The sequence below is a fragment of the Nostoc sp. CHAB 5836 genome, from assembly GCF_020829445.1.
Taxonomy (GTDB): Bacteria; Cyanobacteriota; Cyanobacteriia; order Cyanobacteriales; family Nostocaceae; genus Nostoc.
In genome coordinates this window covers 1-57,671 of sequence record NZ_JAIVFV010000014.1, presented here as the reverse complement: position 1 = coordinate 57,671, position 57,671 = coordinate 1, and the positions used below count along the sequence as shown (strand labels likewise).

Here is a 57,671-nt window from a genome sequence, read left to right as displayed (position 1 = left end):
GAACCATCCGGCGCAGTTGGGGATGGGTACGCAGACGACGGGGGCGATGTGTAGGAAACATAAAATTTTATGAAGAAAAACAACGCAGATGGACACAAAACAAAGCGTCACAAAAGCAGGCTAAAATTTTCCTGCCGTCAGACAGACTACAAACAGTGCTTAACTGTCCTTTGCCCTACTCTTAATCAAGTTGTGGGGCAATTTTGTATTTTACAGCTTGCTTGCATCTATCCGACGGGGTGGAAAAAAAACAACATCGTAAGCGATTCAAAATTCAAAACTGTCTGTTGGTAAAATATTGGAGAATTGAGGGTGGAAGTTTAAACGCATAGGCGCTTCTCTACGAGACGCTACGCGAACGCCTTCCCGCAGGGTAGGGACGCAGAGGTAAACGCAGAGGCACGCAGAGAATTTGCTGCTAATGAAATGTTGTACTTGGTAGCAAATAACTGACAATGCCCACTTGCCCTGAGCGTTCGCGTAGCGTCCCGCACGAAAGGGATGCTCATACCCATAATCTGTGTTAGAAAACTCGGAAAATGTAGGGATAACGGAAGGGTATATCAGGATTGCTGAAAACTGCGATGAGCGCCCAAATTGTTAATCCCCAGTGTAATAGGTATCCCAGACCGGCTAATGGCCCCAGTAATAATAGAGGAAACACTAACCAACCGAATAGAAAAAACAGCGTTCCCAGAATTCCTCCATAAAGCCAGACGTTAAAGTGGAAATTGATGGATTCTTTGGCGTTTTCTTTAACAACAGGATCGTCAGATACGAACAGTGTGGCGATCGGTATGCCTACAGATACCAATGGCGTGCTGAGAAAAATGGCTCCATGTGATAAGCCAGATAGAAGCTTTCGCTTGTCTGTGTCGTACATTGCTTTCTCCTATTTAGTTAGATTGTTGGTTATATTACGACCCTATCACGAGCATCGTTGTCTTAAGATTAAAAGACTTGCCAGAGTCAAAAAAAATTAAGCTAGCTAACAAACAAATACACTTATGTCTACTGAACTTCAGTCGGAACTTATTCAAGCAGTTGAACTTCGCCGCAACTTTGCGATTATTTCTCACCCCGATGCTGGTAAAACTACACTAACAGAAAAGCTGCTCTTGTACGGAGGTGCAATTCACGAAGCTGGGGCGGTTAAGGCGCGACGGGCACAGCGCAAGGCTACTTCTGACTGGATGGCGATGGAGCAACAACGGGGTATTTCTATTACTTCCACGGTGTTGCAATTTGAATACCGGAAGTGTCAAATAAATTTATTAGACACTCCTGGACACCAAGACTTCAGTGAAGATACGTACCGCACTCTCGCCGCCGCTGATAATGCAGTGATGCTGATTGATGCGGCAAAAGGTTTGGAACCCCAAACCCGCAAGTTGTTTGAAGTGTGTAAGTTACGGGGTATCCCGATTTTTACATTTATCAATAAGCTCGATCGCCCAGGCAGAGAACCTCTGGAATTGTTAGATGAAATTGAGCAAGAATTGGGATTGCAAACCTATGCGGTGAACTGGCCCATTGGCATGGGCGATCGCTTTAAAGGTGTTTTTGACCGACATCAGCAACAAATTCACCTGTTTGAACGCAGCGCCCACGGCAGCCGAGAAGCCCGTGATACCATAGTGGAATTAGGCGATCCAAGAATAGAAGAACAACTAGAACAAAGTCTGTACTACCAACTGAAAAATGATCTGGAACTGTTAGAAGGAGTTGGGCCAGAGCTGGATTTACAGTCGGTACACGAAGGGAAAATGACACCTGTGTTCTTTGGCAGCGCCATGACTAACTTTGGAGTAGAGTTATTCCTCAAGTATTTCCTCGACTATGCCCTCAAACCCGGTTCCCATGTCAGCAGTGTTGGCGAACTTCTCCCTACATACCCTGAGTTTTCGGGGTTTGTCTTCAAACTGCAAGCGAATATGGATCCGAAACACCGCGATCGCGTCGCATTTATCCGGGTTTGCACTGGTAAGTTTGAAAAAGATATGATGGTGAATCACGCCCGCATTGGTAAACTCATCCGTCTGTCTCGCCCACAAAAACTCTTTGCCCAAGAGCGAGAATCGATTGATGTCGCTTATCCTGGCGATGTGATTGGTTTGAACAATCCTGGTGTTTTTGCGATCGGGGATACAATTTACACGGGACAAAAGCTCGAATATGAGGGGATTCCGTATTTTTCGCCGGAATTGTTTGCCTCTCTGAGGAATCCCAACCCCTCGAAGTCTAAACAATTCCAAAAAGGCGTTGCGGAATTGCGCGAAGAAGGTGCTGTGCAAATTATGTATTCAACTGATGAAGCCAAGCGCGATCCAATTTTGGCGGCGGTGGGTCAGTTGCAATTCGAGGTGGTGCAGTTTCGCTTACAAAATGAGTATGGTGTAGAAACCATATTAGAGTTATTGCCCTACAGTGTCGCCCGTTGGGTTGAAGGTGGTTGGGAAGCATTAGAAAAAGTGGGACGAATATTCAATACCACTACAGTTAAAGACAGCATGGGACGACCAGTGTTGCTATTCCGCAATGAATGGAATTGTCAACAGTTATTGGGCGACCATCCAGAGTTAAAATTAAGCGCGATTGCCCCAGTATTTTCTAGTCAACAACCAGTGGAGGAATAATTCACTTGACAAGCAAAACTCGGGCGCGGTTGAGTTCCACGGCATCCGATGTTCGCGCTTTTGCACAAACGTGGATCACCTAGAAGAGATGGGAGTGCCAGAATTTGTATGCCTTCACACGCCAAATCGTCTTTGGAGGCTGGTTTAGTTGCCCTCAAGCAGGGAAATTACCAAACAGCGATCGCTCAACTAGAACCTATTGCTAGCAGCCAAAGCAGTGCGACTATTAGCCTACAAGCCCAGGTTGGTTTAGTGATGGCTTATGCTCGCACTGGCGAAGTTACTAAAGCGATCGCTATTTCCCAGAATCTCATTGAGAGTAACAATCCGCAAGTTCAAGAGTGGGCAACACGCGCTCTCGAACACTTGACAAAACGTAAAAAACCTGATCAAGAATCAAAAAATGTCGAAACTGGATTTGTTGCCTTTGAGAATTCAACCCCAGATTCAACCCCCGAAACTCCGACAGTTGAGGAAAAGCCCAATGATCAAGTAATAGAAACCAAAAGCAATGACATCCCGCCGATGGTGCCACTAGCTAAACTCAAAGCGACAGTAGCAACACCACAACAACTACCTGCTGCGCCCCTAAGCGGCTTCATGGGTTCTGTTACTCGCACCCAAGCCAAATTATTCGGCGTTATTTATTGGCGACAAGCACAACGCGCCAGAGCATGGCAACCACTACGTAAACCAAAATTAATTCCCTTGCGGCTGCTGACAGCAGGAACCTTCATCGCCCTATTTTGGGTAATGCGGGAAATCCTCAAGTCAGCAATGGGATTTATCAACCAAACTTTAGTCAAACTGCCTTATCTGGAGCCGTTGCAGCTTTTATATCGTGACCCTACTCAATTGTTGCTAATAGTATTGGTGATTTTAATCGGGGTATCACCTTGGTTGCTGGATCTGCTACTAGCGAACTTGTGTGATCAGCGAGAATTTTCCAAAGATGTATTGAATGCTCATAGCCGCGAAGCCGTTCGGGTGCTACAACGTTGTTGCCAACAGAGGCATTGGCCGTTACCCAAGCTGCGGATTTTACCAATTGCTGCACCAATTATCCTGACTTATGGTAGTTTACCACGTAATGCCAGGATTGTTGTGAGTCAAGGGCTATTAGAGCAACTAGCTGATGATGAAATCGCCATTATCTACGCCACGCAGCTAGGGCATATTGCTCACTGGGATTTTGCTGTGATGTCTTTGTTGCTGCTGGTGACACTACCAACTCATAAGCTATATCAGCAAGTGTCGGAGTGGGGAGACAAAATATCAGCGAAAATTTGGCGCTGGCCGGCGACCATTCTGGCGAGTCTAATTTATGGAGTTTGGTGTTTGCTGACTGGAACTGGATTGTGGTTGTCGCGGTTGCGGCTTCATTATAGCGATCGCATCGCATCGGAAATTACTGGTAATCCCAATGCCCTGATTCGCGCTTTACTCAAAATTGCCATTGGCATTGCAACTGATATCCAAAAACAAGAACACACCAGTTGGCAACTAGAAAGCTTAAATCTCCTCACACCAGTCAGCCACCAACAGAGCCTTTCTTTGGGCACTATTGCCAGCAATCTATCTTTTGAATCATTTTTGAAGTGGGATACTGCTAATCCCTATGGCCGATGGTTTACGATTAATAATAGTCATCCTCTGATGGGCGATCGCATCGAACGTCTCTGCCAAATAGCTCGTCACTGGCATCTAGACACCGAACTACATTTTGCTAGCGTTCCATCAAAGGTCAAGCGTCAGTCTTTCTTATTACAAGTTGCTCCCTGGTTGGGAATTCCTCTAGGGGTTCTGTTTGCATCTTTGGTCTGGATAACATGGCAACTAGCATTCGCACTCAAGTTTTTAAATTTAAAGTGGATATATGAAGATTGGTCTTTCATTACAGGCTGCCTTCTGATTGGCTTTAGCATCGGTACTGTGATGCGGATTAATTCTTTCTTCCCCGATATTAAACCTGCCACCGTCCAAACTGACGACAGCTTACCCAACCTGTTATCTGATCCTTCTGCCTTACCCATTGACAGTATCAGCGTCTGTCTGGTAGGCAAACTATTAGGTCGTCAAGGTACTAGCAACTCCCTAGCGCAAGATTTAATTCTTCAATCGAGCGCGGGTTTAGTGAAATTACACCACATTTCTTGGCTAGGACAGTCAGTTAATCACCAGGATCTGATCGGTCGGCAAATTATCGTCACTGGTTGGTTCCGGCGAGGAGCAACACCTTGGATCGATATCCTATCGTTGCAAACTCAAAGTGGTAAAACCATTTATAGCCCTCATCCCATTTGGTCTATTTTTTTGGCAGTTGCAGCACAGGCTTGGGGCGCATACGTTTTTCTCACTGGTTAGTCATTGGTCATTGGTCATTGGTCATTGGTCATTGGTCATTGGTCATTGGTCATTGGACAAATTGGAATGTAAAGAAAAGTTGCTGGTTTTATTCATAAGTGTTACATTTATTTACACAAACCATAGCAGCCGAAGTAACTCAGCATCCCAGCTTAGTTATAAATTAGGATGCTTTTCCCCGCTCCATACCTTTTATCCTCCCAACACAGCAGGAAATAAACCAGCCACTGGCTGGTTTTTGTTTCAAAATATGCTCTTTTAAATAAAAAATGTGTTTTATGTTATGTTACGATGCAATAATATTAACGTCGGAAATGTACGCGCTCAACTAGCTAGGTAGAAAATACCGTGGTAATGTAAAGAATGGTATTTAATTCTGCAAAAAAGGGTATAGAAGAAAGCGTGTACTTAAGCAGGCAATAGGCTATTAAATTTACAATTCTTAGAATTAAGGTGTTATTAGCTCACCATACTGTGGGCCTTTGGATTAAACAAGCTTGATCCCGACGAAAAACTGTATTGTTGTATAGGTTGCAGTTTCGAGCAAAAAAATTGGTTGATGGCAGTCTTGGTCAATAGCATCTATTTAATTAAAAGCCAAAGCCAAGTAATTGTTTTCTCGCCTTGCCATGTTCATTAAACTCTGGAGGTATAGTCCATGTCCGTTCGCCTATATATAGGTAATTTGCCTAAAGATGAAATAGATCGTCAAGATCTGCAAGCAGTTTTTGCAGCAGAAGGTGATGCTGTAACTACCAAATTAATTAAAGACCGCAAAACTGGCAAATGCCGTGGTTTCGGTTTTCTTACAGTCAACAATGACGAACAAGCTGACGAAATCATTGAAAAGTATAATGGTCAGATGTTTAAAGACACTCCCATTAAGCTAGAGAAGGCATTACCTCGTACAAAGGGTGAAGAGGGCGAGGAGCAAGCTCCTAAACCAGTTACTCTTGCTAGTAGCACACCCACTCCTAGCCCCAGCAGAGAGGGTAGCCGTCGTGAGAAAAGCTCTAAGAAGCCTCGTCGTGGCGGCGGTGGCGGCGGCTCTCGTGAAACCAGCACCGCAACCACCGATTCAGACGCTATTCGTCCAGATCCTCGTTGGGCTTCGGAATTAGAAAAGCTGAAGCAGATGCTAGCTGCACAAACTACGAATTAATCCGTAAGGGAGAGAAATTAAAAATTAAAAATCAGAATTTTTCTTTGATTTTTAATTTTTAATTATTATCTAGCTTTGGTTAAATCTACTTGCAGCTAATTTTGTAAGTGCGTAGGCGCAGATCAATTAGGTATCGCATCCCCAAATCGTGGAGAATTCAAGGTTGAAATTTCAACGCAGAGGGGCACAGAGGTAAGCGCAAAGGTACGCAGAGGATTTTCTACTAGAGAATAGTATTTTTTTACTTATGAAAAATTAAGTTTTTGTAATTAAATTGATTAAAAAAGCTGAAAGATGCAAATGCGATCGCAGTAATTATCTGGATTTGACGAGTTATAGTCAAAATATGGTTGTTATAGCTAGCTAATATAGTAAGTGAACCGGAGGGGCGTAGGTGCAGCCCAACCTAGGCATCGCTTTAAAGATAATTTACACTCAAGGTAAGACCGATCATTTGTAGCTTCTGTTATGTCCTCAACTCTAGATTCTTTGCCACCTGCGCTGGCTAAAATTGTCCAGCGCTTTCAACGCGCTTCCGAACCGAAGCGACGCTATGAACAGCTAATCTGGTATGCTCAGAAGCTCAATGAGTTCCCAGAAACTGATAAATTACCTGAAAATAAAGTTCCTGGTTGCGTGTCCCAAGTTTATATCACCGCAGCCTTGGATGATGGGAAGGTTGTATTTCGGGGCGATTCCGATTCTCAGTTAACCAAAGGATTAGTAGGGCTTCTAGTTGAAGGATTGCATGGACTAACGCCAACTGAGATTGTCCAACTTACTCCAGATTTTATTCAAGCAACAGGCTTAAACGTTAGTCTGACACCTTCCCGTGCTAATGGATTTTACAACATTTTCAAAACCATGCAAAAAAAAGCATTGGAATGTAAATTAGACCTACCTAACTAAACTCAGTCATTGGGCATTGGTAAATAAACAAATGACAAATGACAAATGACAAATGACAAATGACAAATGACAAATGACAAATGACATTGGTGGAGTAGTTCAAGAATATCTCTGGAATTGGGAAAATCACCAATTGCGCGTTGTTTATGAAACCCTTGGTAAAGGTTCACCGCTATTGCTAATACCATCTTTCAGCAGTGTTTCGACGCGTTCGGAAATAGGCGAACTTGCTAAGTTACTAGCTCCCAATTTTCAAGTTGTAGCCTTAGACTGGCCTGGATTTGGACAATCTTCTCGCCCTAGTTTGAATTACAGCCCAGAAATTTATCAGCAATTTCTGGAAGATTTTGTCAAAGCTATTTTTAACGCTTCCATTACTGTGGTAGCGGCTGGTCATGCTGCTAGTTACGTTTTACAATTAGCTGTGAAACAATCGGCGGCTTTTTCACGAATTGTGTTATTAGCTCCTACTTGGCGTGGGCCTTTGCCGACAATGGGGGCAAGTCAGCAAATAGCTGGCATTGTGAGAAAATTGGTGCGATCGCCTATACTTGGTCAAGCTCTCTACAAACTCAACACTACCCAATCTTTCTTAAGTTTTATGTACCGCCGTCATGTTTTTACTGACGCGGCTAAAATTACACCCAGTTTCATCGAGAAAAAATGGCAAACAACTCAACAACCAGGAGCGCGGTTTGCATCTGCTGCTTTTGTAACTGGTAATCTTGATGCTGTACATGAACAATCTGATTTTTTGGAACTGGTGCAGTCTTTAACCGTACCGCTCATGGTGGTAATTGGGGAATCTAGCCCTCCCAAATCACGAGAAGAAATGAACGCTTTGGTAGCCTTACCAGGAGTCAGAAGCGTTGTTATTCCTGGTTCTTTGGGATTGCATGAAGAATACCCAGCAGTTGTTTTAGAAGCAGTTCAAGATTTTTTGTTATCTGTAGAAAATTAAATCCTCGCACCAAGAGGCAAAGAATCACTTTGCACCTTGCTGCGAGATTAAGATTAGTTCAAGCTACTACGATTAAGTTTTTGCAAGCGAGAAAGAGAAAGCGATAGTAGACCGACTATACCAAGACCAAGGACAGTTGATGACTCCGGCACTGCTTTGACTTCAAAATCAAAACTGAAAGTGCCAGAATCCTTAAAAGGAATGGGATTATTGCCATTGCCTAAATCCACGAGTTTGAATGATGCAGAATAAGTTCCCAGTGGTGCAGCAGCATCAGTCCAAAAGGTAGGGGTGAAAGAAAAATTATCACCACTGCCGATTGTGTAGATATCGCCGACTGACTTGACAATATCAATACCTGCTGAATCGCCAATATTCAATCCAGTGCTAATTGAGGCTAATTGTAAACCAATACTTGCACCCTCAAGAGACGACTGCCAACCACCATTAGAACTATTGAACAAATACTGGTTATCTAATTCTTTTGAAGTTTTTAGAGATGCTACAGGTTCTATGGTCAGATTGCTATATTCCTTATCTGTTGCAGTACTAATCAAGCGACCAGTATAAAACCCTGTGCCAGGTAATAATGTTAGTGGCGGTTCTTCTGAGTAAGACTCAGGAATTCGGTTATTTGTATTAGTTGGGTTAATGGTTAGGTTATCTAAAGAACCTGAGTAGCTGTAAGCACCAATGCCGTGAAAATGGCTTGATTCTGGTGTGTCTTCATTTCTGTGTGCAAAAAGAAGGGTTAAACGATTGTAGTTGGGGTTCTCCAATCCTGCGTATGTCCCTGTAGAGAGAGCCTCCAAACCATCTAACCCAATGTAAAAGCCCGTTTCTTCTGAATGATTATGAGTATCATCTGCTTGTGCGGGTGTTAAAGCGGTAGATAAAACCAGCGGTGCAACGACTAAAAAGCTGACTGCAAAAGACGCAGATGCTTGCCCTGTTTGAGTTACTTGCTTTTTCGAGCAGGTAGTGTTTCTTGAAACCACCACACTTCTCCATTAATGTATAATTTTTCTACACGATAATGATTATCATTGTTTTGAGAAGGTTGTCAAGATACTAACCTGCGACTTCTCGCCACGTGAGTCAAGGGAACAGGGAAGAAGGAATAAAGATGTACTGAGTTCTATCCAAAAATCAAATAGGATTTATTACTTATTACAGATGCATAAAAATAAAATATTTGGTGATTAAATTATGTGATTATTTCGCTGAAAGCCAAAATAATCGCAAGTTCGCACAAAAATATAAAAAGATTTATGATAGGTGATAATGATTATCCATAAGGTGAGACAAGAGGAATTTAGAGTATGGTGGCTGACGTAATCAACAATTCAGTTCCCGTTACTGTTCTTACAGGCTATTTGGGAGCAGGTAAAACGACTCTACTCAATCACATCCTCACCTACGAACACGGCAAAAAAGTTGCTGTGATTGTCAATGAATTTGGGGAAGTGGGTATTGATAATCAATTGATTATCGATGCAGATGAAGAAATATTTGAAATGAACAATGGCTGTATCTGTTGTACAGTACGTGGCGATTTAATTCGGATCATTGGCAATTTGATGAAGCGCCGCGATCAATTTGATCATTTAGTAATTGAAACGACTGGATTAGCCGATCCTGCACCGGTGATTCAGACGTTTTTTGTTGATGAAGATTTGCAAAGCCAACTGTCTCTAGATGCGGTGGTGACAGTCGTAGATGCCAAGCACATTTGGCAGCACTGGGATGCAGACGAAGCTCAAGAACAAATTGCCTTTGCTGATGTAATTTTACTTAATAAAACAGATTTAGTAAAGCCAGAAGATTTAGATGAATTAGAAAAACGGATTCGGGCGATGAATGCGATCGCAAAAATCTACCGTACCCAAAATTCTGAACTAGGAATGGATGCTTTATTAGGTGTCAAAGCTTTTGATTTAGATCGTGCATTAGAAATTGATCCAGATTTTTTAGGCGAAGATGCTCATGTACACGATGAAAGTGTCTTTTCAGTGGCTTTAGTAGAAGCAGGTGCAGTCGATGGAGAAAAATTAAACACTTGGCTTTCGGAGTTACTGCGTACCCAAGGGTCAGATATCTTTCGGATGAAAGGGATTTTAAATATTGCTGGAGAAGATAATCGATTTGTATTCCAAGGAGTACACATGATATTTGATGGCAAACCCGATCGCCCCTGGAAACCGAGCGAAACCCCCAAAAACGAACTAGTCTTCATCGGTCGCAATCTTGATGCAGCCCAACTCAAGCAAGATTTTCTTGCCTGTTTAGCGTAAATAAAAAGTTAGGAGTTAGGAGTTAGGAGTTAAAAATTCGTAACTCCTGTAGAAAATATGAACTTCACAACCAAATCTAAGGAATTTGAACAACACTATTCGGGGACACTTTCAGATTATGTAACTGCGATCGCTTGGTCGTTTTGTCTTGCAGTTTTTAACTGTAATATTTGCTGTTGCTGTTCTGTGAGTTGATTTACAAAGATTTCCCACTGCTGGGAAGATAAACCCAATTTTTGCTCTAAACCCGCACCTAACCATTGATGTACCAATTGCCAGTGGTGTTGTTTGGCAAACTTTTCTACATGGTATTTAAACCGTTGTTGGAGATAATCGCGCTGACGGCTGGTTAAACCGAGAATTTGGTCAATTTCTGGGGCTGAAAGGTCTTGAAGTTTCAAGCTGAGGTAGTTCATACAATCAGATTGACCTTGAGACTCCAGGTATTTCATCAATTCAGTGATGACGCGATCGCGTTCTGATTCTTCTGATGGATCGAAATTAGTTTGGGCAATCATTTGCGATCGCAACTGTTGCACCGCCGAGTTCCGCTGGTAAGATTCTGCTTCTTCACCCTTAGCAGACTCCACCGCCATTTCAATATCCACGGTAGTTTCTTGTGGCTGACGACGAGCAAAACCTTGGGCCCGCAAGATAATCAATTGCTGATTTGCACCACCAGGTAAATTGATGCGGCGTTTGGCATACTGTTCTGTAAAAGCCATGTATTCAGCTAATTGCAGCTGAGTACGCGGCGTATGATCATTAGGTAGTTCGTTTTCTCTACGGAAAGCTTTGATAGCTTCGATATAAAATGCTTGTAAAAAATCTTCAATCAGGCTGTAACGAGCCTCAAAACCCAACTCAGAGCCAGATATAGTTACATGACGGTAAACCATAGCACCCAAACTGCTATGTAATTCCACCCGACCTTGTTTGGAACCCAGTTGGTAGTAACGTAAGCACTTTTGCATCCGATGCCTTCCCAACGTCATCTGCCACGATTTGATTTCCCCAGATGTTTGAATACGGGAACTTTTATCGCAAATGCGTTCTACTTCTACGGCTATGCGCTTTGCTAAAGCTTCTACACACTTGGGCGTTGCTTTCACTTGCGCTTGCATTTCCTCACACAGCAACTCAATTAAGGTATCACTGCTGCTATCTGAAAATTCTTCAGTCGAAACGTGGTTCTCAAAAATTGGTGTAGAGTTTGGTAGATTGACGACGTTAGCTTTCATGACTTTTCCAGGTAGTAGTATTGCACCGTAATTACAACGCAGACACAGCAATTAAGATCGTCCAAGGCTTCTGAATCTTTGGGCATTCATCCATCAAGACTTGCCGCATATAATGCTCACATCTAAAGCTCATATATAAAATATAGGAAGTACGGAAGAGTTACAGTTATGGCGATGTGTCGGTTCTTTCACAAGCCACTGCATTAACGCTGGGATACAAGTAGCCGCCATTTTCTCAAAGTTCTCAAATACCTTGCTGTGCCAACTGTTGCCACCATCCTGTTATATCCACCGCGTCACCCGACAGTCTGTCGTAGACATCGCCTTTAAATATGACAATTTCAAAACTGGAGTTGTTTTGATCACAATTTCCGAAACGGAGAGGTGTGCCTGTGAAGTGGAATTCTTATAATTCTTATACCCATGCTGCTGCTGCTTCCCAACCTAGACCCCTCCGTATAATTGCTGCTTCGTTTCCGGTCATGTCCAAGATAGTAGACACTTCATATGTAGGTTCCTCGCCAGTGTCAATAATGATGTCTACCAACTTATCCAAACGGTCAAATAGCTCTACCCGCGACTGAATCATTTCTGGATCTATCCGAATCATGCCATCATCTGCTTCATCTGATGGTAGATGTGCCGAAGTTGAAATAATCGGATTACCCAACGCTGCCAGCAAGTCCAAACACACAGTATGGTTTGGTACTCTAATTCCAGTACTTTTCCGCTTGGGGCTTTGCACCAATCGCGGTACTAATTTAGTCGCCGGGAGCAAAAACGTGTATGGCCCTGGAATCAGGCGTTTCATAATCCGATAGGCTGTGTCACTTACGAAGGCATAAGTTGCCACATTTGAAAGCGAGGGACATAAAAATGTCAGTGGTTTATCATTTGCTAGCTGTTTAATTTGCCGCACTCGTTCTACCGCCGACTTGGCATTTAAATCACACCCGATCGCGTAGACTGTATCAGTAGGGTAAAGCATGACTGCGCCACTAGAAAGCGCCGACTTTATTTCCTCTATTCGACGAATTTGAGGATTATCCGGATGAACTGGGAAAATTTTTGCCATAACTCGGTGAGTGGAGATGGGGGAGATGGGGGAGATGGGGGAGAGGGGGGAGAGGGGGGAGATGGGGGAGATGGGGGAGATGAGGGAGACAAGGAGAATAGCCATGTCCAATGACAAATGACAAATGACCAATGACCAATGACAAATGACAAATGACAAATGACAAATGACAAATGACAAATGACAAATGACCAATGACCAATGACCAATGACAAATGACAAATGACGAATGACGAATTTATTATGAATAAAATCGCTTATCTTCAATGTCCGACAGGAATTTCTGGTGATATGTGCCTGGGTGCTTTGGTAAGTTTGGGTGTTCCTGTGGAGTATTTAATTGAAAAACTCAATGGGTTGGGTATTGAACAGGAATATCGGTTAAGGGCAGAACTTGTCCAACGCAATGGTCAACAGGCGACTAAAGTCTATGTGGATTTAGTACAGGATGATCATCACCACGATCGCCACGATCGCGAACACAGTCACGATCACACACGCCACTTGCCAGAAATAGAGCAGATGATTCTCAAAGCTCAGTTGCCACCACGGGCAGAAGCTTGGAGTTTGGCGGTATTCCGACAGCTAGCAGTAGCAGAAGGGGCGGTGCATGGCATTTCTCCTGAAAAAGTTCATTTTCATGAGGTGGGTGCTATAGATGCGATCGTAGATATTGTGGGTACTTGTCTGGGGTTGGATTGGTTGGGGATTGAGAGTAATGAGGAAGGATTGCCTCTACTTTACTGCTCGGCGTTCCCGACTGGCGGCGGTACTGTTCGGGCTGCACATGGTCAGATGGCAGTACCAGTACCAGCAGTATTAAAGCTGTGGGAAATGCGGGGTTGTCGAGTTTATAGCAATGGCATTGATCGAGAACTGGTCACACCAACAGGAGCGGCGATCGCCACTACTTTGGCAAGAGATTTTGGTTCACCACCTGCGATCGCAATCAAGCAGATAGGACTGGGAGCAGGAACCATAAATTTACCCATTCCCAATATTTTACGCCTCTGGTTGGGTGAAAGTACAAGTTTACAGTCAAATTTCAGTGATTCTGAAGGTACTAGCTCCAATTTGGAAACCATCACGGTGCTAGAAACCCAAATTGATGATTTAAATCCACAAGTGATCGGCTATGTATTTGAGGCGTTGTTTGCTGCTGGGGCGCTGGATGTTTTTACCCAGGCGATCGGCATGAAAAAGTCCCGTCCAGGAATTTTGCTGACTGTGATTTGTCGTCCAGAAAATTTACTCAGTTGTGAAGCCGTTATATTCCGCGAAACCACTACTTTGGGCATTCGGCGCACAACTCAACAACGCGCCATTTTACAACGAGAAATTCAACAAGTGGAAACGGAATATGGCAAAGTGCGTGTCAAAGTAGCATGGAATGAACAATCACCAGAAAAAGTTATTGCTAATGTGCAGCCAGAATATGAAGATTGTGCAGAATTAGCGCGAAAACATAATATTCCCTGGCGCGAAATTCAACGGCTGGCGCTACAGCGTTGGTATTCATAGCGCAATACGCTTGGGTTAAGCATTTCTTTCTTCTCTCTGTGTCCTTGGCGTCTTCTCTACGAGACGCTCCGCGTTGGCGTTAGCCTCTCGTAGAGAAGGCGGTTCGTTAAAAAATTGACACTTTAACAGAGTTTTAGCCTTAACTCAAACGTATTGGTAAGGTATTAACTTTTACAAGAAGCAACCAAATTGGCGACGATCGCAACTAGTTCTCCTGGATCGACAGGTTTAGGCACATGAGTCTGAAAGCCCGCTTCTAGGGCCAAGCTACGATACTCGCTATCGCCATAGGCTGTTAAGGCAATAGCGGGGACTTTTCCACAAATATCAGGCTTCAGCGTTCGGATCTTGCGGATGAGCGTGTAGCCATCTTCACCAGGCATAGCAATATCACAAATCAAGACATCTGGTTGCAACTCAGGTAATACTTTCAATGCTACCTCTGCTGATGCAACTGCCATGATAGTGGCTCCATCAGCTTCTAACACGGTAGTTATGTAAAAGCGGCTATCTTCATCATCATCAACTACGAGGATGTTTAAGCCAGCAAGGGGGAGAGGAGGTTCCATAACATCTCCATTAACGTTGAGCAAATGAAAGTTACTTCTAATGAGCTGCTTGTTTTTTCCTTTTATAACCATATTATTGGTAATTTTACTGCGATCGCGTCTATTTTCCTAGACAATAACTCAATTCGTCCAGCCACCATCCAATTGATACCAAGTCTACTCAATTACTATAGCGGTTCCTAATTGCATGGAATACAGACCTAACAAGAACAGCCCGCAATACGGTTCGGTTAAGACTAAAAATAAAAATGTGTAGGTTGGGTTGAGCAATGCGTTACCCAACAAAGAGAAAGAAAATGTTGGGTTTCGTTCCTCAACCCAACCTACGAATATTCACAAAGCGTGCAGTATTGGAACAGCCCCAACCCTTGTAGCGTTGGGGAGTAATACTCAAAGCCTCTCAGGAGTAGGAGAGAGGAATGGAAGTGAGGTCAAAACTGTACTGCACTCAAGGGAGAACCGCTATAATTATGCCCTCGCAACCCCACCCCGCTTTTGTCTAGTGACAAAATCTCCCCTCCCCGTTCACGGGGAGGGGATTAAGGGGTGGGGTAAAATGAGCTTTTAGTTGAGTCAACTCAAAAGTTGATTACTCCCATTCGATGGTTCCAGGCGGCTTAGAGGTGATGTCATAAACGACCCGATTCACACCTTTGACCTCATTTACAATCCGAGTGGAAATCACTTCTAGGACATCGTAAGGTACTCTCGCCCAATCAGCAGTCATCCCATCTTCACTGGTAACAATCCGTAAAACAATCGGGTAAGCGTAAGTACGTTTATCTCCCATAACGCCAACACTACGAATTGGTAGCAATACAGCAAACGCTTGCCAGAAATCATGATACATACCGCGTTGGTTAATTTCTTGGCGTACAATCAAATCAGCATCGCGCAAGATGTTTAACCGCTCAGATGTGACTTCCCCCAAAATGCGAATTGCTAAACCAGGCCCAGGAAAAGGTTGGCGTTGGACAATTTCTTCTGGTAAACCAATGGAACGCCCAACTTTGCGGACTTCATCTTTAAATAGTTTCCGCAGTGGTTCCACCAATTTAAATCTTAGGTCTTTGGGCAAACCCCCAACATTGTGATGACTCTTAATTTTCACCGCTACTCGCTCACCAGTTTGGGGATCAACGTTGGTGTCAGCAGACTCGATCACATCTGGATAAAGAGTCCCTTGAGCCAGATAGTCAAACTGACCGAGGCGCTTGGATGTTTCCTCAAATACACTGATAAATTCGTGTCCGATGCGGCGGCGTTTTTCTTCAGGATCTGTGATCTCAGCAACTCTAGCTAAAAAGCGATCGCGGGCATTAACGTACTCTACAGGAATGTGAAACTGCTCTTGGAACAGCTTTACCAATCGCTCTGGCTCATACTTTCGCATAAAGCCTTGGTCGATAAACACGCAAGTTAGTTGCTCACCAATGGCTTTATACAGCAAGAAGGCCAAAGTAGAAGAATCCACTCCACCAGACAGCGCCAACAGCACCCGCTTTTCACCAACTCTGGCGCGAATTTCTCGAATTGCTTCTTCCACAAAAGCTGCTGTTGTCCAAGTGGGTTCGCAATCGCAGATGTGATAGACAAAATTACGGATTAATGCTATGCCACCAAGAGAATGCACTACCTCTGGATGGAACTGAACGCCGTAAAGCTTCCTTTCGTGGTCGGCGATCGCGGCACAGGGAGTATTTTCTGTATGTGCCAGCAATTCAAACCCTGATGGCATTTGGGTAACTGAGTCTCCATGACTCATCCACATGGTGGTGCCATCTTCAACATTGGTGAGCAAATCTGTGGGATCATCAATATATAATGAGGCTTTGCCGTATTCACCTCGGTCAGCCTTTGCCACTTCTCCACCGAGTTGGTTGACCATCAGCTGCATCCCATAGCAAACACCCAAGATGGGTATTCCCAAATTCCAGATTTCTGAGTCACAATGGGGAGCGTTATCACCATAAACCGAACTCGGCCCACCGGAGAGGATGATTCCCTTTGGATTGAGTTGGCGCAAATGTTCAGAAGTAGTGCGATATGACAAAACTTCAGAGTATACTTGAGTCTCGCGGATGCGACGGGCAATTAGCTCAGAATATTGAGAGCCAAAATCCAGAATTACAATCAATTGGCGATCAAGTCTCCCAAAATTTTCCAATGTTTGGGGCGCTTGTTCAGTTGGTAGAGTCACCGCTGTATTCATGACAGGAGAGTTATATCTGTTAAGGATAAATAGATGCTTTGTGGTCTATGGTGATGCTATTATTCAGCCTGGAGAGGCGAATAATGATATAGGGAGCCTTCACAAACGCGAGTTTATGTGCGTTTGCCTAGTCCCTGAGTCGCAGATGGTGTTAGAACGATAAATCTACCCTAGAGTGGTTACTTAAAGGATTATTTATTTGGATTGTTTACGATTATTCATCATAAATTAACATAATTTTCCCATCAACAGACCAGCAGTTTTACTCTTCACGATAATTTTGCGATCGCGATCAAAGAGAATAGAGCCACAGATTGTACTTCCTGTGCTGCTTTGGCTATGGTTTTGAATGTATTCTTTAGAACGAACATCGATAGTTTCGGCGATCGCACTGTAAACTTGGCTTACCCAATCACTACCAGTTGCAGCATCTAGGGATTTCAGGTATGTTAGTGCGGCTTCGGCGGTAGCACTGTCAAATACAGCTTGGATATCTGGTAATTTTAAACCTGCGATCGCACAGTGGGCTGCCAAAATTTCCCGCCGTCCATCAGCCAAGTAGTGATGAGTGTGAAAAATCCCTCCAGCCAGTTTCATCAGCTTACCGTGATAGCCAAATAATAAGATTTCTTTCACGCCCAGCACATCAGCTTCTACCAACATTGGGCCGAGCCAGTTAGCAGTTTTGACCAATTGTTCGGGATTAATCCCTAGTTTACGCGCCAAATCTAGGCCATTCTCCCCGATACAGAATACTAAAGTTGCAAAACGACTGGCTTTATTTTGTAATTCAGCCCGAAAAACTGCAAGCTGATCTGGTGTACTCAAAGGTTGAGAAATGCCGGTTGTTCCTAAAAGGGAAAGTCCTTCAACCACACCAAAGGCAGAATTTGAAGTCCGAACAGCGAGCGATCGCCCTTGGGGTAGAATAATAGTCACCGTGATTTTTTCCCCAGGTGCTAGCATCCGTTGCAAATTCTCTTGCAACAGCCTTTGAGCATAAGCGTAAATAGCCGGCTTATCATCAGCATTTAATTGCCTACCAATTCCTTCCCCACCTTTAATAATTACTGCTTCCTCATCCCCCTCATCCCCCTCATCCCCCTCATCCCCCTCATCCCCCCCATCCCCCTCATCCCGTCCTCTCCACTCCACGAGTGCCCAAATCGGTGTATCTTTAGTCAAATCAAGATTATCACCGGGATCGCTGCGGGTGATTGCTAAAGCCGTATTCTCAGATAATCCTGCTACCTGTTCAATCGGGATTTCTGCGATTTGGCTGGGTTCAATCAAATCTAGAGATGCTAAAATTAGGGGTTGGCGATCGCGTAACCAGTGTAAAGCTGCAACAGCAGCAGCGCACGCAAAGACGGGAAGTGTGTATCCAGAACGGGACATTTTTTAAATTTAAAAATCAAAATAATTCTTCAAAATTGTTCGCGCAGCGTCTCATAGAGAAGACTATTTCAGACAGCTATTTAGACCTCAACTGTAGCTTACTTCCTTCAGGGGAACGGCATCAGTAAGCGGCGGTGAAAAAACTTGAACCAAGCGCAGCATCTCCTGTCCCTCGGCTTCACTGTGTTGTTAGACATTTACCGACAGCCTAACTAACAACAGTAATAGAAATTTTAAGTGTAGCAAGCTTCATACTTCTGGCAACCATTCACTCTGGCATTGAATCACAAAACTAACTACAAGTTGCTTAGAGGAAAGTAGCTCCGTTAAAAATCGTTTTGCAGCTTCGTTGCATATATCTCTGTACTCATGCCAGTGGGTTACCTGAGTTGAAGAGTAGTCAGCTACCAAATCTAGTCTTGGCTGAATCAAAGTATCTTTTAGAACAAAGGTTTCGATACTAATAATAGCAAGGTCATTCTTCTGGCACTCATCAACCATTTCAAGCCCTACTGAGGGTGACACGTATATTTCTGAGCTTTGCACAAAACCACGTTCACTGTAGCGTTGAAGAATATCAGATTCCGATAACATTATGATTAGCCTCTTTACAGCGATTTTCAGGTAAATGAACCACAATTATGAAACCTAACCCCCAGCCCCTTCCCTACAAGGGAAGGGGAGAAAATCAAAGCCTCTCTCCTTGTAGGAGAGAGGAATGGAAGTGAGGTCTGTTTGTGGTTCAAATACATGAAAACTGCTGTAACTATTAATCACTAATTTGTTTATGTCAAGTTATCTTTCAATCTGCCCGTATTTATACTGCAAATGTTTAACTATTGATTATACTCATGTTTGGCACCATGACGAATGAATACACAACCCATTTCTTCCAGGTGTTTGATCAAGTCCCGTCGTTTCACGATACCTCAAGTTCAGCTAGTCTTCGGACACTGGGGATTGTTCCACTCGTTAATTCTTTGTAAATATCAGTTAAATTCTCCTTCAATTCGTTTTCGGTTTCTGCCTGAGTCCAGTAGTCTGGATACTCTTCCAGATAACCAAGCCACATCTGGTCATCTTGCCAGTAAACATATTTTTTCGTTGTCATAGGGTGAAAGACTTATGAACTTCTCCAACTATGCCAACCATCTTATCAAACTGGGCGATCGCTCTCGGTGCGATCGCATTGTTCTGCCCTATTTTCAACCTACGCTAACAGTGAAATAATCCGATCAGACAGATTTTCGTCTGGAAGCAGTTTCACAGGGATACCACAAATAACTTCTTCTCACGATCAGCAGCAAAAGCTAGACACGCTTTGATGTCTTCGGAAGTTAATTCCGAAAAATCTTCTAGTATTTCTGTTTCACTCATTCCACCAGCAAGATACTCCAAAATATCATAAACAGTGATTCGCATTCCCCGGATACAGGGGTTACCACCGCGCTTTCCAGGTTCAATGGTAATAATGTCGTGGTAATTCATAAATTAGTCAAGATATTTGTTTAATCAATGACAGCAGGAAGTAATATAGCAATCCTAAATCATTTGTGATCAAGAAAATCGCTGAAATACTTATATAGCGGTTCTCAGTTGAGTTCAATACAGAATAAAAAAATACTCAACTACTTCTTGTGGGGCTGGCTTTTCGGGCCACCCCACAAGATTGGGTAATTTATTTGTTGTCAGTCCCTATGGTTATTTTGACGGACATTATATTTATTTAACTCACAAAATCGCTCCAGTTTCTTTCAAATAAACCCGTGTAAATGGTTCATCTTCACCCAAAGTATAATCTTCAATCAACCCTTTGCGACGAATAGAAATACTGTTGCCTTTTCTAATCACTACAGTCGAGCTATCGAAAACATCGCGCACCAGAATCATCTCAGTTTCGGTAGGATTATCCAAAACTACTATATTACTATTTTGGTAAAACATACCCTGTTCTTCTAAAATGTCTTCCGCGTACTCGGCAATCAGCAAATCAAGTTTGGGATGACGCAGCAAAGTTTGGACATTGCTGTTGTAATCCTTGCTTAATACTTTTTTCGAGCGATTCACAAAAACTGCATCACGACAAACAGCGCCTATTGTCGAGTTGGGATGCTGCAAAAGGATATGGTCAATGGTCGTTTGCAGTTCCTCAACTGAGATTTTATTAAAGGTAATAATTGGTATCCTGGCATCAGCACCGGACTCAAAAAAGGTTTCTAAAATATGAGAAGGCACATCGACGCTTTCACCCACAGAAGGTTTAAGATGCATTAAAATTCCTGGTGCAGCGTTGATTTCTAGGATGGCAAAGTTACTCGACTTCCAAGATTCTGCGAGACTTTTGGTAATGACATCAATACCGAGACAAGTTAGTTGGAAATATTGGGCAATATCTTGCGCCAAGATAATATTGTCATCATGAACTGTCTGGGTTGCATCGATGCTTATACCTCCGGCTGAAAGATTGGCGACTTTACGCAAGTAAACAGTACGTCCCTTCTCAATCACGCTGTCTAATGACAAGCGCTGTTCCTGTAGGTAAAGTTCCATCGCATCATCGATTTGAATTTTACTCATCGGTGAGGTGGGCGTGTCTAAACGTGCAGGTTTGCGGTTCTCTTGGCGAATTAACTCTGCAAGCGTTAAATGCCCATCACCGACAACCGATGCTGGACGGCGTTCTGTGGCGGCGACAAATCTACCATTAACACATAACAAACGAAAATCTGATCCAAAGATGCTTTTCTCAACAATTATTCGGGTTAGCTGATTTTCGGGAATCGCTGCCAGTGCCCTATTATAAGCAGATACCAGTTCTTTGGAGTCTTGCACCTCAGCTGTGACGCCAATTCCTTTGTGACCTACCACTGGCTTAACTGCAACTGGGTAGCCAATTTCTCTTGCAGCCGCCAAGGCTTCTTTCTCGGAAAAGACAATATTACCTTCAGGCACCGGAAAACCCAAGGTCTTTAAAAATGCCTTACAGTCATCTTTGCGAGTAGTAAACTCCGAATCTAGATGGCTATCACAGTTAAATGTTGTGGCTACCCCCCGGATATGTTTTTTCCCCAAGCCATATTGCATTAATCCTTCTTCCCACAAATAAAAGGTGGGAATACCTTTTTCGTAGGCTGTTCGCAATAGGGCGTAAACCGTGGGGCCACCGTAAACAGATGCGCGGAATTTATTTTGTAGCCTCACCAGTTGCTCATCAAAGGTAAAGTCTTCGTCTTGGGTAATAGCTTCAAACCAATCCCAAACAAAGTAAACTACTTCTCTAGTTGTGCGTTCATGTAGTGATTGGATGCTAATTCGTGTGCAATTTGGATATGGTTTAACACTCCAGTGGTTAAGGTGTAAATCCATGTCTAGCTTTCCGACTTCCGACACAACTTCAGCAAATAGATGGGCATGGGATTCGTAGGTTTGGCTGCCCAGATTTGGATAGCGATGTCTACCAATGCTCGCAATATAATCTTCAACGGGCAAAGGCTCTCTAGAGTCAATTAGAGCAAAATCAAATACTAGCGCTCCTACATCTAAATAGGGGTTGGGGCCAAGGTAATGCTTGAAGTTGAAAATATCGAAGACATCCGTTCTTCTAGCATTAATGCGGACTAATTCACTGCTTTTTTGTAGAACCATTGATTATGAACCTTCGGCTAAACACCCTAGATTTTAAATGCTGAGTTTTGGTTACTCAGACTCATTGATTGTAGATTGATTCACATTAATTTTGGAGAGTGATAGCTTTGCAATTAAGCTAATCAGAACCCAGGCTAACTCTATCACTAAGCATTTTCAACTACCTCAAGGCGTAATTAAATTACCATTCCTCAGCCAGGAATCAATAACAGTGAATTCCAGGGCTATTTCGTTCTAAATCTAAAAGTTGTAAGTAGAGTGACGCAAATAAAGCATAATGATGCTAGTTTGCTTACCAGCCAAGCAGAAATTCTCTATCAGGTCGCAGAGAACATGGAAACCGTAATCGCAGAGCATGAGGAAGAGTAACAGCGATGGATATAGAATCCCAAATCAGACTTGAATCAAGCCAAGCAGCTTCTTTAAGCAAGGAAGCTAACCGTGCCTTTGCAGTCCGGAACTTTGCTCAGGGAAGGGAATTAATGAAACAGGCAGTAGAAGCTGGGAGGAGATGCCGCACACTGATCCAGCAACTCCAAGGGAATAAGCTAGTTTGATTAGTCAGGCTCACTAGAACATGCTATGTGTTTGTAAGCTCAGATCACTGGAACTATACTTTCCAGCCGCAGCAACCACTGATTAAAATGTTGACACTCTTGACGTATCGTATCCAAACCAATATCAATGGCAAGCAGCGCACCATGCAGTGGTTTATCGTATCCATTGCAACAATTGCCAATGCGTTTTGATGGTGCTGTTAGTGGATTATCGTTAATATGCTCAGGTGAAGCAAAAGCGTTGCGTTCTGCTTGTAAAATACTGACCACACTTGCATCGAACCACGCAGCAAATGCTTGTGGCTGACTATACAGAAGTCCTTCAAATTCGTAAACCAGCAAATTCGGGATAAAATTCTTGTGCCCGATATCCTTACCCATTTCCTGTTCAAGGTATTCAGCCTTCTGGAACAGGTCACTGGTTTTTGGCAGGGAACTGCTTCCTGGAAAATCAGTGGGCAGGGCATACAGATCAAATATTGTGCTGACGAACGCCGTTTTATCTTCAAGGCACTTGCGCTGTAATTGTGGCTTGATTTTGGCATAACTCACCACACCGCCCTTCCCCGTTGAACTGGTTTTTACCAAAATGGGGTTGAGGTAGATGTTTTTCTCCTGAAAATACTCATACAGCAATTCCCGCACGAATGTTTCCTCGGTTTGCCCTTCAACGAAAATATGGACTCGAATCATCGTGACGGTCTTCCGCCTAGAAGGTTCTTTTTCCAAAGATCACCCAGACTATAGTCTTTAAGCCATTCCTCCAGATCGTGCTGATTCAGCCGATGAAGGGAGGATTTACCCTGATCGCGGTCTACAACAATCACATCCTTTGCGTTAAATTCGTTGAGCAGTTCCACAGACTGCGTTGAAATAATCACCTGTTTTTTTGTACTACGTATCAAGGAAGCCAGAACAGTGATGGCATACGGATGGAGACCCAGTTCTGGCTCATCTACCAGAATTGTCTCAGGTTGCAGTTCTTCTGGTTGCAGAAAAACCGTTGCCAGACAGATGAAACGCAGCGTTCCATCCGAAAGTATATGCGCCTTGAACGGAATATCGTGCCCTCGCTCTAACCATTCCAACTCAATAACTTCCTTGTTTTGCGGGGAAGGACGCAAGCGAAAATTCTTAAAGAACGGCGCAACAAGCTGGATGGTTTTGACAATTTTTTGATAGGATGACGAGTAGGTGTTTTGCAACAGATACAAGAAAGAGGCAAGATTACGGGCATCAGGACGCAGATAAGAGTTGTCATTGATACCATGCGGCTGTTTTATATAGGCACTGTCACTGGTGTCATGAAAATGGTACACCCGCCACTGCTGCACAGCAGGTAAAACGTACTTGTCAATTCCAGTACGTGTGCCAGTGAGAGCCTTTGTCTCGAAATGCCCCCTCCCTATTTCATACTCACCCCTCACATTCCACCAGAAGGACTCCGAAGCGAACATCAGACGATTATCTTGGGTTGGCTCTAATGTGGCGAAGTATCCATTATTGCCGAAGTATAACTGAAACTCCAGTTGCTCTGTTGTTTTGCGCCCAAAGTGCAGTAATGCATCAGGGCCACCCTGGCGACTGACAAATACTTGCAGGTTCTGCTCAAGCAACTGCTGAACCATGCGGAAAAAGCCAATAAAATTGGATTTTCCCGCCCCGTTAGCGCCAATCAAAACGTTTAGTTTGGAAATATCAAGGTCACATTTGGCGATAGACTTGAAGCCTTCCAAGACTATTTTTGACAGTTGTTTCTCACTGTTCGTTTCCGTCATAGAACAGCCCCCCGATAGACAGGCTTTTTATATGCTGGTTTCATTTTATTTGTAGGACTTACGCAACTGGCATATTATTTGGAGTTTGTAGTGAGGACTTTAGTCCTCTTTCATCAGGGCTGTTCGCGGAGCGTTCCCGTAGGGTAGCCCTTACTACAAACTAAAAGCTTTTATTTTTTGTGACACTTGCCTAAGTCCTAATTTGGTAACTTAGCTCGACACAAAACGTGCTGCCCTTCAAAGGCTAGGAATTAAACCCCTAAACTTTGTTAAACCCACGGAATTGAGTTAACACCCTAAAAATTGCTAGAACAAGTTACTCAATGCTCAAAGAAGTCCTGCTGATTCATATAATCTTTTGAGCATTGCTGAAATCTTCGTACCATAATCCAAATCTGCTGACCACCGCCCTGATAGCTGATCAATTAATGGCGCAATTCCCCGCGTCACAAAGCGAAATCTGGGATCTACTACTTCTTGTACCAAAGGTTCTAAACTGGCGTAAGCTTTCAAATGTTGGACGTGCGCCCTCACTCCAATTCTGGCACTTGCAAAAGATGCAGCTTCCGAACCACCACCGATCGCACCTAAGCCGGCAAAGTTATTTTGCTCAGGTCTAATATCACCACCAAACCGTAAAAATCCGGTTTCAACACACATTTGGCAAAAGGCAATATCATAGTTAACTCCTTCTATCCCTGCTTCTTCCCGATAAAGTTTTGGGATATCAGGAAAGCTTACTAAAGCATTTTCATTATTGTTTCTCAAAAATAATTGTAACTGGACTTCGGAAGTATTACCATTGGACATTAGCCGGTCAAATTGACCAGGGCAAACCACCAAATTCGATCGCAAGCTGACAGTCCGAGTTGCAGCATCCCAAGTGACTGCAACATTAAAATCTCGCAGTTCGATCGCTTTGACATAAACTACTTTCCGATAGGTAATCCGATTCACATTAGCCGCTTTTGAAAGGTCAATGCGCAGACGGTCTACTAAATCAATGGGGATGTAAGCATTACCATTAACTAAAACCCCTTGCTCTGAGTAATTTTGCCCATTAATATTAATCTTAATTGCCGGATAATTTGCTTCGGTCCCAGTTCCAGGAGTGGGGTCAATCACACGACTCCAAGTTACTAATCCATCCACAATTCCCAAAGCAAAATCACGGCGACGACTTTGCAACAAAGCCCGATCTTCGGGATTGCTAAGAAACCCCACTTGCATCACCAAAGCTGGAAGCGTTGTTCGCCGACAGAATGCTAAACTACCCAATCCACTATCTGTATCTGGCTTGACTCCACGATTCGGTAATTGGGGTACGCGGCGCAACAATCCGATTAGCAACTGTTCAGCATTGCTCTTGCGATCGCTATTATTCGCAATGTAGAAGACGCTAGCCCCACGCACAGAAGGGCTGTTAGCCGCATCAGATTCAATTTCTAGGGCGATATCACCCCGGCGGCTACGGGAATTGATCCAAGTGATAGTTTGGGCGGCGCTTAAGTCATCAGGGACTGCCAAAATTTCCAAATTCCGTGCCCTCAGTTCCGTGACAATCAAATCTCGCAGCAGAATCATTTCTTTAGCTTCAGTTGTACCACCTGCGATCGCACCTGGATCGATTCCTCTCGTTTCTTTGCCTCCATGAGCTGCTGATATAAAAATACGCCCCATTTCCAGTATTTCCTTGGGTAAAATTAAGTGTAAGCAATTGTATATAAGTAGGTCGGCGCAATTAGAGCTAACTGGCTAAGGCTGTCATTGGTCATTTGTCATTTGTCATTTGTCATTGGTCACTTGTACTGAGCAAAGTCGTTGGCGCAGCCTCTCCAAGAGTTGTATTGGTTATTAGTAAGGGTTTTAAGCTTCTTTACGTTTCGTAACATACTTGATTTTTTCACACCAATGTACTTACTGAGTTTTTTTCACAAATCAAATCGGATTCCTATCTCATTCTTGCTCTAGTAACAAGAATATAATAGCTATCAGAAGTCTTTTGTCATTTGTCCTTTGGTATTTCTCCAAAGTTCATGACCGATGACCAATGACCAATGACCAATGACAAAGCCATGCAAATCCCCCGCTTGCACCCAGACACAATTGAGGAAGTTAAATTACGGGCTGATATTGTCGATGTCGTCTCTGAATACGTAGTTTTACGCAAACGTGGCAAAGATTTCGTCGGTTTGTGCCCCTTCCACGATGAGAAATCTCCCAGTTTTACCGTCAGCCAGGCCAAGCAAATGTACTATTGCTTCGGCTGTCAAGCTGGGGGAAATGCCATTAAATTTGTGATGGAGTTGGGAAAGCGCTCTTTTGCTGAGGTGGTACTGGATTTAGCACGACGTTACCAAGTACCGGTGCAAACTCTCTTACCCCAACAACGCCAAGAATTACAGCGTCAGCTATCTTTGCGTGAGCAATTATATGAAGTTCTGGCAACATCCGCCCAGTTTTATCAACACGCCTTACTACAATCGCAAGGGCAAAAAGCAATTGAATATTTGCAATCTAACCGCCAACTCCAAAAAGAAACTATACAGCAATTTGGTTTAGGTTATGCCCCCGCAGCTTGGGAAACTCTCTATCGTTATCTCGTGGAAGATAAACATTACCCAATACAGATACTAGAAAAAGCGGGGATGATTAAGCCACGCAAGGAAGGAGGCGGTTATTATGATGTATTCCGCGATCGCTTGATGATTCCCATCCGCGATGTCCAAGGGCGCGTCATTGCCTTTGGTGGTAGAACTCTGACTGATGAGCAGCCTAAATATCTGAATTCACCAGAAACCGAACTTTTTAGTAAAGGTAAAACATTATTTGCCCTGGATCAAGCTGCATCTGGGATTTCCCAACTGGATCAAGCGGTGGTGGTAGAGGGATATTTTGATGCGATCGCTCTCCACGCCGTTGGTATTAATAACGCCGTCGCCTCCCTCGGTACAGCCTTAAACTTAGAACAAGTGCGGCTAATATTACGCTACACCGAATCGAAGCAATTAATACTCAACTTTGATGCTGATAAAGCCGGAACTAATGCTTCTGTTCGGGCGATCGGTGAAATTGCCGAACTTGCATACAAGGGCGAAGTTCAGCTAAAGATTCTCAATTTACCCGATGGTAAAGATGCTGATGAATACTTGCATAGCCATACAAGAGAAGATTATAGAGAACTGCTAAAAAATGCCCCACTTTGGCTAGACTGGCAGATTCAGCAAATTATTCAAGACCGCGACTTAAAACAGGCGACTGATTTTCAGCAAGTAACTCAGCAGATAGTCAAATTACTTAAAAATATAGCTAACAGCGATACACGCAACTATTACGTTTCTTACTGTGCAGAAATACTCAGCTTGGGAGATACCAGACTTATACCCCTACGAGTCGAAAATCTGTTAACTCAAATTGCTCCCCCTCCGGCTACATACTCTAAGCCCGTGTCAGCCCGAAAAGCATGGGGAAGTAGCAAAGTTTCTCCACTCCCCACAGAACGCAGCCTTTTAGAACACGCAGAGGCCTTATTACTAAAGATTTACTTGCATTGTCCCCAACAGCGTCAAGGGATTATTGACGAACTAGAGGAGCGAGATTTGCAATTTAGCCTTTCCCACCACCGATTTTTATGGCAACAGATTTTAGAAATTTTATCAAGTGATGGAGAAACAAAAAATCTCGCGTCTCAACCAAATTTAATTTCCCGTTTGCAAGACCAGTTCTTAGAATTTGGTAGCGAGATGGGGTTAATTTCCCATTTATTTCATGTGGATGAAAAAACTCAAAAAGAAATACTTCGGACTCCGCAAGTAGTTCAAGCTGCGATCGCTTGCATGGATTTGGTGATGCTTGAAAAACGCTATCGTCACTTTTTGGAACTATGGCAACAAACTGATCCAGAAACTGAACCAGAGCGGTATCAATCATATTATCAAGCTTTCTATGCTGAAAAAATCAAGCTGCAACAAATAGACCGACAACGGTTATTTCCCATCACAGAGTTGTTGTAGCCTCGCACTCCTGACAATTCAGGTTAGGGACTGACAAATAATTCGTAATGATGCTCCTGCGTCGCTACCGCTACGCTAACGTAATTCGTAATTGAATTAAGGCAGACACTTCGGGGTGGGGTTTTTACCTACCTCGAAATACAAGGACTTTTTTACCCACAAGAGACACAATACGGTTGGGTTAAGCCGTAAAAATAAATTTGCGTAGGTTGGGTTTCGTTCCTCAACCCAACCTACAACGGGCATTTGTTGGGCAGGGCTATTTCATTCTCATTAGGACTTACGCATCAAATCTCTGTTTTTCTCTCTGCGCTCTCTGTGCCTCTGCGGTTAAAAAGTAATTTATTTCACCACGGAGGCGCAGAGGACACGGAGTATAGAGCTTAAAGAGGAATTTATTGACCAATTGTAGGGTAATTTATTTGTTTGAAGTCCCTTAAAAGAGAGGTTTTCCAGTTGAAAACCTCACAAAGATTAGCGATCGCGTTTAGCAGAACGGCGCGACGCAAACGAACGAGCGCCAGGTTTATCGCCATTGGTGGCCGCCGGTGGCGCTAGCTTACGTTTTGCTGATGCCCGTGGTAAAGGTTTAGGAGTCCGAGCCGGACGCTTGTCACCTTCGGGTTTGGGTCTGTGTTGCTGTCCATTTGGGATTGCTTCTGGCTCAATATCGGGGTTGGGGCCAAAGCCAGCAACCACTTCCCTCACCAAGCGCTGTTCAATCAGTTTTTCAATATCTTTCAAAAGAGGGTATTCATCGACGCACACCAGCGATACGGCTTCACCTGACGCGCCAGCGCGACCGGTACGACCAATGCGATGCACATAATCCTCCGGCACATTGGGCAGATCGAAGTTAACTACATGGGGCAGTTCGCTGATATCAAGACCCCTAGCAGCGATATCCGTCGCCACTAATACCTGTAAGCTGCCATTCTTAAACTTTGCCAGAGCGTTGGTACGCACCGGCTGACTCTTATTACCGTGGATTGCCAGTGCTTGAATGCGGTCTTCGGCTAACTGCTTAACCAAACGGTCAGCGCCATACTTAGTGCGAGTGAACACTAGAACTTGATACCAATTATCTCGCCGAATCAGGTGAGCAAGTAATTGGCGTTTCTTGTCACGGTCTACCTGATAAACTTTCTGTGCGATCGTGTCGGCGGTAACGTTGCGGCGTGCTACCTCAATCATCGTCGGGTGATTGAGCAATCCGGCGGCTAGTGCCTTAATTTTGTCGGAGAAAGTCGCGAAAAATAGCAAATTCTGTCGCTGTTTGGGGAGAAGTGAGAGGATGCGGCGAATATCATTAATAAAGCCCATGTCCAGCATCCGATCTGCTTCATCTAGCACCAAAACCTCAATATGCGACAAGTTCAGTGTACCCTGATGTACGTGGTCTAGCAGTCGCCCTGGAGTCGCGACCAGGATATCCACTCGCCCCTTCAAACGCTGTTTTTGCAGATTAATACTGACTCCGCCAAACATCACCATTGAGTTTAACTTCAGGTACTTGCCATATTCACGCACGCTTTCTTCCACTTGTGCGGCGAGTTCGCGAGTTGGGGTAAGAACCAGTGCCCGGATTGGCGGGTATCCATTAAATGTACCTTTGCTCTTGTCGGACGACAACCGATGGAGGAGTGGCAGGGTAAAACTAGCGGTCTTGCCAGTGCCCGTTTGTGCCCCAGCTAGCAAATCGCTTCCCGACAAGACGGCAGGAATCGCTTGTAACTGAATTGGCGTGGGTTCGGTGTACCCTCGCTCGGTAACGGCACGGATAATTTCATTGGACAAGCCGAGAGTAGAAAAAGACATAAGACTCCAAAAATAACATCGGCCTGTCGCCAATGGCGGCGTCAGTCTGAGGCGGACGGATAAAAAAGCATTGAAAGGCTGGATGGGCAGTAGCGCAAAGACTGAGAGCGAATGCCGCAATACCCCATTATAACAGATTGCAGTCTATTGTGTCGCGAAAGTTGCTCCGATTCAGTGTTGTGTTAAATTGGCATTACCTGCTTTTAAAGCAAAGTATTGAACAAATAGGAGAAATTCATTATCGCAATCCAAAAGCAACTGATTAATTCACAAATCAAGTCACCTAGCGTCTTCTTGATTGACCATGAAAATAACAATCGTGGTCTGATCGACACTAATGAGGCGCTACAGCTAGCTGAAAGTTTAGAGCTGGACTTAGTTGTAGTCTCTCAAGGCAAAGATGCTCCAATCGCGAAGATTCTCAACTATGGGAAGCTTCAGTATCAAAAGAAAAAACGTCAGAGCCAGAGTGCTAGACCCACGGTAAAGGAAGTTCGGTTCGGTCTAAACGTGGGTTTGGCTGATTACAATTTACGTATCGAACAAGCAGGTCAGTGGTTGAGTAAAGGCGATTCTGTCAAGTTTGCCATTCGTTTACGAGGCCGAGAACATCAATATCGTGACAAAGCGGGAGAACTGCTAGACCGAATTGCAAACGATCTCAGTCAAGTAGGTAAAATCCAGTCCCTGGATAAACGCGCACTAGTTGTTCAAGTTATTCCTGCCTAGTTATCTGGCGATCGCTAGAGGATGTATTTGTGGCAGCTTGTAAGGAACGAAAAAAGCCGGAGTCAATACTGTAGCTTCTAGAGAAAAAACAGTCAACTGTTACTCAAGCTAAATCTGACCAGCAATTTGAGATTTGAGATTTTGGATTTTGGATTTTGGACTGACAAAAAATAAATTATCCAAAATTATTTGTACATTTTTAGAGGCGCAAGTCCTTGCGCCCCTAAGATGGGACATTTTAACTGGAAGTCCCTTAAAAGAATTTTGTGGTTCATGTCCCGTCCTTTGTGGGTAGGGTCAATCCCAAATTGCAAATCTAAAATCCAAAATCCTTTGACCGAACAAGGGCCACGCGCCGGGATATAACCAATCAATCGGCACATTTAGTGATTAGGTGTGTCAAGGCATCAATCAGGCGATCGCTTTCCATTGGTACAATATCTTTTCCATGCATCACATTTTGAGTAATATGAAAATGCACTAATGCTCCGATGAGAATTCTCGCTGTTGCCTCTGGGTCAGGTATATTTAGTTCTGGAGCCGCCAAGTAGTGAGTCAGAGTTTCCGCTACTGGCTTAATCATCGCCCGAACACAGATTTGAGCTAACTCAGGAAAACGGCCAGATTCCCCAATTAAAACTCGCATAAATGCACTATGCTCTTTGTCGTTAACCATCTGCTCCAATGCTTTGGTTTCTAACTGGCGCAGTATGGTGACAGGTTCTCCCTGAATCGGTTCTGTACCAAAAATGGAGTTATTTTTTTTGCTCGCCAGTTGCTCTAACAGTACTTTAAAAAGTCCTTCTTTGTCTTGAAAGTGGCTGTAGACCGTCGCTTTAGAAACTCCTGCTGCTACCGCTACCCGATCCATACTTGTACCAGCGTAGCCATTTTGGAGAAACTCTTGCATTGCTCCTTGCAGAATTTGCTCCACTTTATCAACAGAGTTATCTCGATCAACTTCGTCAGCTTTGATGCGTACCATTTATTAATCATCCTTTCTTGTAAACAATATTAATCGATGCTGCAAAGTGCCCTGGTACAAAGTGGCGAAAATAAATATCCCCTTTGTTGAGGGAGGTAGGGGGTAGGACAGCGAGAAGAATTCGTACAGGGTGCGTAAGTCCTATGTTGGATTCTTTTCGGAAATTGGTATTAGTCGTATCTTCTTGACTAAACTAGTCCGTTTAGTTTAGCATAGAATTGAACTGGACAGTTTAGTATAGGTTGCTAGTGGTGTAAGGGGAAATAGTATGGGGCAAAACACGAATTCAGAGGGTTTAAGGTCTTCTCATCTTTTACGATCGCCTCTTCTACTTACAATAATTGCATCTCTAACAGTAGGCGGAATCAGTGTTTATGCGTTGATGAAGCTTCAAGCTTCAGCAAATAACAAGCAACAAGCACCAGTAGCAATTCAGCCTGTGGTAAAAACAGTAACAGCATTAGGGCGGTTAGAGCCAAAGGGAGAGGTAATAAAACTGTCAGCGCCTTCTTCTGGTGAAGGAACTCGGGTGGAGAAATTATTGGTAAAAGAAGGCGATCGCGTCAAAGCAGGGCAGGTAATTGCGATTATGGACAGCCGCGATCGCCTACAAGCGAGTTTGGGTGAAGCACAAAAACAACTTCAAGTTGCCAAATCCCGCTTTAACCAGGTAAAAGCTGGAGCCAAACAGGGAGAAATTGGAGCGCGTCAAGCTACCGTCAATCGTTTGCAAGTAGAATTAGAAGGAAACGTTAAAACTCAGCAAGCCACAATTAATCGTATAGAAGCAGAACTGCAAGGGCAACAACGGAGCTTGCAAGCAACAGTGACTCGCGTAGCAGCCGAGAGACGTAATGCCCAAGCTGAGGTGCAGCGCTACGAAACTTTATACAAAGCAGGAGCAATTTCTAGCCAGGAAGTTGATAACAAACGCTTAAGCGCCGAAACTTCCACTCAAGCGTTAATTGAAAGCCAAGCTACTCAGACAAGAACTATCACTACCCTACAACAGCAGCTTAACGAAGCAAAAGCCAACCAGGAAGAAACCCTCGCCAGCTTACAACAGCAGATTAACGAAGCAAAAGCTAACCTAAATCAAACTGCCGAAGTCCGTCCAACAGATATAGCAAATGCACAAGCAGAAATAGACAGCGCTCAAGCCACCGTGGAGAAAATTAAAGCGCAACTGGCACAGGCATACGTTCTGGCTCCTAAAGCCGGTCGAATTTTGGAGATTAATACACGAGCCGGAGAAACTGTTGGCAATGAAGGAATTGTGGCTCTAGGTCAAACCGACCAGATGTATGCAGTAGTAGAAGTCTACCAAAGTGATATCAAGAAAGTGCGTCCGGGACAAGAGGTGCGAGTAAGCAGTGATTCCCTACGCAATGAATTGGGGGGAAGAGTAGATTGGATTGGTATGCAGGTAAAGCGGCAAAATCTCATCAACACTGATCCCTCTAGCAATATTGATGCCAGAGTAGTGGAAGTCCATGTGCAATTGAATAAACTATCCAGCCAAAATGCTTCCAGCTTAACTAATTTACAAGTCAAGGCGGTAATTGAACTTTAAAGGGCATTGGGAATGGAGCATGGGGCACTTGTCCGTAGCTCTGTCCTTGGCGCACCCTAAGTACAGATGCAGCATAAAATCGTGGCGAATTGAGGGTTGAAATTTAAACGCATAGGCGCTTTGCCTTCCCGCAGGGTAGGGGCGCAAAGGGAAGCGCATAGGCGCAACTCTTGGAGACGCACTCGCGAACGCCTTCCCGTCGGGTAGGTTCGCAGAGAATTCGCTACGAATTTATGAAATATTGTACTAAGAACAGAAGTATCGGGCATTGTTGTCTCCCTCATCTCCCCCATCTCCCCCATCTCCCCCATCTCCCTCATCTCCCTCATCTCCCCCATCTCCCCCATCTCCCTCATCTCCCCCATCTTTTATTATGAAATTAATTGAACAAGTGCGGCGGCGAACGCCTTTAGGATGGCTGCAACTGAGTCATGAAAAAGGCCGTCTTTTGGTGGCATTGTCAGGCATTGCCTTTGCTGATGTTCTGATGTTTATGCAGCTAGGGTTTCAGACTGCCCTGTTTGAAAGTAACACAATGCTGCATCGCAGTATGCAAGCTGATATGTTTGTCATCAGCCCCCAAGCACGTAACCTAGCAAATATGTCTAGCTTTACACGGCGACGACTGTATCAAGCAATGGATGTACCAGGTGTAAAGTCCGCAGAAGGAATGTATATCAACATTGTTGATTGGAAAAATCCCCAAACACATCAGAAGACAACAATATTAGTTATGGGGTTCAATCCTGATCAGCAAGTGTTTAACTTAGCGGATGTGAATCGCCAGATAGATGCTCTGAAGCTACCAGATACCGTTCTCTTCGATCGCGCCTCTAGAGGAGATTACAACGAAGCGATCGCTAAAATTGAACAAGGTAAAACTGTCACAACCGAAATAGAACGCCGCACAGTTACCATTAGTGGCTTATTTTCAGTCGGGGCTTCCTTCATCGCCGATGGTACTTTAATCACCAACGACCAGAACTTTTTGCGACTATTTCCCAGGCGAGAAGCCAGTGGTGTCAGTCTCGGTTTAGTCCAACTACAACCAGGTTATGACCCAAACCAGATGAAAACAGCTTTAGAATCTCACTTAGATGATGATGTTAGAGTTTTAACCAAAGCAGAATTTATCGAATTTGAAATAAATTACTGGAAAACAAATACTGCTATCGGGTTTATCTTCAGCCTCGGTGTAGCAATGGGGTTTATGGTCGGCGTGATTATCGTCTATCAAGTTCTTTCTACAGATGTGAATTCTCACATGAAAGAATATGCTACTTTCAAAGCAATGGGGTATAACAATCTCTACTTATTAGGTGTGGTGTTTGAAGAGGCAATAATTTTGGCAATCTTGGGCTTTATTCCCGGAGCGATCGCACCTTTAGGACTTTATCATTTAACTCGTAATGCCACCAATTTACCACTTTATATGACCGTAGCACGAGCCTTGACGGTATTAACACTGACTATGATTATGTGCGTAATCTCTGGGGCGATCGCTACTCGGAAATTACAGTCCGCCGACCCAGCAGATATGTTTTAAAAATTGTCATTTGTCATTTGTCATTTGTCATTTGTCATTTGTCATTTGTCATTTGTCATTTGTCATTAGGACTTACGGACACTCTACTAATTCTTCTCGACGACGCTGTTGGATAAATTAAGCGAATTTAGCAATTTTTGCATAAGTCTTGGTAATCACAAATGACTATTGGACTTTGGAAAAATGACCCTCATCAGGAATAATCCAGCTATTTAAGTACATTGGTGCAAAAAAACTCAAGTATGTTACGAAACGTAAATAAGCTTAAAACCCTTACTAATGACCAATGACCAATGACAAATGACAAATGACAAATGACAGCCTTAGCCAGTTAACTTTAATTGCGCCGACCTACTTATGACTAGTCAATCTGTTATCTCTATTAAAAATCTCGACCACTATTTTGGTGATGGTCAACTTCGCAAACAAGTTCTCTTTGATATCAACCTGGATATCAACGTCGGCGAAATTATTATTATGACTGGGCCTTCCGGTTCCGGTAAAACTACACTTCTCACCTTAGTAGGCGGCTTGCGTTCTGCACAATCCGGCAGTTTGGAGATATTGGGACAAGAACTTTGTGGTGCTAAGACAGCACAACTTACCCAAGCGCGACGCAATAACGGTTATATTTTCCAAGCGCATAACTTGCACGGTAGCCTAACAGTACTCCAGAACGTCAGAATGGGCTTGGAAGTACATAATAATATTTCGCCGGCAGAAATGAAAACTCGGTCAGCCCAAATGTTAGAGGAGGTAGGATTAGGGCATCGCTTGAATTATTATCCTGATGATTTATCTGGGGGACAAAAACAAAGAGTTGCGATCGCTCGTGCATTGGTTAGTCGTCCTAAAATTGTTTTAGCGGATGAACCCACCGCCGCCCTTGACAGTAAATCGGGACGAGATGTGGTCAACCTCATGCAACAACTAGCAAAAGAACAAGGCTGCACAATTCTTTTAGTCACTCATGATAACCGCATTCTCGATATTGCCGATCGCATCGTCCACATGGAAGATGGCAAATTAGTAAATGACGATGCTGTGATCTCAGCAGTTAAAACGAACGCGGGATGATACAGTGTGAGCGTTATCAAAAATTAATGGCTCATGAGTGACGAAATTACTGAAAAGTTAAGACAAGAGCGGGGTTTGTTGGGTAACGCAAAGCTCAACCCAACCTACAAATATTACAAACCTACGCAGTATTGCACCTCCGTGGACTGATTAAAATCAAGGGTTTTCAACCTGCAAAGACAGGTTTTGCCTGTGTAGCCGCGATTTCTAATCGCCCAGGCAAGTAATAAATTAGACTTTTCAAACATCTTTTTAGCGTCACGCAAAGCAAGTCCGCTTTGGCGGAGCCTCTCATAGACAACGTCATTACGAATTACGAATTATTTTTATGTCTACTTACTTAATTTACATCTAATTGTTGGCACTGTTACAACCCATGATTTTGAAACCGTTTACTATACCTGAGTACTTCCATAAAACAAAAGTAGTTTGCTAAGAACATAAAATTTTCATCCAATAGAGAGATTTGTTGTTCTCCTAGTAGTGCGTCAAGTTGCTAGTTATCAAAAAACGCCTATTTTTAAGTACAAAGCTATAAAATTTAGTATTTAGCAATACTAAAAAATACGATTTTTGTATCTTATTGACACCATTATGGGACAGTAACTAGCAACTTACGTTAGTAGTGCCTCGAGTTTAAATTGATGGATAAGCAAGTTCGTAGTGAGGACTTTAGTCTCAGGGCTATTTCATTCTAGACATAAACCACCCGGAACTGAAGTTCCGGGCTCATAGCTAAAGTCCGTTAAAACGGACTATAACCTTTTCTCAGTCGTCTTAAGACGACTTTCGCTATTAGACTCAGAATTCATTCTGAGGCGGGCTAGAGGAGAATGAAATAGCCCTGCTTTAGTCCTGATTATTTTAAGCACTTAAGTGCTTACTACAAACCCTCAAAACTTTAATAGTTGGCTAAATCACATTATCTGAGTAAAAATATCAACAATTTCCAAATGATTTTATGGACTTGGAAGTGATAAATCAACAATAACTGACTAAAGAAGTACGAATTAGCAAATAAATTCTGAGAAAAGCCTAATCTGTTCTTTTTTCTGCGCCACTAGTTAAGAGGTAATCTATGGTGCGAAACTCAAAGCTAGGGTACACAATGTTCCCTAAGTCTATTCTGCGTCCATCCGTTGCTATAGGTATAATTGTATCTTTATTGGTTAGTGGAATAAGTTTTTATATAGTAAAACGCTGGCAAAATTCTGCAAATCCAGAAGCACAAGTGCCAGCAACACAATTACCACAGTTAAAAACAGTAACAGCTTTAGGGCGGCTCGAACCACAGGGAAAGGTAATTAAACTATCTGCTGCGGTGTCTGCGGAAAGAAGTCGGGTGGAAAAGTTGTTAGTTAAAGAGGGGGATAGAGTAAAGCCCGGACAGATAATTGCAATTTTGAACAGCCGCGATCGCCTCCAAGCAGCATTAAAAGAGGCAGAGGAACAAGTAAAAGTAGCCCAGGCAAACCTAAACCGCACCCAAGCCGGTGCTAAACGTGGTGAAATTGCCGCCCAAAAAGCCGCGATCGCTCGCCTTGAAGCAGAACGTCTTGGTAATATTAATGCTCAAACAGCGACAATTGAGCGACTCCAAGCCGAAGTGCGTTACGCTCAAGCAGAAGACGAACGCTATGACCAACTAGATCAACAGGGGGCAATTTCCGCCTCCCAACGGGATAGTAAGCGTTTAAACTTTGAAACTGCCCAAAAAAGCCTACAAGAAGCACAGGCACTATTAAATCGGATCCAATCAACTAGCCAAGAACAAGTCAAAGAAGCTACAGCAACACTCGATGAAATTGCTGAAGTGCGCGGAGTGGATGTAAAAGCTGCCCAAGCAGAAGTTAATCGTGCCGTAGCAACCATGAATCTGGCAAAAATCAATCTAAATCAGGCTGAGGTGCGATCGCCCCAAAATGGACAAGTATTTGAGATCCATACCCATCCTGGAGAATTAGTATCAAATAATGGCATTGCAGATATTGGACAAACCAGCCAGATGTATGTGATCGCCGAAGTCTACGAAAGTGATATCGGCAAAGTGCATTCAGGGCAGCAAGTGCGAGTCTTTGGTGATTACCTCCCAATTGAATTACAGGGAATCGTAGATCGCAAAGGCTTGCAAGTGCGACAGCAGAATGTTATTAACACAGATCCCGTCAGCAATATCGACAACAGAGTAGTGGAAGTCCATATCCGACTAGATCAAGCTTCCAGCCGAAAAGCTGCCAACCTAACCAATATGCAAGTTAAGGCAGTAATTGAATTGTGAAATTTGTCATTTGTCATTTGTCATTTGTCATTGGTTATTAATTCTTCTTCGTTACTCTCTTACTCCCTCATCTCCCTTGTCCCCTCATCCCCCCACTCCCCACTTCTTATGATGGGATTGATCAAACAACTACGACGACGAACCCCTCTAGGATGGCTGCAACTGAATCATGAAAAAAGCCGTCTTTTAGTGGCATTGTCAGGTATTGCCTTTGCGGATCTTCTGATGTTCATGCAGCTAGGCTTTCAAACTGCGCTGTATGACAGTAACACCCGACTACATCGCAGTTTGCAAGCAGACATTGTTTTAATGAGTCCCCAAGCTCGTAACTTGCCAAGCTTGTCTACATTTTCTCGTCGGCGACTTTATCAAGCAATGGATATACCTGGGGTGAAGTCAGCCGAACCAATGTATTTCAACAACACAATCTGGAAGAATCCGCAAACACACCGTGAGACGGGGGTGTTAGTTATCGGCTTTAATCCAGACAAGCCAGCTTTTGACTTACCAGATGTTAACCAGCAATTGCAAGCGATCAAAATGCCCGATACCGTCTTGTTTGACCGTGGTGCAAGAGGAGATTATCAAAAAGCGATCGCTCAAATTGAACAAGGCAAAACTCTGACTGCCGAAATAGAACGGCGTAGAATTAACATTAGTGGTTTATTCAAAGTTGGAGCTTCCTTTGGGGCTGATGGCAACTTGATTACCAGCGATCAAAACTTTTTGCGGCTATTTTCTGGGCGACAGTCCAGCAGTGTCAGTCTAGGTTTAATTGTTCTTAAACCAGGCTATGACCCGAAAAAAGTGGCAGCAACATTAAAAGCTTACCTCAGAGATGATGTCAGAGTATTAACCCACGCCGAATTTATTGAATTTGAAAATAACTTTTGGAGAACAAATTCCCCAATTGGGTTTATTTTCAGCCTGGGTGTATCGATGGGGTTTGTGGTGGGCGTGATTATCGTCTATCAAGTCCTCTCCACCGATGTTAATGCCCACGTTCGGGAATACGCCACCTTCAAAGCAATGGGATATCGCAATTACTATCTGCTAGGTGTCGTGCTTGAAGAATCGTTAATATTGGCAGCACTGGGCTTCTTCCCCGGATTAGGAGTGTCCCTAGCACTTTACCAACTGACTCGTAGTGCCACAAATTTGCCTATGTACATGACTGGGATTCGAGCATTGCAGGTATTAGTACTGACTATCATTATGTGTGCAATTTCTGGTGCGATCGCCACCCGCAAACTCCAAGCCACCGACCCGGCTGATATGTTCTAAAAATGGGCATGGGGGATTGGACATCGGCCATGGAAACACTACCAATCCCCAATCTCCCCTCCTTGATGTACCATCTTGATGGTTACTCAAGCCCCCTCCCAGCCTGCGGGGAGGGGAGACAAAGCGTAGCTTTGGCTCTTTGGGGTTCTTGGAGTTTAGTCAGTAATATTACACATCGCATTTATTTAACGACTTCCTTACCTAGTTTAAGTAATTTCCCCATACCAATTTCCATCTAACAATGTGATATTAGTACCCAGTTGAACAAGTGTCCAATAGACATCTGGTGAAAAAGAATTGTTTTGACGTAGCACTGCTACGTCAAAACAAGGGTTCTGGGTAACGCATATTTAATTTCACCAGATGTCTAATTGATTCTAAGATTTTATCCAAGTATCTTTATGTAATAAATGTAACAAAACCGAATCTTCTTGCCTAACAAATCACACCTCTGACAAGTTTAATCTTACTCCCCTTCCCTTGTAGGGAAGGGGTTGGGGGTTAGGTTTGTATTGCACTTAAGTGAGAAGCGGTATAGTTAAATTTTCTGCTCATTGCCAATATCATACACCTTGGTTATTAAAGTTAAAACCAATTTACTAAAATTACAGATAGAAATTATTACCCTTGCAATCTATAAGCAGGGCTATTTCATTCTCATCTAGCCCGCCTCAGAATGAATTCTGAGTCTAATAGCGAAAGTCGTCTCAAGACGACTGAGAAAAAGTTATAGTCAATTTTAACGGACTTTAGCTATTAGCCCAGAACTTCAGTTCGGGGTGGTTTATGTCTAGAATGAAATAGCCCTGAATCTATAAGTACCTGGAGGGTTTCCTAACATTTATCAACATCTGCTTCAAACAGGAAACACTAGTGGTAATAAGCTAGTCTATTTTCCAACACAAGCAAGAGATTTTTTGTAGTTCTATGATTATTGAGAATAGCACTAGTAGTTCAAACAAAAATTTGCCCGGTTTTGATGTCAAAACTTTCACAGCCAATCGCCGTGCAATAAATGTGTTAAAGGGAATATTTGCCGTTCTCCCACTCACCTTAGCATTGCCTGTAGATGCTTTACAAGTAAAAGTGACTCCAACTAATCCTAAATTAGGGGATACACTCTCGGTAGAGATTAATCTAGATAATCCAGAGAATGGTACAAATCCAACAGTAGCTAGTGGTAAGAACACATACCCAGCTTTTCAAATTGCACCCAATCAGTTTCGGGCTTTTGTTCCCACAACTCCCCTAGAAAAAGCTGGAAATAGAACACTTCGGGTTGCAGGGGATGGTCAAGTACAAAACTTGGCAGTGAATGTGCTTAATCGCAAGTTCCCCGTACAACGCATTACTTTGCCACCTGGTAAAGCCGGAGTGGGTGCTACAGAGTATGAACTTAAGCGTGTGGCAGCTTTGAAGGCGCTACAAACACCAGAAAAGTATTGGAATGGAGTATTTCTGAAACCGAATGCGGGGCGGATGACTACAACCTATGGTGTACGTCGCTACTATAATGGTACATTTGCAAAAGACTACTATCACCGTGGTCTTGACTACGCTGGTGCTGCTGGTTCACCAGTAATTGCCCCAGCCTCTGGGCGAGTTGCTTTGGTAGGTAGGGTATCCCAAGGGTTTCGCGTACACGGTAACATAGTTGGCATTGACCACGGTCAAGGAGTAACCAGTATTTTCATGCACCTGAGTCGTATTAACGTTAAAGAAGGTGATTTTGTGAAAGCTGGGCAACTAATTGGTGCAGTAGGTTCAACAGGTGCTTCTACGGGGCCACACTTGCACTGGGGTCTCTACGTCAATGGACAATCTGTTGATCCAACACCTTGGCGAACTAAGGCCGTTAAATAGTAGAGGCGGAGTTGATCGCGTCTGTGTATAATAATTTGGGTTTTTTTGCTAATAATTAGGCAAAATAAATTGGATTGATACCGTCCCTACCTTGCTTGGATAACATCAATAATGATAAGCCTTATGAGTATCGAAAAAATTGTAGAACAAGCTCTCCAGGATGGTTATTTGACACCAGCAATGGAAGCAGAAGTCGGTAGAATCTGTGACAACGCCTCGGAACTCTCAATTGAAGAGTATATGGCGCTGGATCGGCTGATGGGTGCGCTATTAACTGGTGAGGTAGTGGCGGTACCTCGCAAACAATTTATTAACGTCATGGAAGAATTGGTACTAACGGAAGCGATCGCCCGAGTCGCAGAAATTGAAGCCACCAGCGAAAGTTCTTTAGATGTGGGCGATATTGCTGCTTACGCTCTCAATCGGCTACCACCTTTGTATGCTACTACAGAAGAAGGTGCTAACTTTCAGCGCCAAACGGCTCAGGCACAACTACAAGACTTAATTTCTCAGCAAGTAAGTGAGGCGATTAACCGCTACCTAGATCGACCCAATTTCTTCCCAGAACGGCAAGCCTTGGGTAAAAACACTGGCAATGAGGTTGTACGCCAAGTTAGTGCTTTACTCCAGGCATACGCACCTAACTTTGAGCAAAAATTATAATTTTAAGAGTCATTAGTCATTAGTCATTAGTCATTGGTCATTGGTCATTAGTCACTTGTACTGAGCGACTTGTACTGAGCGTAGTCGAAGTAAGTCGAAGTATTAGTCATTTATTTTAGACAAAGGACAAAGGACTAATGACTAATGACTCTTAATTAATTAATCACGTACTAGCACTGTTGTCCCTAAAGTCACTTGGTCATACAACAATCGGACATCAGAATTACGCATTCTTAAGCAACCGTGGGATACAGCCGTTCCTACCAGGTCAACCTCTGGTGTGCCATGAAAGCCAATTTCATTTCGTCCATCTGACCAAAAACCAATCCATCTGTCTCCCAAGGGACTATCAGTACCAGCCTCAAATACTTTGCCCGTAATTGGGTGACGCCAGATTGGATAGTGTCGCATATGTATCACCTGGAAAGAACCTGTAGGCGTTTCCCAACCTTTCTTACCGATAGCAATAGGGTAGCTAGCGATCACTTCATCTGCTGCATATACATAGGTGCGGCGATCGCTTAAATCAACCACCACTTGCGTCTTAGCATCTGTCAGGCGATTAGGTGGTACTTGCTGGGCTGAAGCCTGAGACCATAAAGTTTTTGGCCAATTATCCGCAACTGGATTTTGTCTTTCTACTTGCGCCACCAGCCGCGTCTTAGTTGCTAGGTCAGTTGCTTTAGCGACATTCTTCTTAAGGATCTGGGGCTGAGTTTGAGGCTTAATAGTAAAATCCTTGGGTTTAGAAGCCCTTTGCCTAGTTGCTTTCGCGACATTCTTCTGATTTTTTTTCGACTTACTTTGAGACTTCAGACCATAAGACCTGAGTGTAGAAGCCCTGTGCCTAGTTGCTTTCGCGACATTCTTCTGATTTTTTTTCGATTTAGTTTGAGGCTCAATAGCAGAGGACAACCCCCTCTGGGCAGTTGAGCCTTGGGTAACTTCATCAGCTGGCACAGATGTACCCAGGGCAATTTCCCCTAAACTCACTTGGGAAAGATTCTTGTAGACTCCCTCTGGACGGCTTCCCTTGGGATTGGTTAGGGTAGAATCTCGCCGCATCGAAGTAGATGCAGACTTCTCAGATTGCCGTTCCGCCGTAGTAATCCGCCAATGGACAGCTAAAGATAAAAATGCTGTGCCAAAACAAAGCAACATTACCATACGCCCTACAGATTCGTTTCTTACCATTGCCATCGCCTATTGTTTATCCCTGACATATCCAGCCGACCAATTGGATGAGTTCATCATCTGATTATCAAAAATTTATCAATACTTATCATTTCCGTTATAAATCTGCCAACACCTCTGGGCAAACTAAGACTATGCGAATTGTCCCAGCAGCAAAACTCCAAGTGAGCAACCTCCTTCCTCAAAAGTTCTGCGGGTTGTAAGCCAATACTTAGACTTTCTGGTAGAACTCTTGAAATGTAGCAATCAATCATTAATGGTGTTGGTGGGAGAAAAACCATGTTTGAAAAACTATTGCTAGCAGTCACAATTACATTTTCCCTAAATTTCTTTTTTCAACTTCGCCTACCACAGCAACATAACTCTGGCGCTACCTACGACCAACATTCAAAACAATCAGCAACTATTCTGGTAACAAAATCAAAAAAATAAATCACCATCCTAGCAACCAAAGCAACCCAACTTCCAGAAATTATTACCTGAATTTTATAGGACTTACGCAATAACTCTCTGAAACTCTTATTCCTTTGTGTCTTTTGCGTCCTACCCTGCGGAAGCCGCTTTGCGTCTATGCGGTTCGTTTTTTCATTATTTTGCGTAAGTCCTGTTTTAAAGGTATCAAGAAGTTAGAATTACAAAATTTTTATCTTCATCCTTATAACCAGATTTAATTATTTTTATCAAGCGTATATACACAGTTGCTAAAAGTACCAAGATATGCATAAAATAGCAGCGCCTTTGTTAGTTGATCGGTGCGAGGGCAACTATGCCAGAAGTATAAGGAAAAAGTGGCTCTTCTTATTGCTATAAAAGTATCCAAAATTGGATGTCTCCGTGTTCCAGTCATAAATCCGTCACCTTAGCATGGAACTTCTGTCCCATTAGCAGGTCTAATAGATAGGGATGATTTAGAGCCAGTACGATCTATGAGTCAGTCGATCACTGTATCCTGGTCAACGGTTGATGCAAAATATCCAGAAGCATCAATGCAAGTTGACAAACTCCCTAACCACGATTTGATTTTGCGCTGTCAAGGAGGACTGCGACCAGATCGTGTTGCGTTTGCAGAACTATTACGCCGCTATCAAGGTCAAGTTGATAGAGTTCTATACCACCTGGCTCCAGATTGGGCTGACAGAGCCGATTTAGCTCAAGAAGTTTGGATTCGAGTCTATCGGAATATTAACCGATTACAAGAACCTGCTAAATTCCGGGGCTGGTTAAGTCGCATTGCTACCAACTTGTTTTATGACGAGTTACGCAAACGCAAGCGGGTTATGAGTCCTTTGTCACTGGATGCTCCCCGTTCCTTAGAGGATGGCGAGATGGATTGGGAAATCGCTGGTGATACCCCCGGGCCTGAGGAGGAACTGACAACTAGAGAATTTTACGAGCAATTGCGGGAAGCGATCGCGGATTTACCAGAAGTCTTTCGTACTACCATTGTCCTCAGAGAAATCGAAGGCATGGCATATGAAGAAATTGCCGAAATCACTGGAGTTTCACTAGGAACAGTCAAGTCAAGAATAGCTAGAGCGAGAACGAGGCTGCAAGCACACTTGCAGAATTATCTCGACTCCTAATTTACAATATCTTCCCTCTGCCCAATGGCAGAATTTAAGCATTGATTAATAATTACACCAAAGACGTAGATCGCTTCTGCCCTTAGAAAGAAAATTGGCTAACTTTCCCAAAATTCCCGCCCAGTTTACCCGTATATGAATTGGTAATAATGTTAAGATGACTACTGATTCTCAGTTTTACGACCGTTCACCTTTGCAACTTCCTCCAGATTTGCCAGATGGAATGGCCAAGCATACCAATGAATCAACGGGTCTTATGGATATGGTGAAGCGCGATCGCTTCGAGTTATTGAGTGCTTATCTCGATGGTGAAGTCACAGCCACCGAACGCAGGCAAGTAGAAGAATGGCTGGCAAACGATGCCTCAGTTCAATGCTTGTATGCCCGACTGTTAAAGCTGCGCCAGGGCTTGCGGACTCTCCCAGTGCCAGCAGCCCAACAGTCGCCAGAAGCAACAGTTGGGCAAGTATTGACACGTTTGCGCCGCCGTTCCCGTTTAAACTGGATGGTGGGAGGTGCAGCCGTTGCTGCTTGTGCGATCGGGGCAATATCTGGGTTAGTACCAGGTGCTTCGAGGGTATCACAACTAGCACAACGACCACAAATAGAACCGATACAAACGTCCTCAGTGTCTACGGTTCCCCCTTCCCCCCTGATGGTTGGACTAAATAATCCGGTAATTGAAATTCCGAAAGCAGCAGTAGCCTCTCCAAAAAATTCAGTCTATCCGGTACAGCCGCGACGGCACGACTCTAAACAGGACATAAACTAATCGCAAAGTCAACAGTTCACAGATCATAACTGTATTTTGCCCTTAAACCACAGCCACTCCACCAGCCGTCAGGTTGGAGGAACCCTGCTAATTGATCAACTTGCTCTAAAGTCATTAAATAAACCCAAGCCCAACCCAGAGAGAGCGACTGTAGCTCATAAACCTCGACAATTTGTCGATTGTAGAGGTTTTCTGCTAATTGTCTACTGGGCTGGTAATTTTCCAGCACATCTAGCTCATTTAAAATCCTTGAGTTGGCAAAACTGAGTAAATATCCGTAAACGTGGCTATCCCCTAGGGTCATTGCTGGGTAGCCCATTGGTAGAGCGAACAATTTACCTTGTACAAAGGCTTTTTTAACACCAACTACTTTGCCAGCACAGTATTTTTTATAATTAGCTTCACCTGGTTTGAGTGTGCCGTAGACAAAAACCCACACCAAATCAGAAAATTTTATACTTGATTTAACCATCGCCTATTTTATCGCTATTTTCAGGTAAATAGACCACAGGGTAGGGGCACAGCAATGCTCATCGGTGTCAACTTAACGTGAAACCCTTGCAATGGCCTCATACCAAGTCTACTCAATTACTAATTATGCCCTCGCAACCCCACCCCGCTTTTGTCTAGTGACAAAATCTCCCCTCCCCGTGAACGGGGAGGGGATTGAGGGGTGGGGTAAAATGACTATGGAATGAGCTTCCTGACTAAGTTGACACCAATCAGCAATGCTGTGCCCTTAATTCCAGTTCCCCCCTTAGAAACGCTATGGTGCATAGACAAGTGACTTATTTTGCAATACAGTTCAGTTAAGCATTTCTTTGTTCTCTTTCTTCTCTTTCTTTGCGTCCTTGGCGTCCTTCTCCCAGGGGGAGACGCACTCGCGTTTGCGGTAGCCTGCGGCAAGCCGAAGCGTCTACGTTAAAAAAATTGACTTTGGCAAAGAGTTTTAGCCTTAACTGAACTGTATTGACTTATTTTGCTCAAAGCGCTCTCAGACCTAACAAGAACAGCCCCTTCCCTCGTAGGGAAAGGGAGTCAATCTTCAAAGCCACTCTGTGCGTCAAAGAGGGGTTTGGGGAGAGGTCTGCCGACTTGTGTATACACCGTAGCCTTTCTAAGGGGGGTTGGGGGAACCTAAGACTTTGAAAACAGTCCCTAGTCCACTACATCCTAAGCTTGGGGACTTTTTTATGTCCTAATATACCCAGAACTCTTGGACTATTAGTCTAAGAGTTTTAGGGATATAAGATAGATAGGAATAGGGGGTAGAAAGAAACAGTAAATTGATTTTGTAAATTAAATTATAAAATTACTAGACAAATAATTCCCTGAGAATAGTAGTTTAGATGTACTAGTAAAGGTCAAATACTAGAAAATTAGTCGAAATAAAGTGTAACAGGCATGAAACCATTGGAAATAGGTCATTCTATTGATTCCCGATATAACCCAGCAGCGATTGAGGAAAAATGGCAAAAAACATGGGTAGAACTTGGCTTAGATAAGACACCTACAGCTAGCAACAAGCCAAAATTTTACGCTTTATCCATGTTCCCTTATCCATCGGGCAGCCTACACATGGGTCACGTCCGTAATTATACGATCACCGACGTGATTGCTCGCCTCAAGCGAATGCAAGGGTATCGGGTAATACACCCAATGGGTTGGGATGCCTTTGGTTTACCAGCAGAAAACGCCGCTATTGACCGTGGTGTACCGCCAGCAAAGTGGACTTATCAAAATATGACTCAGATGCGGCAGCAATTGCAGCGTCTTGGTTTATCTATTGATTGGGAATGTGAACTTGCTACCTGTTCACCAGATTATTACAAGTGGACGCAATGGATTTTCTTGCAGTTTTTGCAAGGGGGGTTAGCTTACCAAAAAGAAGCAGCCGTAAACTGGGATCCCATTGACCAAACTGTACTGGCAAATGAGCAAGTTGATAATGAAGGACGTTCTTGGCGCAGTGGGGCAATAGTTGAGCGTAAATTATTACGGCAGTGGTTTTTTAAGATTACCGACTATGCCGAAGAATTGCTGAATGACTTGGATAAGTTGACAGGTTGGCCGGAACGGGTCAAGTTGATGCAGGCAAACTGGATTGGCAAATCTACAGGCGCTTACTTGGAATTTTCCATCATTGGGATAGATGAAAAAATTGGCGTCTACACCACACGTCCAGATACCGTTTATGGTGTCAGCTACCTAGTATTAGCACCAGAACATCCCTTAACAAAGCGCGTTACCACAAAAGAACAACAAGCAGTGGTAGAAACTTTTATTCAAGAGGTTTCTAATCAAAGTGAGTTGGAACGTACTGCTGAAGACAAACCTAAGCGGGGTATCTCCACTGGTGGGGTGGCAATTAACCCATTTACAGGGGAACAACTGCCCATTTGGATTGCTGACTATGTACTGTATGAGTATGGTACTGGGGCAGTGATGGGTGTACCGGCACACGATGTCCGGGATTTTAAGTTTGCCAAAAATTATGATTTGCCCATTGATTTTGTCATCGTTTCCCCAGAAGATGTTGCAGGTTTTGACTTAACTCCAACATCAGAGATAGATGAAGTCACACAACTCATCCAAATTGAATACAACCAGGCATACACTGAACCAGGAATTTTAATTAATTCTGGGGCTTTTACTGGCATGACTTCCACAGATGCTAAACAGGCAATAATTGAATACGCCCAACAACAAGGTTTTGGTAAAGTGCGGGTGCAATATCGCTTACGAGATTGGTTGATTTCGCGACAGCGTTACTGGGGCGCACCGATACCTGTAATTCACTGTCCTAATTGTGGGATAGTACCAGTGCCTGATAAGGATTTGCCAGTACAGTTGCCAGAAGAGGTGGAATTTAGTGGACGTGGCGGTTCACCTTTGACTCAGTTGGAAAGCTGGGTGAATGTGCCTTGTCCAACTTGTGGCACTCCGGCGAAGCGGGAAACTGACACGATGGATACTTTTATTGATTCTTCGTGGTATTTCTTGCGCTTCCCTGACGCTAAGAATGAACAACAGGTTTTCGATTCTAGTAAAATCAATGACTGGATGCCAGTTGATCAGTATGTAGGTGGGATTGAACACGCGATTTTACATTTGTTGTATTCGCGGTTCTTTACTAAGGTGTTGCGGGACAGAGGCTTGTTGCATTTTGATGAACCCTTCCAACGCTTGTTAACTCAAGGGATGGTACAGGGTTTAACTTATTTAAATCCCAACAAGGGCGGTAAAGATAAATGGATTCCTTCTGATTTGGTAAATTCAGCCGACCCCCGCGACCCTGAGACAGGTGAACCATTGCAACGTATCTACGCCACCATGTCTAAATCGAAAGGCAATGGTGTAGCGCCAGAAGATGTAATTTCCAAATACGGTATAGACACAGCGCGGATGTTCATCTTGTTTAAAGCGCCGCCAGAAAAAGACCTGGAATGGGATGAAGCCGATGTAGAAGGACAATCCCGGTTTTTAAATCGGGTTTGGCGTTTGGTGACGGATTATGTTGCTGCTGGGGTATCCCGTAAGAAAGGCCAACTCTCTGATTTAACTAAAGCAGAAAAGGAATTGCGGCGGGCGATTCATACGGCTATTCAAGCTGTGACAGAAGATGTGGAAGACGAATATCAATTCAACACAGCTATTTCAGAATTGATGAAGCTGAGTAACGCCCTAACTGATGCTGACGACAAAAATTCAGCAATTTACGCAGAAGGTATTCAGACTTTGGTGGTTTTACTAGCGCCCTTTGCACCGCATATTGCTGATGAATTGTGGCATTTGTTGGGTGAAAGTGATTCAGTTCACATTCAAACTTGGCCATCATTTGACCCTGTTGCTTTGGTCGCGGATGAAATCACTTTAGTGATTCAAATTATGGGCAAAACTCGCGGCTCGATTCAAGTACCAGCACAAGCAGATAAAGCAGCGTTGGAGAAATATGCCCGTGAATCAGAAATTGCCCAGCGTTACATCGAAGGCAAAGAGATTAAAAAGGTAATTGTAGTGCCTGGAAAGTTGGTGAATTTTGTAGTGAGCTAAGAGGATGTTTGAAAAGTCCTCTTCTTGGTATCAAAACGTTCCAGATCCCCCTAAATCCATGCCACTTGCTCATGGGGGAAACCCCCATGAGCAAGTGGCATCGTCTCCCCTTCTCCCACTCGTGAGAGGCTAGCGCCAACGCGAGTGCGTCTCGTAAGAGTTGGGAGAAGACCGCAGTGGCTCCCCGATAAATTGGGGGACTTTGATTCTTACCCCAATTTATCGGAGGGTTAGGGGGGATCAACAAGAGCTATGAAAATGTTGGGTTTCGTTCCTCAACCCAACCTACATAGGACTTACGCAAAGGCAACGGAAAACGAACCACAGAGGACGCAGAGGCCACAGAGGAATCAGAGTTTGAGAGGGTTTTTGCGTAAGTCCTACTACATTAGGATATTACTGCTCATTAGTAGTTGATGGAGGAAATGGTTGAGATTCTGACTGAGACTGAGGCTGAGGTTCTGGTTGAGGATTCAGAAATTCCTGCCAAGTCCTAATTTGCTCTTGTGCTGCACTGTAGGCAGCACTACCGCGTGGAATCGATTTGGCAATGTCAATGCCTTTAGCAATATCAGACTGACCTTCAGAGCGTGCTATTTCTAACAATTGCTGACTCCACTGGTCAATAGCCAAATTCGCATCCATACGTAAGATGCTATTGTTGGAAACCCGATCTGCTAGCCCTATTGCTTCAAGCAAAGCTTCTGGTGTGCCAGTCGCCCCCACTTCCTGGGCTTTTCTCCAGTTTTCTCTGGTGCGGATTTGCCCTTGCCAATCATTTATTGCAGCTTGTGCTTCTTGTGAAAGCGCCCTTCCCGACGAGGCAATTTGTTGAGCTACGTTGATGGCGGCGGTAAGATTTCCACTCTGAGCCAGTTCTTGCGCTTGAGCTAAATAGGGTTGGTCTTGAATTCGCTGAATCTTTCCTATCCAAGCACGAATTTTTTTGCGTGCTTCTGGATATAATGCACGCCCTCGACGAATTTCGCTGGCCTGAGCGATCGCAGCTTCCAAGGAGTTAATATCGTCGAATATTGCTATCTGTTCGGCGCGTTCTAAGTAAGGTTGGTCTTCAATTCTCTCAACTTGGGCACTCCAGCGACCGATCTCCTGCCTAGCTTCTGTGGCCCTGGGATTACTAGGAGGGATCAGCTGCACTTGAGCGATCGCAGCTGTTAAATTAGGCACTGTTCCCTGGCTAGCCAATATTCTCGCTCTTTCCAAATGGGCAACATCTTCAATTTCCAGTTGCCAACGAGCAATCAGTTGCTGTGCTTCCTGATACACTGGTCTGGAAGGAGTAATTTGTTGTGCTTGGGCGATCGCAGCTTCTAAGCCGGAAACATTACCGATCCAAGCACTCCTTTTTGCGTCAGCTATGGCAATAAAGTCATCTGTTTCGCCTTGTAGTTTTGCACTTTCGGGAATTTGTCTAGCAATATTTAGTGCTTCATCTGCATCTTGCTTGTCTAGTTTTGCCTGTGCCAATTCCAGCATTTTCCGTCCAAATGCCGGAATCGCCTCCTGAGCTTTTTGGTAGATGTAACTTTCTTGCCCAATGGACTCGGCTAACTTGATAGCTTCTAATAAATTATCGACAACTTTGCTGTTTGCTAAACTTTCGGCTTTTCCTAATTTATCCCCATCTTCCCGCGCTGTGGCAATGAGACGATTCAATTGGTCGTATTTAGTACCCGCCCAGTATTCATTGTCTAGGCGCAGCATTTGGGCGGATAACATGAACGCCGATTGCCAACGCCGTTCCTTTACTTGGGCGATCGCACCGTTGTATGTTTCTTCTGCCTTTGACCAAATTGACTGCCATTTGCTAATTTGCTCATCGACTAATTTATAAGCGGTCACCTCTTGGGGGATTTTCTGAGCAGTTGCGATCGCTTCCTCTAAATTCCCAGTTTGGAAACTTTGATCAGCTAGCTTCAAAATGTCTCGCGACCATTCTTCTATGAAACGATCAATTTCTCCATGCAACGGGTGATTTTGTGGTAATTCCTTCACCAGAGCGATCGCTTGTAATAGGTTGTTCACTGTCTGCTTAGAAGCCGCCAATTGAGCGCAGTGTAGCCGCACAGAAGCACTAGCTAGAGGCCAGAAAATCGAGGGGCAATTAGGGGCAGTTGGCAACTTTAGCAGCATTGCCATTGCCAAGAATCCTACACTGCCAGGAATCAACATTAGTAGTACTAGCCACGTCCAGCTTTTCATCCAGCGTGGCCATTTCCCAGAAGTACTACTGAGTTGTGCCGTTTCTTCTGAATTACTATTTATAGGTAATCCTTCCAAATGGTTTTTTTTTCGCCGCTTCACTGACTTGGAGTTAGAACCAGTAGCTGGAACATCAAAGGGCTGAGTTTCACCGAATCGCTCTGTTCGGGATAATCTTTTGTTTTGATCTGGCTCTCTTCCACTGGCACTTGACCAACTGTCTGGAATATCCCGCTCTGTCATCTCTCACACCAAAATAATTGAATAGCGCTCTGTTTTAGGTTGATAATTCCATTGTTGACATGGTAACTTTCTCATGATTAAAAAGCTACTTTTTTGATTATCTCTCTCCACAGAGTACCATTAGCAATCTAGAAAATTAGTGCTATTTTATACGTTATCCTGAAACGGTAGATTCAGCTTGCAAATCGGCAATTAGTTGAGCTAACTGATCGCTATTTGCCTGGTAGACGTTGCCGCAAAAGTCGCAAGTTGCTTCAGCACCATCATCTTTAATAATCATATCTTGCAGTTCGGCTTCTCCTAAAATCTTTAATGCCCCCAAAACGCGATCGAATGAACAACCACAGTGGAAGCGCAGCATTTGCCGTTCCGGAAAGATTACCAGCCCCATGTCTCCCAGCAGGTCGCCAAAGATTTCAGTCAAAGTCTTCCCAGCTTGCAACAACGGCGTAAATCCTGCTAGACCAGCTACCCGTGATTCCAACTTTTCTACTAGGGCTTCGTCCCTGGCAGCTTTGGGCAATACTTGTATCAGTAATCCTCCAGCCGCCGTTACTCCACCTGCTCCCACGAACACACCTAAAACTAAAGCCGAAGGCGTTTGTTCGGAATTCACCAGATAATGAGCCACATCATCGCCAATTTCACCAGAAACTAGTTCAACAGTACTAGAGTAGGGATAACCATAACCGATATCGCGCACAACATAGAGGTAGCCGTCACCCACTGCACCACCAACATCTAGCTTACCTTTGGCATTGGGAGGCAATTCCACAGATGGATTTCCCACATATCCGCGCACCGTACCATCTAAGCCAGCATCTGCTAATATGCCACCCAAAGGCCCATCGCCCTTCACCCGGACATTGACCCTCGACCCACTTCGCTTCATGCTAGAAGCCATTAACAAGCCCGCCGCCATAGTCCGACCCAGTGCTGCCGTTGCCACATAGGAAAGCTTGTGACGCCCTCGTGCTTCTTCTGTTAAACGTGTGGTGATCACACCTACGGCACGAATTCCACCTTCGGCTGCTGTTGCACGAATTAACTGATCCGCCATGAATAACCTTACATTTCTTAACAAGTTCACTTTTCCTATTCTAAGTTCTCTGCTGCCAGAAAAGTGACGTAGTGATAATCAGTGGTTTTGACATCGGGGGAAAATCAAAGTCTCTCTCCTAAAAGGAGAGAGAAATAGAAGAGAGGTTTTCCAGATGCCGTGCAAAGTCAGCGTAGCTTTTACAAGGACAGAGGCTTTGAGTTTTACTCCCCAACGCTAGTAGGGAAGAGGTTAGGGGTTAGGTCTGTATTAAACTCAACTACAAACCGTTATATTTGCAATATTAGAAATAGCAATGTTTCACCTTTAGGTAATCCTATAAAAATGCTGGGTAATTTTCAACAAAGCCAACTGCGCATCGAAATCGAAGCATCAACAGATGCAATTGGTGACAGTCTCCTGCATCCGGTGCAACTAGAAAAATGGCTCTTAGGACAACGTTTTACGTCAGGAATGCCAGAACAACTGCTTCCCGGATTGCAGTTTACGACCTGGACTGGCCCAGTGCCGATTCATCATCAAGTGGACGTTGTAAAATTCAACTCTCTCCGCTTGCTACTTAGCGGAGGTATTGACGGGTTCCATGAATGGTACTGGGGAGAAGGTTGGGTACAATCCCGCTTGGAAGGAGTTTCACTTTTGCCCTTGAATTTGAGTCAAACTTTGAGTTTGTTAAGCTTGCGTCAATTTCTGGCAACTCAAGGACGTTGATTCGATTGACGTAAAGGGATTGGGGATTGAGGATTGGACATACAGCGCTTTGTATCTAGATGGGGTACACCCCTCCCCAACCCTCCCCGCAAGCGGGGAGAGTGCGCGTAGCGCGGGTGGGGTTCTTCTGTGCCTCACTAAAATGAAATTTGCTGTAGGTTATTAGGACTTACGCAACTGGCATATTATTTTTAGTTTGTAGTGAGGACTTTAGTCCTCAAAATCAGGGCTGAAGCCCTTACTACAAACTAAAAGCTTTTATTTTTTGTGACACTTGCGTAAGTCCTAGTTATTCTTTGCGCTGACAATTCAGGTCATCTGGAAAACCTCTTTTCTATTTCTCTCTTCCTTTAAGGAGAGACACTTTGAATTTCGCCCTCCCCGCATCGGGAAGGGGGTTAGGGGATTAGGTTTTTGGTGGACTTTTCCACATAACCTGAATTGTCAGATTCTTTGCGTCCCCAGTCCCCAGTTTATGAACTAGAAATAATACCTACAATAATTTTCACCAGCACAGATAAATCTTCTGGAACTTGATAACGTCTCTGGTCTTGAGTCACCTGACGATTCCCACGATGGTAAACTCCAAAACGCCAGTCCTCACCAGTCGTAACTGCTCCATATAGAAGTTCAGATGTGGATTTAGTCCATTGGTCAAGTGCTACTAATTCAATAGCGAGTTGAGTAAATCCTCTAACTAAATCTGATTGTTTGGCTTCGATAACTAATAAATTTTGAGGTGCTGCAATATAGTAGTCGAGAGTGCCTTTCAGATAATTGTTGACAGCAATAGAATATTCTATATTGAGTCTCTGATTAGTTAAAGCACATACTTCAAACAAAATTGGCCCAATTAAAGCTTCTCGCCTAGTAGTTTCATTAACTAAATCAATATGAGATAAATTACGGCGAAGTTGCTCTTGTAAAAATTGTATGTCTAAAATTTCTGATGATTCAGGTAATGTTATATTTTTCCTTTCAATAGTGCAATTTAATTCGGCCAGAATATCATCAATTATGAAAGGCAATTCAAAATATCGGCTGAAAGTATAAGATTCACCAACTTGGAGAATGCGGCGGGAACTCATAAAAAACCTTTTTACAACATTATAATTCTTCAATCAAGGTGAAAACAGTTACTTTGTTCGTCAATGGATCGACAACTCAAGGCTCTGGAATATTTAAACAGCTTTTGCTTTGATTACCCATAAGTAACTGGGGAAGAATAAATCAAACTATTTAGAGGTTGTTTTAAAAGTGATTAGCTGTATCTTTGCACTTATTGATCCCCCCAACCCCCCCCTAAAAAAGCAGGGCAGGGTGGTTTCATACAAGCAGAGAAAAACAACAACTGGGTTTCAAAGCCTCTCCCCGTTTCGGGGAGAGGAATGGAAGTGGGGTAAAAAGCCATGCCACAAAACGAGAAATCAAGACTTATGTATTTTTCTTTCTTTGTATGAAACCACCCTGCCTTCTCCCAAGGGGAGAGGCTACCGCCAAGGGAGAAGGGGAGACGCCAAAGGCAATAGCGCCACGGAGAGCGAGTCTGCGAACGCGCAGAGCGTCTCGTAGAGAGCGTCTGGGGTCTCCCCAAGTGAAGCAAGTGGCGTGGATTTAGGGGGATCTAGAACGTTTTGCTACCAAGAGGAAGACTTTTCAAACATCCTCTTAACTCGACTTTATCCAAAATTAAGAACTTGGCTCTCTTGATATGACCAAAGCCTAGCTTTTTGGCAAAAACTTTTTCCATGTCACTGATTATCGGTGAAATCGAAAAAGTAGAACTACCGTAGCACAGAGGTTTCAGCGTCAAGTTGAGCGTTGGCAAAAAATGGATAAAGTCGAGCTTAAACAATGGAAAAATTAATTAAATTGTCTCCTAGTAAGGGCTGAAGCCATTACTAAGAGGGAATTGAATTACTCACGGCTACTTACTTAAGTGCCTTGATTATATGTATTTAGTATGTAAATATCAAGGTTATATACAGCTATATATAAATAGCAATTAGGGTATTTTAGTACCCACACCAAACGTTTATAATTTTTCTCTAAAATATTACCTTTTATTTATTTGCAAAAATTTATTTTATCAAAAAAAACAAACCTTTTTTCCAATTAATCAGAATTTTGACAAAGTAAAAGGTTTCTATATTAAAAGAAATTATATACATTAAAATTGATGTAGTATAAAGAATTTCATGAAAAATATATTGAGTAAGTACTTTTATTCCAGAATGCAGAATCCTCAATTGTTGAGTTTTATAAACTTGCTCTAAGTATTGTTTGTATAATAATGTTATTTTATTTGCTTGACTATATTTTTAATTCTTCTGCCTTTTCGTTATTTTATAAGGGACTTCCAATTAAAAAAATACTCAACTACCTCTTGTGAGGTGGGCAACACGAGGGACTGTAGTAAGGGGCGGGCTTTTCGGCCCACCCCACAAGATTGAATAATTTATTTATTTATTTATTTATTTATTTATTTGAAGTTCGTAAGTATTAATACGTTATTATTTAAACTTATATATATTTTGACAAAATTAATATTTTAAATCGCCGGACTTATATCTATGTCTGCATTTTTTGATAGATACAAAGTTTATTTTTAATGAAGTTTGTATAAATAGCTGCGATATAAAACCTGTAGCGAAGATGTGCAATAAACATTTCTTCAACTATTAGTTGCTTGACCTGTTGAGTAAGAATCGTATAATAGTTTTAGCGGCACGGAAAAACTACGTAAATATCAGCTTTACGTTTATATTTATGATTTTCGAGTGACGCAACTTTAATCCCAACAATCAAGTGAGAACTAAGATTATGGAAGGTACATTGTTTACTGCATTAAGCACCAGCGAAGAAGCTAACCTCTCTGGTGGTGGTGATAACATTGCAAAGTCCGTAGCCATAACCTATGGTGATAATTCACCTGCGACTGCTATTGCAGTTGCAGGAAATAACAATGAGGTCAACTCAAACGTCATCAATAACTCTTTCAACAAGATCTACTACAAGAAGAAGAAATACTGGGGATGGTACTAGGTAATAAATTTATCGCCATAGGCAAACTTATGAAGTTTAGTAGAACGGAAGTTGTAAACGTAAAGACACGATTAATCGCGTCTTTACCAGGATAAAAGTTCACATCTTGCGTAATTCAGCCTGTTGGAGCAGGTTAAATCACTTTTACGTGTGGCTTAATTGCTAATCGACTTAATACTAGGGGTGATTAGCTGTTTGTATCTCGCAGTTATCCTAACATACGTTTATTACTACCCATATACTTTTCTTCAACAAACTTAACAAATTCTGATTGACTGTTGTTTCATAGCTACAGTCAATCGGTTTGTGTTCTGTAGCGCTTTTTTCGCAAAATACTACTTATCTTTGAGTAGTGGAGTAGGGAATAAGCGCTATTGTATGCAGGGATAAAACCCTGCTATTTTTTTGGTTTTTTTCACCATGTTATTCGATACTGGATTGGCAAATGAAATACTAAGTTTTGCACAACATAGGCAAGAAGATTGTGGATCTGCTTGTCCTGCTTCCATTAAGTACTTATGCAAAATTAATTACATATTTTTCTCCAAAATCTCGAATGACTTTTTCAACATAGTTAACTAAATTTGACCAACTAGAGTATGCATCTATTTCTATCCATTCATATTTCATAAAACG

The 57,671-nt window shown here is 43.4% G+C and carries 47 protein-coding genes (1 of these 47 running past the window's edge); 24 read left to right on the top strand and 23 right to left on the bottom strand.

Features of this window, described 5'->3' with window-relative positions; genetic code table 11:
- Both hemB and LC605_RS04990 read right to left on the bottom strand, forming a co-directional pair.
- Positions 1-61, bottom strand: the 5' portion of a protein-coding gene (gene hemB, locus LC605_RS04995) for a porphobilinogen synthase (RefSeq protein WP_229546464.1). 920 nt of this gene lie to the left of the window's left edge; 61 of the gene's 981 nt are visible here — the first part of the coding sequence; it begins with the start codon at positions 59-61; its stop codon lies off the left edge, out of view.
- Positions 62-523: 462 nt separating this feature from the next.
- Complete coding sequence (locus LC605_RS04990) at positions 524-883, bottom strand: DUF4870 domain-containing protein (RefSeq protein ID WP_229546463.1); 360 nt, start codon at positions 881-883, stop codon at positions 524-526.
- 124 nt (positions 884-1,007) lie between these two features.
- On the opposite strand from LC605_RS04990, the gene prfC reads away from it, so the two are divergent.
- From prfC to LC605_RS04965, 5 genes are all read left to right on the top strand, one after another.
- A complete protein-coding gene (prfC, locus tag LC605_RS04985) occupies positions 1,008-2,636 on the top strand; it encodes a peptide chain release factor 3 (protein ID WP_229546462.1) in 1,629 nt (542 codons plus the stop codon).
- Positions 2,637-2,744: 108 nt separating this feature from the next.
- Positions 2,745-5,000: a zinc metalloprotease HtpX gene (locus LC605_RS04980; RefSeq protein ID WP_229546461.1), complete on the top strand. Its 2,256-nt coding sequence runs from the start codon at positions 2,745-2,747 to the stop codon at positions 4,998-5,000.
- A 658-nt stretch (positions 5,001-5,658) separates the two neighbouring features.
- The gene (locus LC605_RS04975) at positions 5,659-6,162 is read left to right on the top strand and encodes an RNA-binding protein (protein ID WP_229546460.1); all 504 of its coding nucleotides are present in this window, start codon (positions 5,659-5,661) and stop codon (positions 6,160-6,162) included.
- Positions 6,163-6,630: 468 nt separating this feature from the next.
- Positions 6,631-7,071 (top strand): SufE family protein, encoded by a 441-nt coding sequence (locus LC605_RS04970; RefSeq protein WP_229546459.1) that lies wholly within the window; start codon positions 6,631-6,633, stop codon positions 7,069-7,071.
- 73 nt (positions 7,072-7,144) lie between these two features.
- Complete coding sequence (locus tag LC605_RS04965) at positions 7,145-8,032, top strand: alpha/beta fold hydrolase (RefSeq protein ID WP_229546458.1); 888 nt, start codon at positions 7,145-7,147, stop codon at positions 8,030-8,032.
- Between the two features lie 53 nt (positions 8,033-8,085).
- Here the strand turns inward: LC605_RS04965 and LC605_RS04960 are convergent, their stop codons facing one another.
- Positions 8,086-9,030, bottom strand: a complete 945-nt coding sequence (locus tag LC605_RS04960) for an all3515 family Zur-repressed PEP-CTERM protein (protein WP_229546457.1) — start codon at positions 9,028-9,030, stop codon at positions 8,086-8,088.
- Between the two features lie 324 nt (positions 9,031-9,354).
- On the opposite strand from LC605_RS04960, the gene LC605_RS04955 reads away from it, so the two are divergent.
- Positions 9,355-10,326 (top strand): GTP-binding protein, encoded by a 972-nt coding sequence (locus tag LC605_RS04955; RefSeq protein WP_229546456.1) that lies wholly within the window; start codon positions 9,355-9,357, stop codon positions 10,324-10,326.
- Between the two features lie 116 nt (positions 10,327-10,442).
- On the opposite strand, the gene LC605_RS04950 is transcribed toward LC605_RS04955, so the two are convergent.
- The 3 genes from LC605_RS04950 to LC605_RS04940 all read right to left on the bottom strand — a co-directional run bounded on the left by LC605_RS04950 (position 10,443) and on the right by LC605_RS04940 (position 12,857).
- The gene (locus tag LC605_RS04950) at positions 10,443-11,567 is read right to left on the bottom strand and encodes a HetZ-related protein (RefSeq protein ID WP_229546455.1); all 1,125 of its coding nucleotides are present in this window, start codon (positions 11,565-11,567) and stop codon (positions 10,443-10,445) included.
- 415 nt (positions 11,568-11,982) lie between these two features.
- Positions 11,983-12,642 (bottom strand): L-threonylcarbamoyladenylate synthase, encoded by a 660-nt coding sequence (locus LC605_RS04945; RefSeq protein WP_229546454.1) that lies wholly within the window; start codon positions 12,640-12,642, stop codon positions 11,983-11,985.
- The gene (locus LC605_RS04940; RefSeq protein ID WP_229546453.1) at positions 12,591-12,857 is read right to left on the bottom strand and encodes a hypothetical protein; all 267 of its coding nucleotides are present in this window, start codon (positions 12,855-12,857) and stop codon (positions 12,591-12,593) included. Before LC605_RS04940 ends, LC605_RS04945 begins: the two co-directional genes overlap by 52 nt.
- A 28-nt stretch (positions 12,858-12,885) precedes the next feature.
- Between LC605_RS04940 and larC the strand changes: the two genes are divergently transcribed.
- The gene (larC, locus tag LC605_RS04935; RefSeq protein ID WP_229546478.1) at positions 12,886-14,163 is read left to right on the top strand and encodes a nickel pincer cofactor biosynthesis protein LarC; all 1,278 of its coding nucleotides are present in this window, start codon (positions 12,886-12,888) and stop codon (positions 14,161-14,163) included.
- Between the two features lie 164 nt (positions 14,164-14,327).
- Here the strand turns inward: larC and LC605_RS04930 are convergent, their stop codons facing one another.
- The 7 genes from LC605_RS04930 to LC605_RS04900 all read right to left on the bottom strand — a co-directional run bounded on the left by LC605_RS04930 (position 14,328) and on the right by LC605_RS04900 (position 21,987).
- A complete protein-coding gene (locus LC605_RS04930) occupies positions 14,328-14,732 on the bottom strand; it encodes a response regulator (RefSeq protein WP_229546452.1) in 405 nt (134 codons plus the stop codon).
- A gap of 589 nt (positions 14,733-15,321) precedes the next feature.
- The gene (gene guaA, locus LC605_RS04925; RefSeq protein WP_229546451.1) at positions 15,322-16,944 is read right to left on the bottom strand and encodes a glutamine-hydrolyzing GMP synthase; all 1,623 of its coding nucleotides are present in this window, start codon (positions 16,942-16,944) and stop codon (positions 15,322-15,324) included.
- A gap of 228 nt (positions 16,945-17,172) precedes the next feature.
- A complete protein-coding gene (cbiD, locus tag LC605_RS04920; protein WP_229546450.1) occupies positions 17,173-18,342 on the bottom strand; it encodes a cobalt-precorrin-5B (C(1))-methyltransferase CbiD in 1,170 nt (389 codons plus the stop codon).
- A gap of 249 nt (positions 18,343-18,591) precedes the next feature.
- The gene (locus tag LC605_RS04915) at positions 18,592-18,936 is read right to left on the bottom strand and encodes a hypothetical protein (protein WP_229546449.1); all 345 of its coding nucleotides are present in this window, start codon (positions 18,934-18,936) and stop codon (positions 18,592-18,594) included.
- Positions 18,937-19,261: 325 nt separating this feature from the next.
- Positions 19,262-19,453, bottom strand: coding sequence for a hypothetical protein (locus LC605_RS04910; RefSeq protein ID WP_229546448.1), 192 nt, complete (start codon positions 19,451-19,453; stop codon positions 19,262-19,264).
- Between the two features lie 152 nt (positions 19,454-19,605).
- On the bottom strand, positions 19,606-19,830 hold the full coding sequence (locus LC605_RS04905; protein ID WP_229546447.1) for a DUF433 domain-containing protein: 225 nt from the start codon (positions 19,828-19,830) through the stop codon (positions 19,606-19,608).
- 243 nt (positions 19,831-20,073) lie between these two features.
- A complete protein-coding gene (locus LC605_RS04900; protein WP_229546446.1) occupies positions 20,074-21,987 on the bottom strand; it encodes an acetate--CoA ligase family protein in 1,914 nt (637 codons plus the stop codon).
- A gap of 374 nt (positions 21,988-22,361) precedes the next feature.
- Between LC605_RS04900 and LC605_RS04895 the strand changes: the two genes are divergently transcribed.
- Positions 22,362-22,544 (top strand): hypothetical protein, encoded by a 183-nt coding sequence (locus LC605_RS04895; RefSeq protein WP_229546445.1) that lies wholly within the window; start codon positions 22,362-22,364, stop codon positions 22,542-22,544.
- A gap of 39 nt (positions 22,545-22,583) precedes the next feature.
- On the opposite strand, the gene LC605_RS04890 is transcribed toward LC605_RS04895, so the two are convergent.
- The 3 genes from LC605_RS04890 to LC605_RS04880 all read right to left on the bottom strand — a co-directional run bounded on the left by LC605_RS04890 (position 22,584) and on the right by LC605_RS04880 (position 26,002).
- Positions 22,584-23,237, bottom strand: coding sequence for a DUF4276 family protein (locus tag LC605_RS04890; protein ID WP_229546444.1), 654 nt, complete (start codon positions 23,235-23,237; stop codon positions 22,584-22,586).
- On the bottom strand, positions 23,234-24,322 hold the full coding sequence (locus LC605_RS04885) for an AAA family ATPase (RefSeq protein ID WP_229546443.1): 1,089 nt from the start codon (positions 24,320-24,322) through the stop codon (positions 23,234-23,236). Before LC605_RS04885 ends, LC605_RS04890 begins: the two co-directional genes overlap by 4 nt.
- Positions 24,323-24,649: 327 nt before the next feature.
- The gene (locus LC605_RS04880) at positions 24,650-26,002 is read right to left on the bottom strand and encodes an N-acetylmuramoyl-L-alanine amidase (RefSeq protein WP_229546442.1); all 1,353 of its coding nucleotides are present in this window, start codon (positions 26,000-26,002) and stop codon (positions 24,650-24,652) included.
- A 395-nt stretch (positions 26,003-26,397) separates the two neighbouring features.
- Here LC605_RS04880 and dnaG point away from each other — a divergent pair, with 395 nt between their 5' ends.
- Complete coding sequence (dnaG, locus tag LC605_RS04875; protein ID WP_229546477.1) at positions 26,398-28,335, top strand: DNA primase; 1,938 nt, start codon at positions 26,398-26,400, stop codon at positions 28,333-28,335.
- 474 nt (positions 28,336-28,809) lie between these two features.
- Here dnaG and LC605_RS04870 read toward each other — a convergent pair whose 3' ends face one another.
- Positions 28,810-30,153, bottom strand: coding sequence for a DEAD/DEAH box helicase (locus LC605_RS04870; protein ID WP_229546441.1), 1,344 nt, complete (start codon positions 30,151-30,153; stop codon positions 28,810-28,812).
- 237 nt (positions 30,154-30,390) lie between these two features.
- On the opposite strand from LC605_RS04870, the gene infC reads away from it, so the two are divergent.
- Positions 30,391-30,882: a translation initiation factor IF-3 gene (infC, locus tag LC605_RS04865; RefSeq protein ID WP_309143256.1), complete on the top strand. Its 492-nt coding sequence runs from the start codon at positions 30,391-30,393 to the stop codon at positions 30,880-30,882.
- A 370-nt stretch (positions 30,883-31,252) separates the two neighbouring features.
- On the opposite strand, the gene LC605_RS04860 is transcribed toward infC, so the two are convergent.
- Positions 31,253-31,867 (bottom strand): TetR/AcrR family transcriptional regulator, encoded by a 615-nt coding sequence (locus LC605_RS04860; protein WP_229546439.1) that lies wholly within the window; start codon positions 31,865-31,867, stop codon positions 31,253-31,255.
- A 268-nt stretch (positions 31,868-32,135) separates the two neighbouring features.
- Between LC605_RS04860 and LC605_RS04855 the strand changes: the two genes are divergently transcribed.
- The 7 genes from LC605_RS04855 to LC605_RS04825 all read left to right on the top strand — a co-directional run bounded on the left by LC605_RS04855 (position 32,136) and on the right by LC605_RS04825 (position 42,151).
- Positions 32,136-33,440, top strand: a complete 1,305-nt coding sequence (locus tag LC605_RS04855; protein WP_229546438.1) for an ABC exporter membrane fusion protein — start codon at positions 32,136-32,138, stop codon at positions 33,438-33,440.
- A 370-nt stretch (positions 33,441-33,810) separates the two neighbouring features.
- Positions 33,811-34,986 (top strand): ABC transporter permease DevC, encoded by a 1,176-nt coding sequence (gene devC, locus LC605_RS04850; protein WP_229546476.1) that lies wholly within the window; start codon positions 33,811-33,813, stop codon positions 34,984-34,986.
- Between the two features lie 357 nt (positions 34,987-35,343).
- The gene (locus tag LC605_RS04845; protein WP_229546437.1) at positions 35,344-36,063 is read left to right on the top strand and encodes a DevA family ABC transporter ATP-binding protein; all 720 of its coding nucleotides are present in this window, start codon (positions 35,344-35,346) and stop codon (positions 36,061-36,063) included.
- A 1,081-nt stretch (positions 36,064-37,144) separates the two neighbouring features.
- Positions 37,145-38,341: an ABC exporter membrane fusion protein gene (locus LC605_RS04840; protein WP_229546475.1), complete on the top strand. Its 1,197-nt coding sequence runs from the start codon at positions 37,145-37,147 to the stop codon at positions 38,339-38,341.
- Positions 38,342-38,452: 111 nt separating this feature from the next.
- Positions 38,453-39,625: an ABC transporter permease DevC gene (devC, locus tag LC605_RS04835; RefSeq protein ID WP_229546474.1), complete on the top strand. Its 1,173-nt coding sequence runs from the start codon at positions 38,453-38,455 to the stop codon at positions 39,623-39,625.
- Between the two features lie 927 nt (positions 39,626-40,552).
- A complete protein-coding gene (locus LC605_RS04830) occupies positions 40,553-41,488 on the top strand; it encodes a M23 family metallopeptidase (protein ID WP_229546436.1) in 936 nt (311 codons plus the stop codon).
- A gap of 123 nt (positions 41,489-41,611) precedes the next feature.
- On the top strand, positions 41,612-42,151 hold the full coding sequence (locus tag LC605_RS04825) for a late competence development ComFB family protein (protein ID WP_229546435.1): 540 nt from the start codon (positions 41,612-41,614) through the stop codon (positions 42,149-42,151).
- A gap of 159 nt (positions 42,152-42,310) precedes the next feature.
- Here LC605_RS04825 and LC605_RS04820 read toward each other — a convergent pair whose 3' ends face one another.
- Positions 42,311-43,345, bottom strand: coding sequence for a L,D-transpeptidase (locus LC605_RS04820; RefSeq protein ID WP_229546434.1), 1,035 nt, complete (start codon positions 43,343-43,345; stop codon positions 42,311-42,313).
- Positions 43,346-43,392: 47 nt separating this feature from the next.
- On the opposite strand from LC605_RS04820, the gene LC605_RS04815 reads away from it, so the two are divergent.
- From LC605_RS04815 to LC605_RS04800, 4 genes are all read left to right on the top strand, one after another.
- On the top strand, positions 43,393-43,548 hold the full coding sequence (locus tag LC605_RS04815; RefSeq protein ID WP_229546433.1) for a hypothetical protein: 156 nt from the start codon (positions 43,393-43,395) through the stop codon (positions 43,546-43,548).
- Positions 43,549-43,624: 76 nt separating this feature from the next.
- Positions 43,625-43,777 (top strand): hypothetical protein, encoded by a 153-nt coding sequence (locus LC605_RS04810; RefSeq protein ID WP_229546432.1) that lies wholly within the window; start codon positions 43,625-43,627, stop codon positions 43,775-43,777.
- Between the two features lie 494 nt (positions 43,778-44,271).
- A complete protein-coding gene (locus LC605_RS04805; RefSeq protein WP_229546431.1) occupies positions 44,272-44,928 on the top strand; it encodes a sigma-70 family RNA polymerase sigma factor in 657 nt (218 codons plus the stop codon).
- A gap of 157 nt (positions 44,929-45,085) precedes the next feature.
- Positions 45,086-45,700: an anti-sigma factor gene (locus tag LC605_RS04800; RefSeq protein WP_229546430.1), complete on the top strand. Its 615-nt coding sequence runs from the start codon at positions 45,086-45,088 to the stop codon at positions 45,698-45,700.
- Positions 45,701-45,716: 16 nt separating this feature from the next.
- On the opposite strand, the gene LC605_RS04795 is transcribed toward LC605_RS04800, so the two are convergent.
- Positions 45,717-46,172, bottom strand: coding sequence for a gamma-glutamylcyclotransferase (locus tag LC605_RS04795; RefSeq protein WP_229546429.1), 456 nt, complete (start codon positions 46,170-46,172; stop codon positions 45,717-45,719).
- Between the two features lie 959 nt (positions 46,173-47,131).
- Here LC605_RS04795 and leuS point away from each other — a divergent pair.
- Positions 47,132-49,753 (top strand): leucine--tRNA ligase, encoded by a 2,622-nt coding sequence (gene leuS, locus LC605_RS04790; RefSeq protein ID WP_229546473.1) that lies wholly within the window; start codon positions 47,132-47,134, stop codon positions 49,751-49,753.
- A gap of 396 nt (positions 49,754-50,149) precedes the next feature.
- Here leuS and LC605_RS04785 read toward each other — a convergent pair whose 3' ends face one another.
- Both LC605_RS04785 and hslO read right to left on the bottom strand, forming a co-directional pair.
- On the bottom strand, positions 50,150-52,219 hold the full coding sequence (locus LC605_RS04785) for a chromosome segregation ATPase (RefSeq protein ID WP_229546428.1): 2,070 nt from the start codon (positions 52,217-52,219) through the stop codon (positions 50,150-50,152).
- Positions 52,220-52,373: 154 nt separating this feature from the next.
- Positions 52,374-53,279 carry an Hsp33 family molecular chaperone HslO gene (gene hslO / locus LC605_RS04780; RefSeq protein ID WP_229546427.1) on the bottom strand — a complete coding sequence of 302 codons (906 nt, stop codon included), beginning with the start codon at positions 53,277-53,279 and terminating at the stop codon, positions 52,374-52,376.
- Between the two features lie 324 nt (positions 53,280-53,603).
- On the opposite strand from hslO, the gene LC605_RS04775 reads away from it, so the two are divergent.
- Positions 53,604-53,990, top strand: a complete 387-nt coding sequence (locus LC605_RS04775) for a hypothetical protein (RefSeq protein WP_229546426.1) — start codon at positions 53,604-53,606, stop codon at positions 53,988-53,990.
- Between the two features lie 473 nt (positions 53,991-54,463).
- On the opposite strand, the gene LC605_RS04770 is transcribed toward LC605_RS04775, so the two are convergent.
- Entirely contained in the window at positions 54,464-55,078 is a 615-nt protein-coding gene (locus tag LC605_RS04770; RefSeq protein ID WP_229546425.1) for a hypothetical protein, read from the bottom strand.
- 1,735 nt (positions 55,079-56,813) lie between these two features.
- Between LC605_RS04770 and LC605_RS04765 the strand changes: the two genes are divergently transcribed.
- Positions 56,814-57,035, top strand: coding sequence for a hypothetical protein (locus LC605_RS04765; RefSeq protein ID WP_229546424.1), 222 nt, complete (start codon positions 56,814-56,816; stop codon positions 57,033-57,035).
- The last annotated feature ends 636 nt before the right edge of the window (positions 57,036-57,671 follow it).

Excerpts from the sequence above, each read along its gene's own strand:
- LC605_RS04990 (WP_229546463.1), bottom strand. The coding sequence starts at position 883 with ATGTACGACACAGACAAGCGAAAGCTTCTATCTGGCTTATCACATGGA.
- prfC (WP_229546462.1), top strand. The coding sequence starts at position 1,008 with ATGTCTACTGAACTTCAGTCGGAACTTATTCAAGCAGTTGAACTTCGC.
- LC605_RS04980 (WP_229546461.1), top strand. The coding sequence starts at position 2,745 with ATGCCTTCACACGCCAAATCGTCTTTGGAGGCTGGTTTAGTTGCCCTC.
- LC605_RS04975 (WP_229546460.1), top strand. The coding sequence starts at position 5,659 with ATGTCCGTTCGCCTATATATAGGTAATTTGCCTAAAGATGAAATAGAT.
- LC605_RS04970 (WP_229546459.1), top strand. The coding sequence starts at position 6,631 with ATGTCCTCAACTCTAGATTCTTTGCCACCTGCGCTGGCTAAAATTGTC.
- LC605_RS04965 (WP_229546458.1), top strand. The coding sequence starts at position 7,145 with ATGACAAATGACATTGGTGGAGTAGTTCAAGAATATCTCTGGAATTGG.
- LC605_RS04955 (WP_229546456.1), top strand. The coding sequence starts at position 9,355 with ATGGTGGCTGACGTAATCAACAATTCAGTTCCCGTTACTGTTCTTACA.
- LC605_RS04950 (WP_229546455.1), bottom strand. The coding sequence starts at position 11,567 with ATGAAAGCTAACGTCGTCAATCTACCAAACTCTACACCAATTTTTGAG.
- LC605_RS04945 (WP_229546454.1), bottom strand. The coding sequence starts at position 12,642 with ATGGCAAAAATTTTCCCAGTTCATCCGGATAATCCTCAAATTCGTCGA.
- larC (WP_229546478.1), top strand. The coding sequence starts at position 12,886 with ATGAATAAAATCGCTTATCTTCAATGTCCGACAGGAATTTCTGGTGAT.
- LC605_RS04930 (WP_229546452.1), bottom strand. The coding sequence starts at position 14,732 with ATGGAACCTCCTCTCCCCCTTGCTGGCTTAAACATCCTCGTAGTTGAT.
- guaA (WP_229546451.1), bottom strand. The coding sequence starts at position 16,944 with ATGAATACAGCGGTGACTCTACCAACTGAACAAGCGCCCCAAACATTG.
- cbiD (WP_229546450.1), bottom strand. The coding sequence starts at position 18,342 with ATGTCCCGTTCTGGATACACACTTCCCGTCTTTGCGTGCGCTGCTGCT.
- LC605_RS04915 (WP_229546449.1), bottom strand. The coding sequence starts at position 18,936 with ATGTTATCGGAATCTGATATTCTTCAACGCTACAGTGAACGTGGTTTT.
- LC605_RS04910 (WP_229546448.1), bottom strand. The coding sequence starts at position 19,453 with ATGACAACGAAAAAATATGTTTACTGGCAAGATGACCAGATGTGGCTT.
- LC605_RS04905 (WP_229546447.1), bottom strand. The coding sequence starts at position 19,830 with ATGAATTACCACGACATTATTACCATTGAACCTGGAAAGCGCGGTGGT.
- LC605_RS04900 (WP_229546446.1), bottom strand. The coding sequence starts at position 21,987 with ATGGTTCTACAAAAAAGCAGTGAATTAGTCCGCATTAATGCTAGAAGA.
- LC605_RS04895 (WP_229546445.1), top strand. The coding sequence starts at position 22,362 with ATGGATATAGAATCCCAAATCAGACTTGAATCAAGCCAAGCAGCTTCT.
- LC605_RS04890 (WP_229546444.1), bottom strand. The coding sequence starts at position 23,237 with ATGATTCGAGTCCATATTTTCGTTGAAGGGCAAACCGAGGAAACATTC.
- LC605_RS04885 (WP_229546443.1), bottom strand. The coding sequence starts at position 24,322 with ATGACGGAAACGAACAGTGAGAAACAACTGTCAAAAATAGTCTTGGAA.
- LC605_RS04880 (WP_229546442.1), bottom strand. The coding sequence starts at position 26,002 with ATGGGGCGTATTTTTATATCAGCAGCTCATGGAGGCAAAGAAACGAGA.
- dnaG (WP_229546477.1), top strand. The coding sequence starts at position 26,398 with ATGCAAATCCCCCGCTTGCACCCAGACACAATTGAGGAAGTTAAATTA.
- LC605_RS04870 (WP_229546441.1), bottom strand. The coding sequence starts at position 30,153 with ATGTCTTTTTCTACTCTCGGCTTGTCCAATGAAATTATCCGTGCCGTT.
- LC605_RS04860 (WP_229546439.1), bottom strand. The coding sequence starts at position 31,867 with ATGGTACGCATCAAAGCTGACGAAGTTGATCGAGATAACTCTGTTGAT.
- LC605_RS04855 (WP_229546438.1), top strand. The coding sequence starts at position 32,136 with ATGGGGCAAAACACGAATTCAGAGGGTTTAAGGTCTTCTCATCTTTTA.
- LC605_RS04845 (WP_229546437.1), top strand. The coding sequence starts at position 35,344 with ATGACTAGTCAATCTGTTATCTCTATTAAAAATCTCGACCACTATTTT.
- devC (WP_229546474.1), top strand. The coding sequence starts at position 38,453 with ATGGGATTGATCAAACAACTACGACGACGAACCCCTCTAGGATGGCTG.
- LC605_RS04830 (WP_229546436.1), top strand. The coding sequence starts at position 40,553 with ATGATTATTGAGAATAGCACTAGTAGTTCAAACAAAAATTTGCCCGGT.
- LC605_RS04825 (WP_229546435.1), top strand. The coding sequence starts at position 41,612 with ATGAGTATCGAAAAAATTGTAGAACAAGCTCTCCAGGATGGTTATTTG.
- LC605_RS04820 (WP_229546434.1), bottom strand. The coding sequence starts at position 43,345 with ATGGTAAGAAACGAATCTGTAGGGCGTATGGTAATGTTGCTTTGTTTT.
- LC605_RS04815 (WP_229546433.1), top strand. The coding sequence starts at position 43,393 with ATGAGTTCATCATCTGATTATCAAAAATTTATCAATACTTATCATTTC.
- LC605_RS04810 (WP_229546432.1), top strand. The coding sequence starts at position 43,625 with ATGTTTGAAAAACTATTGCTAGCAGTCACAATTACATTTTCCCTAAAT.
- LC605_RS04805 (WP_229546431.1), top strand. The coding sequence starts at position 44,272 with ATGAGTCAGTCGATCACTGTATCCTGGTCAACGGTTGATGCAAAATAT.
- LC605_RS04800 (WP_229546430.1), top strand. The coding sequence starts at position 45,086 with ATGACTACTGATTCTCAGTTTTACGACCGTTCACCTTTGCAACTTCCT.
- LC605_RS04795 (WP_229546429.1), bottom strand. The coding sequence starts at position 46,172 with ATGGTTAAATCAAGTATAAAATTTTCTGATTTGGTGTGGGTTTTTGTC.
- LC605_RS04785 (WP_229546428.1), bottom strand. The coding sequence starts at position 52,219 with ATGACAGAGCGGGATATTCCAGACAGTTGGTCAAGTGCCAGTGGAAGA.
- hslO (WP_229546427.1), bottom strand. The coding sequence starts at position 53,279 with ATGGCGGATCAGTTAATTCGTGCAACAGCAGCCGAAGGTGGAATTCGT.
- LC605_RS04775 (WP_229546426.1), top strand. The coding sequence starts at position 53,604 with ATGCTGGGTAATTTTCAACAAAGCCAACTGCGCATCGAAATCGAAGCA.
- LC605_RS04770 (WP_229546425.1), bottom strand. The coding sequence starts at position 55,078 with ATGAGTTCCCGCCGCATTCTCCAAGTTGGTGAATCTTATACTTTCAGC.
- LC605_RS04765 (WP_229546424.1), top strand. The coding sequence starts at position 56,814 with ATGGAAGGTACATTGTTTACTGCATTAAGCACCAGCGAAGAAGCTAAC.